Raw genomic sequence first — 57171 nt, forward strand, 5'->3', positions numbered from 1 at the left:
TGCACGGCACCGACGACCGAGGTGATCGTCGGCCGGGTCAGCAGGTCGCGCGCGAGTTCGAGCACGCCGTCGGTCGTGACACCGTCGACACGCTCGAGCGCCGTCGACAGGTCGGTGTACTCGCCGGTGCCGAGCTCGGAACGGCCGAGCCGGGTCATGCGGGCGTCGGAGTCCTCGAGTGAGAGCGTCAGCGCGCCCTCGATCTGGCCCTTGGCGCGTCGCAGCTCGTCGTCGGTGATGCCGTGGTCGACCATCCGGCGGAACTCGGCGTCGACGATGTCGATGACTCCGGCGACGTTGTCCGGCGCGCACCCGGCGTAGACACCGAAGGCGCCGTTGTCCAGGTACGCGGGGGCGAACGACGACACCGCGTAGGCCAGACCGCGGCGCTCGCGCACTTCCTGGAACAGGCGCGAGCTCATGCCGCCACCGAGCACGGCGTTCAGGACGCTGAGCGAGGGACGGCGGTCGTCGCGCAGGTCGAGGCCCTGCGAGCCGCGGAGCATGCTGACCTGCTCGGTCGGGCGGTGCACCACGGACAGCTTCGCCTCGACCGGGTCGGCCACGGTCTCGGGCGTGCGGCGCGGCAGCGGCGCGGCGTCGGGGGCGTCGTGGAAGACACCGGCGACGAGTTCGCAGAACCGGTCGTGGTCGACGGCACCGGCAGCGGTCACGACGATGCCGTTCGGTGCGTAGTGCTCGCGGTAGTGAGCCAGCACCTCGTCGCGCTGGACTGCACGGATGCTGTCCGGGGTCCCGCCGATGGGACGGCCGAGGGGGTGTCCACCGAAGGCCGCGGCGAAGAACGCCTCGCCCGCGACGTCGGCCGGGTCGTCGGCGGCCATCGCGAGTTCCTCGAGGATGACCCCGCGCTCGACGGCGAAGGCGTCTGGTTCGAGCACCGAGCCGGTGACCATGTCACCGATGACGTTCACGGCCATCGGGACGTCGGTGTCCCGGACCCGTGCGTAGTAGCAGGTGTACTCCTTGGCGGTCGCAGCGTTGTGCTCACCGCCGACCGAGTCGAACGCGATGGCGATGTCGAGCGCCGATCGGGTCTCGGTGCCCTTGAAGAGCAGGTGTTCGAGGAAGTGGGTCGACCCGAACTGCCCGTCGCGCTCGTCACGCGAACCGACGCCGACCCAGAACCCGATGCTCGTCGACGCGGCACCCGGCACCGCCTCGGTCAGCACACGGACACCCGAGGGCAGCACGGTGCGACGGACGAAGGCCCCGCCGGACGTCAGGAACGACGTGTCCGGGGCCCCGAGCGGCAGTGGCACTGGCTGGTTCATCGCAGACGAGCCTACTGATCCGTCGATGCCTCCTGCCCAGTTTCCCGGTCTCGGTCGCGTGCCACTCGAAGTGGGGTACAGAAAATGTGGACAGACCGACTCGTCTGTCTGTCCTCCTTGTGCTACTGTTGGCCACGCCGGATCGAAAGCCCCCCTAAGTTCCGATCCGGCGGCTCGGGACATCAGTCCTGCGCGACCAACGAGTCCCCCCACTCCGGTCGCGGAGCCGATGAGTCCGAGGAGTACACGCTGTGACGGTCGATTCCCCCCAACCGGCCGTCCAGCGTCTCCCCGGCCCGAGCACGAACCTCGCGTCGCCGGACGGGTCGAGCGTCCCCCCGACTCCCCGCTCCGGCGGCGCGAAGGTCCGTGTCCTCGAGACCGCCACGCGACTCTTCTACGAAGAGGGCATCCACGGCGTCGGCGTCGACCGCCTCATCTCCGAGGCGAGCGTCACGAAGGCGACGTTCTACAAGCACTACGGGTCGAAGGACAACCTGATCCTCGCCTACATCCGCACCCAGCACGAGCGCGTGCAGGAGCGGATGGAGCAGCTGATCGCCGACGCCGGCTCCCCCGACCGGGCCGTCCGTGCGTGGGTCGCCGCACTGGCCGACGACGTCAACGACCCGGCGTTCCGCGGCTGTGCGTTCCTGCACGCCGCCGCCGAGTACCACGACCCGCGCGACCCGGTCCGCCAGGTCGTCGCCGTGCACCGCGACTGGTACACCGAACGACTGGCGACCCTGCTGCAGGAGGCCGGACATCCCCTTCCCGGAGACGGTGCCGACGAGCTCATGCTCGCGCGCGACGGTGCGATGGCCGGCGCGTACGCCGGTGACGCGATCGCCGCCACCGCTGCGCTCAACCGCGTGGTCGACCGGGTGCTCGCGGGCTGACGCCCGGCTGTCGCCGACGCTGTCGCTCCGGCGGGGCGGTCGAGGCGACCGCCATCGGACGGGAGGCCCGTGGCGGGCCCGCACCGTGCCTCCAGGCCGTCGCGTGCGAACTCCCACAGCCCCGCGCGCGCACCGAGCGCAGCCCGAGCCGGCGGGTGTTGGCTTGGGGCATGGCCAACGACCCCAACTGGAACCTGCCCGACGTCCCGTCCTTCACCCTGACGAGCCCCGACTTCACCGACGGAGGCGAGCTGCCCACCTCGGCACGCGGCTCCGACGTCGGCGGTGAGGACCGCTCCCCCGCACTCGAGTGGTCGGACGCACCCGAGGGCACGAAGAGCTTCGTCCTGACCGTCTACGACCCCGATGCCCCGACCGGCTCCGGCTTCTGGCACTGGAGCCTGACCGACATCCCGGGCTCGGCGACCTCGCTCCCCGCCGGCGCCGGTACCGATGACGCCCTGCTGCCCGCCGAGGCGCTCCGTCGCCGCAACGAGTTCGGCACGGACACGTTCCTCGGGGCGGCTCCGCCCGCGGGGCACGGTGTGCACCGCTACTTCTTCACGCTGAGCGCCCTCGACGTCCCCGTGCTCGAGGTCCCCGCCGACGCGACCCCCGCGGTCGTGGGCTTCATGCTCCGTGGGCACCTGCTCGGGCGCGCGCAGCTCATGGGCACGCAGGAGACCCCCGCGGCCTGACCGGCACGCGGCACGGCGCGGCGATCTTTCGCGCACAGCGACAGTTCACGCGGCGCCGTGCCCGTGAGGTGTCGCTGACCGCGAAAGCATGCGCGGCCAACACACACACACGCCCCGCAACGGCGAACGGCCGCCGCCCCGGAAGGGACGGCGGCCGTTCGTGCGTCACGACGCGGAAGAGGATCAGCCCTCGGCCGGGTCCTCGGCGTGGGCGCGGACCGTCTCGGCCGAGGTGGAGTCACCCTCGGTCTCGTCGGCCACGACCGGCGCGAGCGACAGCTTGCCGCGGTCGTCCACCTTGGTGACCTCGACCAGGACCTTCTGGCCGACGCCCAGGACGTCCTCGACGTTCTCGACACGCTTGCCACCGGCGAGCTTGCGCACCTCGGAGACGTGGAGCAGACCGTCACGGCCCGGGAGCAGCGACACGAAGGCGCCGAAGGTGGCGATCTTCACGACGGTGCCGAGGAACTGGTCCCCGATCTCCGGGTTGGTCGGGTTGGCGATCGCGTTGACCTGGGCACGAGCGGCCTCGGCCGACGGACCGTCGACGGCGCCGATGTAGACGGTGCCGTTGTCCTCGATCGAGATGTCGGCCCCGGTGGTGTCCTGGATGCCGTTGATCGTCTTGCCCTTCGGGCCGATCAGCTCGCCGATCTTGTCGACGGGGATCTGCACCGAGATGACGCGAGGAGCGGTGTCCGCCATCTCGTCGGGGGCGTCGATGGCCTCGTTCAGCACACCGAGGATGGCCGAGCGGGCCTCCTTGGCCTGCTTGAGCGCCGCGTCGAGCACCGTCGACGGGATGCCGTCGAGCTTGGTGTCGAGCTGGATCGCGGTGACGAACTCCGAGGTACCGGCGACCTTGAAGTCCATGTCGCCGAGGGCGTCTTCCGCGCCGAGGATGTCGGTCAGGGCCGCGTAGCGGGTCTGGCCGTCGACGGTGTCGGAGACCAAGCCCATCGCGATGCCGGCGACCGGGGCCTTGAGGGGCACACCGGCGTTGAGCAGCGAGAGGGTCGAGGCGCAGACGGAACCCATCGAGGTCGAGCCGTTGGAGCTGAGCGCCTCGGAGACCTGACGGATGGCGTACGGGAACTCGTCGCGCGACGGCAGCACCGGCACGAGGGCGCGCTCGGCGAGGAAGCCGTGCCCGATCTCGCGACGCTTCGGCGAACCCACACGGCCGGTCTCACCGGTCGAGTAGGGCGGGAAGTTGTAGTGGTGCAGGTAGCGCTTCTTCGTGACGGGCGACAGCGAGTCGATCTGCTGCTCCATCTTGAGCATGTTCAGCGTGGTGACGCCGAGGATCTGCGTCTCGCCGCGCTGGAAGATCGCCGAACCGTGGACGCGCGGGATCACGGCGACCTCGGCGTCGAGCGGACGGATGTCGGCGAGGCCGCGGCCGTCCATGCGGATCTGCTCGGTCAGGATGCGGCCGCGGACGACCTTCTTCGTGACCGACTTGTAGGCGGCGCTGACCTGCGAGTTGGCGACCTCGGGCAGCGAGCCCGCGGTGACCTGCTCCGCGATGGCGGCCTTGACGCGCGACTTGAGCGCGTCGTCGGCGTCCTGACGCTCGGTCTTGGCAGCGATCTTGTAGACGTCGCCGAGCTCGGAGAGCGCGAGTGCCTCGACAGCCGAGTAGACCTCGGGCGCGTAGGGCGGGAAGACCGGGAAGTCCTGGATCTCCTTGGCCGACTGCGCGGCGAGCTTGGCCTGCGCGTCGACGAGCGACTTGAGGAACGGCTTCGCCGCCTCGAGACCCTGGGCGACGATGGCCTCGTCGGGCTTGGTGGCCCCGCCCTGGATGAGGTCCCAGGCGTGCTCGGTGGCTTCGGCCTCGACCATCATGATCGCGACGTCCTCGTTGCCGGCCTCGTCCGTGACGACACGACCGGCGACGGTCAGGTCGAACACGGCGTCGGCGAGCTGCGAGGCCTTCGGGAACGCGACCCACTGGTCACCGATGAGCGCGAGGCGCACACCGGCGATCGGGCCGGAGAACGGCAGACCGGAGATCTGCGTCGACGCGGACGCGGCGTTGATCGCCAGCGCGTCGTAGAACTCGTCCGGAGCGATGCTCAGGACCGTGATGACGATCTGCACCTCGTTGCGGAGGCCGTCGACGAACGACGGACGCAGCGGCCGGTCGATGAGACGGCAGACGAGGATGGCCTCGGTCGACGGACGGCCTTCACGACGGAAGAACGAACCGGGGATCTTGCCGGCGGCGTAGGAGCGTTCCTCGACGTCGACGGTCAGCGGGAAGAAGTCGAAGCCCTCACGCGGGTGCTTGCCGGCGCTGGTGGCCGAGAGGAGCATCGTTTCCTCGTCCAGGTACGCGGCGACCGCGCCCTGGGCCTGCTGTGCGAGCCGACCGGTCTCGAACCGGACGGTGCGCTTGCCGTACTTGCCGTTGTCGATGACGGCTTCGGCGAACTTGATCTCGGGACCCTCCAAAAGGGCGCCTCCTTGATGTGTTTCCGGCAGGCCATGGCGACGGCACTCGATGGTGCGTGCGCGCCGATCGTTCCGGACGCATGTCTGGCCAGCAGTAGAAGCACTCGGGAAACCGTTCCGGCCCGCGAGCCACCACCGATGACCAGCTCCGTGCCCGGCCTGCGCAGTGTTGTGTGTGACGTCCGGGGAATGAGTCCTCGGACACGAAGGACTTTACCAGTCCTCAGGCTGTCGGCGGCGCGGCTCGCTGGACTCCTGGTGAACATCGGTAGCCTGCCGACATGCGCTTCACCCCCTCGCGGGGCGTGCTCGTCGCGGCCGCCGTGGTCGTCGGCGTGCTCGTCGCCCCGGCCCTGACCGCTGCCCCCGCGAACGCCACCGAGTACCCCACGTGGCAGGACGTCCAACGCGCCAAGGGCAACGAGACCGCGAAGCGCGCCGAGGTGCAGAAGGTGCAGGCCGCACTCCAGTCGGCGCAGGACGAAGCAGCCGCGAAGTCACAGGCCGCCCTGGTGGCCTCGTCGAAGGCGGACGCGGCCGAGTCGGAGTTGGCGTCGGCCACCCAGGCCGCCACGAGCCTCCAGGCCCAGGCGCAGCACGCGAGCGAGACGGCGGACCGGGCCCAGCAGCGGGCCGGCCAACTGGCCGCGAACCTGTACCGCGACGGCAGCACGAACCAGATGACCACCCGCATCGCGACCGCGAAGAACCCGGACCAGCTGCTCTACCAGCTCGGCGCACTCGACCAGCTGTCGGAGACCTGGTCCGGCGTGATGGACGAGGCGTCCGTCGCGGCCGGCACGGCGTCCTCGCTGCACGAGCAGGCCGAGCGGGCCGAGACGGAACGCGCGACGCGCGCGCAGGCGGCCGAGGAACGCTCGGCCGCGGCGAAGTCGGCGGAACAGGCGGCGGACGCCGCCGTCGAGTCGACGGAGCAGCACAGCGACGAGCTGTACGCGCAACTCGCGTCACTCAAGGACAGCACCGCGAAGCAGGAGGCCGGGTACGAGCTCGGCCAGCGGGTCGCCGCGCAGAAGGCGGAGCAGCAGCGCAAGCGGGCCGCAGCGGCGGCGGCCGAGGCGGCGGCGAACGCGAACGCCGCGAACGCCAGCAGCAGCGCTTCCAGCGGCGGCGCGACCAGCGGCGGCACCGGCTCGTCCTACCCGAGCACCGGGGGCGTCGCCGTGGACCCCGCGGCCGCACAGGCCTACGCACGGAGCGCGCTCGGGTCGTACGGGTGGGGCTCCGACCAGTTCCCGTGCCTGGTGTCGCTCTGGACTCAGGAGTCCGGGTGGCGGGCGAACGCCCTGAACTCCTCGAGCGGCGCCTACGGCATCCCGCAGTCGCTCCCGGCCGAGAAGATGGCGGTCGCCGGAGCCGACTGGCGCACCAACGCGAACACGCAGATCGACTGGGGACTCGCGTACATCAAGAGCGCCTACGGCTCACCCTGCGGGGCGTGGGGTCACGAGATGAGCGTCAACCCGCACTGGTACTGAGCGCTGGGCCGGCCGGGCGCTGGTCTCCGGCTGCTCACCGCTCCACCAGTCGGAGCGCCTGCAGGGGGCACATCGCGACGGCGTCGGCCGCAGCGGCCCGCTCGTGCGGACGGACCGGGACGTCGCGGGTGCCGGCACCGGGGGTGCCGGGGTCGCCCGGGTCGCCGGCCCGGGAACCGGGGTCGCCGGGGTCGCCGGCCCGGGCGATCGGGTAGCCCCACTCGTCGCGCTCGAGCTGCTCGGAGAACAGTTCCGTGCACAACCCCCGGCCCCGGCAGCGCGTCCAGTCGACGTGCAGCGCGACGTCGCCCGCACCCGCACCCGCAGCCATGCCGACGCCCGCGCTCACCGCGCACCCCCGCGCTCCAGCAGGCACCGGCCACCGAGGTGCGCCTGCACGTCGTCGTTGAACACGTCGAGCGCGCTCCGCACCATCCGCGCCACCCCGTCCGGGTGGTGACACGCCCCGCGACCGTCCACCAGCGCGGCGACCCGACGCACCTCGCCGGCCAGGTCACGGGCGGATCGCCCCGAGGCGACGCTCCCGACGCCGGCTCGCCCCGACGCCAGGTCCCCGACGACGTCGGCGATCCGCGGCAGCCCGTTCACGCAGGGTCCGCACCGTCCGGCCGACGCTCCGGCGAGCGCCGTCGCCAGCCGGGCCGTCACCGCGATCGGGCAGGTCCGGTCGTCGAGCACGGCGAGCACCCCGGCCCCGGGCGCGGCACCCCACCGAGCCAGTCCCTCGGGGTCGAAGGACGCGTCGAGGGCCGCGGCCGGCAGCCACGTCCCGCCCCATCCGCCGACCAGTACGGCGCGCGTGTGCGCCGGATCGGTCACGGGCAGCCGGGAGGCCCGCAGCAGTTCCCCGAGCGGCGCACCCCCGGCGGTCTCCAGCACCACCGCGGTGGTCGGGTCCGTCACGTCGCTCACCGTGACGAGCCGGGTGCCGGGGGCACTCGGGCTGCCGACGCCCCGCGCCCACGCCGCCCCGAAGCGCACGACGAGTGCTGCCTGGGCGAGGGTCTCGACGTTCGACACCAGGGTCGGTCGCCCGCTCGGCCCGCGTTCGGCGAGCCGCACCACGCGGTCCTCGGGCACACCCCGGCCACCGGCGACGGCCGAGGCGAGGGCGCTGGCCTCCCCGGAGACGAAGGAGGCGTGGGGCAGGACCCGCAGGCTGATCGGCACGGGGTCGCCGCCGCGGTCGGCACCACGGTCGGCGCGTTCCGCGAGGGCCCGGCGGACCGGACCGGTGAGTCGGTCGCTCGTGGCGAGCACTGCCTCGGAGGCACCGATCGCGGCGGCCGCGACGACGAGGCCGTCGAGCACCAGGTGCGGTGCGCGCTCGAGCAGGACGGCGTCCTTGCGGCTGGCAGGTTCGCCCTCGGCGGCGTTCGCGACCACGAGGGGCGCACCCCGACCCCGACGGCGGCCGCGGGCGGTCACTGCGGCGAGCTTCCGGGCGAGCGGGAACCCGGCTCCGCCGCGGCCGTCGACGCCGGCGCGGCCGAGTTCGTCGATCACCCACGGGCCGAGCTGCGGGAGCGGGCCGAGGGTGTCCTCGTGGTCGATGCGCGTCGGACCGGGTGCGGCCAGGAGCCGTCGGGTGCCGGTGGGCGGGACGACGGTGCGGGGGTGGGTCAGGGTCATCGGACGACCTCCAGCTTCGCGGAACGGAACTCGGTGACACGGGCGGTGCAGCGCCAGACGACGGCGGCGACGACCACCGCGGTGCAGACGCCGGCGAGTACGAGGAACCACACGGAGGTGCCGTCGGTCCCCGTGCCGACCGCGTGGGCCAGGGCGATCGGCCACATGGCGTAGGCCGCCCAGTGCACGGCGCGGAAGACCCGCGGGCCGATCGCGCGGCGGAGCAGTGCGGTGACGACGAGCACGACGAGCAGGTCGACGGCCAGGGTGCCGAGCCCCAGCCAGAACCACCGGTAGGCGCCAACGAACGGCACGACCGTGTCGAGGAGGCGCAGCTCGGCCTCGGTGTCGAGCAGCAACGAACCCACGTGCACCGCAACGAACACGGTGGCGGCGAGGGCGACGTCCCGGTGCACGAGCTGCACGGCGAACCGGGGCAGTCCGGGCAGCGGTCGTCCGCCCCTGGTGACGATGCCGAGGAGCACCGTGAGGGTGAGGAGCAGGACGGCGGTGACCCCGGTCCCCCGGCCGATCACCCAGAGCGCGGTGTCCATCAGGCGACCGCCGATCGGTCGTCGGGCCAGCCGCCGAGCCGCACGACCGTGCCGTCGGCGGCGACGAGCCGGGCGGCGCGTCCGCACTGCCGGAGCCACTCGGCGGCGGTGCGACCACGCACCACGGCGGCGGTCGTCATCGTGTTGGCGGTGGTGCACGACGGGGCGACGACGGTCACCGTGCGCCAGACCGGCTCGGCGGGCAGACCCCACCGCGGGTCGAGGATGTGGTGCCGGGCGGCGCCGTCCTGCTCCCAGCGGCGCTTCTGCGTGCTCGAGGTGGCCACGGACCACCCCGAGGCGATCCGGACGTGGTCGACCGGGTCACCCTCGAGGTCCTCCACCCGCACCTGCCAGCCGCCGGACGGATCCGGGCCGGCGGTCGCGACGTCACCGCCGAGGGACACCAGCGCACCGATGCCGAGCCGTGCGGTGATGCTCGCCGCGGCCATGTCGGCGGCAGCGGCCTTCGCCGTGACACCGAGGTCGAGGGTGACGCCCTCGGGGATGCGCAGGAACGTGCCCGACAGCAGGATGCGCTGCCACGCCGGACGGTCGTCGAATGCACGCGACACGGCCTCGGGTGACGGGACCGGCCGGGCGTCGGCGAAGGCGGCGTCGTACCCGAGGGACACCATCCGGCGCCCGAGGGTGGGGTCGACGTCACCGTCGGAGAGCCGGGCTGCGTCGAGGGCCTGGTGCACCAGTGCGGCGAGGAGCGGCGACACCTCGGTGCCACGCACCAGGTCGTCGGCGCGTGCGGTGAGTTCGGAGTCGTCGCGGAAGCGGCTGCACGCGGCGTCGACGGCGGATGTGACCTGCCGGACGCAGGACTCGGCGGCAGCGAGGTGCCGACGGTCCCGGTGGTCGAGGACGACCCGGGCGGTGGTGGTCCAGAGGTCCCACTCGGTGACGGCGCGCACGGTCACGACCCCGTCGTCGTGGTGTCGGAGGTCCCGCCCGTGGTGCCCTGCGAGACCCCGGTGTCCGAGTCGCTCGCGCCGGATTCGGTCGTGCCGGAGTCGCTCGACGAGTCGGAGCCGCTCGTCGAGTCGGTCGCGGCGTCGGTCGGCGGGGTCGACGAGTCGCTCGTGTCGGCACTGCTGCTCGTGCTCGTGTCGCTGCTCGTGCTCGCCTGCTCGTGCCCGAGCCAGAGCCCCGCACCGGTGACCATCGCCACCACGAGCCCGCCCACGCTGACGAGCGCACTCGTGATCCGTGCGGATCGCCTGCCGCTGCCTCTGGTGTCCATCGGTGCTCCTCGTCGTCATGACGAGGTTCCCGAGGGCACCGATGAGCCAGCCGCGCACCCGCCGCGCACCGACCGTACGAACCCTGTGGTCCGTCTAAGAGCACGTGCTCCCGGCGACGGCAGCGGGACCGTCGGTCAGTGGCCGAGGCCGCCGAGCAGGCTCGCGAAGTCGGGGGTCGCGGGGAGCGCGTCGGCTTCCTGCGGCGCCCGCCTGGAGGCCCGGACCGCCCAGGCCAGGTCGGCTCCGGCCCGGCGGATGCGACCGTCCAGGGCGGCCGCATCACCGTCGGTCCCCCAGTCGTCGGTCGCGGCGAAGACCCCGGTGGGCACGATCGCCGCGCGCAGGTACGCGAAGACGGGCCGCAGGGCGTGGTCGATCGCGAGGGAGTGCCGCGAGGTCCCGCCGGTGGCCCCGAGCAGGACGGGCATGTCGGCCATGGAGTCCTTGTCGAGCACGTCCAGGAACGACTTCGCGAGTCCGCTGACGCCCGCGGTGAAGATCGGCGTGACGAACACGACGGCGTCGGCCTCGACCACGGCGGCCATCGCTGCGGAGAGCGCCGGGGCCGCGAAGCCGGTGAGCATCGCGTCGGTGATCTCGTGCGCGAGCGGCCGGAGTTCGACGTGCACGACGTGTGCCGGGGTGCCCTCGGCGACGAGCGACGCCACGGCGGCCTCGCCCAGACGGTCGGCGAGCAGGCGGGTGGAGCTGGGCTCGGAGAGTCCGGCGGAGACGACGGCGATGGTGGTCATGATGCTTCCCGACTTTCGATGCGTTTGCATGAACATAGCATCCAACCGAGTCACCGTCACGACCATTCCCGCCGTCGAGCAGCGTGCCGATCGGTCACGACTCCCAGCGTGCTGACTGCGGAGCGGTCACGAAGTGTCGACCGGGACCCCGGTAACCGACGAATCGTGACCGCCCCGGGAACGAAGAACGCCCCGGTCCTCACGAAGAGGTCCGGGGCGTTCGGTCAAGCGTGTGTCGGTCGACTAGCGACGCAGGCCGAGACGCTCGATGAGCGTGCGGTAGCGGGCGATGTCGACGTCGGAGAGGTAGCCGAGGAGACGGCGACGCTGACCGACCATGAGGAGCAGGCCACGACGCGAGTGGTGGTCGTGCTTGTGCTCCTTGAGGTGCTCGTTCAGGTCGTTGATACGACGCGTCAGAACGGCGACCTGGACCTCGGGGGATCCGGTGTCGCCCGGGTGGGTCGCGTACTCTTCGATGATCTCCTGCTTGACCTGTGCGTCAAGTGCCATGGTGATCCCCTTCCTGTCCGTTGCGCGGTGCCCGTGCCTGATGCACGAGCGCTCTTTGTCCGCGGCCGTTCGACGGCAACCGCACAAGACTACCAGAGTCCTAGGCGGTCCTTGGGTGCAGACGGCGTCGGCGGCGACGATCCGGCAGCAGACTGCGGACGAGTCCGACCAGCGTCGCGCCGAGCAGTCCGCCGAGGCCGTTCGACAGCACGTCGCGCGGGTCCGCGACGCGGTACGGCAGGTAGGTGGCCTGCGCGAACTCGATGCCCGTGGACAGCGCGACCGCGACGAGCGCACCGAGGATCCACCAGCGCCGGGGCAGCCACAGCGCCGCGAGGACCCCCACCGGCACGAACATGGCGATGTTGGCGAGGAACTCGGTGCGCTCGTACGTGAACCACGCACCGTGCGGCAGCTGCTGCACCCAGGCGATCGCGTGCAGCACGAGCGAGTTCTGGGCCGAGGTGAAGACCTGCGGGGTCAGCGTCATCCGCCAGATCACCCAGGCGTAGCCCGCGGTCAGGGCGAGGAGGAGGAGTCGACGGAACATCCGGACAGTGTGCGGCACGGTCCTGGCCGGTCGCTGGAGCGCTCCTGTCAGGCGGCGGTACGACTCCTGGGGGATCGGGCTCGGCGCTGGTCAGGACTCCCCCGCACCTGCCAGCATGGGTCGGGGCGCGATCGGTGCCCACACCACCGACACCGCACGGGCAGATCAGGAGCACCGCAGCATGCCGGAGCACGAGGCACCCAGCACCCCACGCCGCAGCCGCACCGGCGGCCCGCGGCAGTGGGGGTGGATCGCCGTCGCCGCCGTCGTCGTGGCCGCGGTCGTCACGACGCTCGTGGTCGTCGGCCCGTGGAACGGCGGCCAGCCGGACGGCGACGGCACCCCGAGCGGGCGCACCGTCGCCGAGCGGAAGTCCGCCGCCGAGGCGTTCCCGGGCGGACTCGCGCGCCAGCCGACCGCCGTGAACCAGGCCAGCATCCGCGAGCGACAGGCACGGGCCGCCGGCGACGCCGCGACCGCCGAGCAGATCGCCGTGATCGCCGACCAGCCGATCGCGACCTGGCTGACGAACACTTCGCAGGCCGAGACCCGCTCGACGATCCGGTCGGTGGTCAGCACAGCGAAGCACCGTGGCGGCACCCCCGTGTTCGTCCTCTACAACATTCCGGACCGCGACTGCGGCAGCTACTCGAAGGGCGGCACCGCGGACGACGCCTACCTGCCCTGGGTCCGGTCGGCCGTCCGTGCAATGGCGGGTTCGCACGCCGTCGTGCTCGTCGAACCCGACTCGATCGCCCAGATCCAGAACTGCGAGCGACTGCGCGACGAACGCCTGCCCCTGCTGCGGAAGGCCGTCGACGCGCTGACCGGCCACGGGCTCACCGTGTACCTGGACGGCGGCAACGAGAACCGTGTGCCGACCGCCACCATGGCCGACTGGCTGCGGCAGGCCGGCGTCGACGAGGTGCAGGGGTTCTTCACGAACGTGTCCAACTTCTACCGCGTCGACCAGGAGCGCGCGTACGCCGACGAGCTCGCCGACGCGATCGGCGGTGACCCGCACTTCGTCATCGACGTCTCCCGGAACGGGCAGGGGTGGCGGGGAACCTGGTGCAACCCCGAGGGCGCCGGCCTCGGCCAGGAGCCGCACGTCACCGGTGGCAGCACCCGGCTCGACGCCCTGCTCTGGGTGAAGACGCCGGGGCTCAGCGACGGCACCTGCAACGGCGGCCCCGCGGCCGGCCAGTGGTGGGAGTCGTACGCGCTGGCCCTCGTCGAGCACCGCAAGCGCGACTGACCACGCCACGAGACAGCCCGCGCAGGGCCGTGTCGGTGCCCGGTGGTTGCATGTGCGCATGACCGCGAACGACCGCCTCCGCTCCGTCGTCCCGCCCTACCTGCTCCGCGCCGTCGCCGATGCCGATGCGTTCCCGCGGGCAGCCTCGGCGGCACGCACCGCACTGGCCTCGCTCGACGCCGTGCAGGCGCCGAAGCACGAGCACCTGGTCGCGCCGCGCGGCGTCAGCGGCGCCGTCGACCGCTCCCCGCAGCGGACGATCACCGACGCGCACGGCACCACGACGCTGCCCGGCACCATCGTCCGGCGCGAGGGCGACGCCGACTCCGGTGACGCCGCGGTCGACGAGGCGTACGCGGGCCTCGGCGCCACGCACGCCTTCTGGCTCGAGGTGTTCGACCGGGTGTCGATCGACGGCGCGGGGCTCCCCCTCGACGCGACCGTGCACTACGGCCAGGACTACGACAACGCCTACTGGGACGGCAACCGGATGGTGTTCGGCGACGGCGACGACGAGGTGTTCCGCCGCTTCACCGTCGCGCTCGACGTCATCGGCCACGAGCTCGCGCACGGCGTCACGCAGTACACCGCCGACCTGACCTACCAGGGCCAGTCGGGCGCCCTCAACGAGTCGATCAGCGACGTCTTCGGCTCCCTGGTCGCCCAGTACGCGGCGGGGCAGACGGCGGAGCAGGCGAGTTGGCTCATCGGCGAGGGGCTGTTCACCGACGCCGTGCAGGGCGACGCGCTCCGGTCGATGCGAGCACCCGGCACCGCGTACGACGACCCGGTGCTCGGGAAGGACCCGCAACCGGCGACCATGGCCGGGTTCGTCGACACCACGGACGACGCCGGCGGGGTCCACACGAACTCCGGCATCCCGAACCACGCGTTCTTCCTGGCGGCCACGGCGATCGGCGGCCCCGCGTGGCTGGGCGCCGGTGCCGTCTGGTGGGACGCCCTGACGTCGCCCGAGGTGACCGCCTCGATCGACTTCGCGGGCTTCGCCACCGTCACCGTCGACGTCGCCGGGCGGCGGTTCGGGGACGGCTCCGCCGAGCAGACCGCGGTGCGTCAGGCCTGGCAGCGCGTGGGCGTGCTCGACTGACCGCGCCACCCGGGCGTAGCGTCGAGGGCATGCGCATCGAGGTCCGCCGCACCGGGGGCTTCGCCGGCACCACACGGCGCTGGCGGGTCGACACCGACACGAGCAGCGACCCCACGGCGTGGTCCGAGGTCGTCGATGCGCTGCAGCGCACCCCGGCGCCGACGGCAGCGCCCGTCCCCGACGACTTCAGCTGGACGATCACCGTCGAGCGCACCACCGTGACGATCCCGGGTCGCCGCCTCGACGGTCCGTGGGCCGACCTGGTCGCGCGTGTGCGCTCCGAGGGCGACCCGACCTGAGCCGGGAGGCCCGTGGCGGGCCCGCACCGGGCCTCCCGTCCGCCCCGCGGTGACGCCACCGCCCACCGATCGTGCGCAGGAACGGTCGCGTGGGACCGACGGAGCCGACCGTTCCTGCTCACGAAGCGCGCGGGGACGCGCGCACCACCGTCAGTCGACGTCGATGACCGTCAGGCGACGGGTCGGACGCGTCATCGCGACGTACACCGCGGCGGCGGCACGGGCGGCGTCGGCGCCCACGCCGTCCGGGTCGACGAGCAGCACGCCGTCGAACTCCAGGCCCTTGGCGTCCGCACCCGTCAGCACCGTGAGCGAGCCGGCGTTCGGCGAGGCGAGTCCCCGGACGTCCGCCTCGGTGCGGGCGAGCCGCTGCCGGATCGTGTCGACCTGGGACTCGGGGACGATGACGCCGATGGTGCCGGAGCCGATCCGGGCACGCTCGGCGTCGGCGACCGCCACGACGGTGTCGAGCAGGTCGGCCCGGGCGACGCGGACACGCTCGACCGGGTCGCCGTCGCGCACGGCCTCGTTGCGCGTGACGGTGAGGCCGGCGCTGTCCGCGAAGGCCCCGGCGGCCTCGACGATGGAGCGCGGGGTGCGGTAGTTCACCGTGAGCTGCTCGATGCGGTGGTCGAGCGGCACCTGCGGCGCACGGCCGCGTCGGCGACGCGCGAGCGCCCCGATGACGTCGTCCCAGGTGCGTGCGGCACCCGGCGAGGAACCCTGCGCCATGTCGCCGACGATCGTGAACGAGCGCAGCGGGTTGCGGCGGGCGAGCACGCGCCACTGCATCGGCGAGAGCTCCTGCGCCTCGTCGACGACGATGTGCCCGTAGGTCCACTCGCGGTCGTCGGCGGCGCGCTCGGCGGTGGAGCGGGGGTCGCCGCCCTCGGCGAACGAGCCGGCGACCTGCTCGGCGCTGACGATGCCCTCGACGCCCATGTTCTCGATGGCCTGGCGGGCGTTCTCGATGTCGCGGTTCCGGCTGGCCTTCGCCGCGCGCTTGGCGGCGCCGCCGGTCGGGTCGAACGGGCCGAGCAGTTCGGCGGCCTCGTCGAGCAGGGGGACGTCCTCGACGGTCCAGGCTGCGCCTCGGGCGCGCTGCAGCAGGGCTCGGCGCTCCGGGGTCCAGTCCGGGGTGAGCGAGGCGAGCCAGTTCGGCCGGGCGTAGAGGTCCTCGAGGAACTTCTCCGGCGGCAGCGGCAGCCACGCGGTGTTGAGCAGCACGCGGGCGTCGTACGAACTCCGGATGTCCTCGCGCAGGACCTTCTCGTCGGCCTCGTCCACCGTGGTGCCGCGCTCCCGCAGCTGCTCGGCGAGCAGGCGGGTCATCGCGTCGAGGGCGGTCTTGTTGAACGTGACACGGGCGGCGTTGTGCGGCTTGCCGCGGTCCTGCGCACGCTTCATGGCGTCGGCGACGAGCTGCGGCGGGACGACGAGCCGCTCGCCCTCGACGTCGAGCGTGACCGACTCGGTCGGCACGACCTGGCGCGAGCGCACGGCCCGCCGAAGGAGTGACGCCATCTGCGCTGCGCCCTTCACGGCGGCGACGTCGCGGGAGTCGTGCGTCGTCGCGTGCACGCCCGGGTAGAGCGACCCGAGCGACGCCATCACGACACCGGTCTCGCCGAGCGACGGGAGCACCTGCTCGATGTACGTCAGGAACGCCGGGGACGGACCGACCATGAGCACGCCGGAGCCCCGCAGCCGCTCGCGGTACGAGTAGAGCAGGTAGGCGGCCCGGTGCAGCGCCACGGCGGTCTTGCCGGTGCCGGGGCCGCCCTGCACGATGAGCACGCCCTCGAGCGGGGAGCGGATGATGCGGTCCTGCTCGCCCTGGATCGTCGCGACGATGTCGGTCATCCGGCCGGTGCGCTCGGCGGTCACCGCGGCGAGCAGCGCCCCCTCGCCCTGCAGGTGGGTGCGCTCGTCGTCGTAGAGCGAGGCGTCGAACACCTCGTCCTCGACGCCGACCACGCGACGACCCTGCAGGGACAGGTGCCGACGGGACCGCATGCCCATCGGGTGCGCTGCGGTGGCCTGGTAGAAGGCGCTCGCACCGGGGACGCGCCAGTCGAGCAGCAGCGGCCGGTGCTCGGCGTCGCGCAGCCCCACACGGCCGATGTACCGGAAGGTGTCGTCGGGGTTGTCGGGCTCGGCGACCTCGAGCCGGCCGAAGACCAGACGGTCCCCCACCCGCTCGAGCGTCGCGACGGTGTCCTCGTAGAGCCGGGCGTACGCATCGCGCTCGCTGCGGCTCTGGTGGTTCCCGCCGACCGCCTGTCGGCGGGTCTCGGCGAGGCGCTGCTCGGCCTCGGCGGTCAGCTCGTCGAGACGACGGAAGAGGCCGTCGACGTAGCCGCGTTCACGGTCGATCTCGGTCGGTTCGGACACACGCAACCCTTCGGGAAGAGGGGGAACCAGTGTACTGCCCACCGGGAGCCCCGCTGTCCCCGAAGGGTCGCGTCGGAGTCACATCTCTTCGTGCGTGTCCGGGTCGCCGTCCCACAGACGACCGCGCTCGAGCGCGGAGATCGCCTGCACCTCGTCGTCGGTCAGCTCGAAGCCGAAGACGTCGAGGTTCTCCTTCTGGCGGGCGGCGTCGCCCGACTTCGGCACCGGCACGGCACCGAGCTGGACGTGCCATCGCAGCACGACCTGGCCGGGGGCCACACCGTGCGCCGCGGCGGCGTCCACGATCGGCTGCTCGGTGAGCAGTTCCGACCGCTTCGCGAGCGGGCTCCAGCTCTCGGTCACGATGCCGAGCTCCTGGTGCACCTTCCGCAGTTCCGCCTGGGGGAAGTACGGGTGCAGCTCCACCTGGTTGACGGCCGGGGCGACCCCGGTGGCGTCGACGATGCGGCGGAGGTGCTCGGGCGTGAAGTTCGAGACGCCGATCGAGCGGACCTTGCCGCTGTCGCGGAGGTCGACGAACGCCTTCCAGGTGTCGACGAACTTGTCCACCGACGGGTTCGGCCAGTGGATCAGGTACAGGTCGACGTGGTCGAGCCCCAGGTTGCCGAGGGTCTCGTCGATCGAGCGGTGCGCCTCGTCGTAGCCGTGGTGCCGACCGGGCAGCTTCGACGTGACCACGAGGTCCTCGCGCGCCACCTCGGACTCGCGGACGGCCTTGCCGACGGCGTCCTCGTTGCCGTAGTTCAGCGCCGTGTCGAGCAGCCGGTAGCCGCTCGCGATCGCGGTGCCGACCGCCGCAGCGCCCTCGTCGCCGTTCAGGCCGTAGGTGCCGAGGCCGAGCTCCGGGAACCGGTGGCCGTCGTTCAGCTCGATCGTCGGGGCACCGACCTGCATCAGCGGACCCCGAGCAGGTCGATCACGAAGATGAGGGTCTTGCCGGACAGGAAGTGGCCGCCACCGGCGGGGCCGTAGGCGAGCTCCGGCGGGACGACGAGCTTGCGGCGACCGCCGACCTTCATGCCGGGGATGCCCTCCTGCCAGCCGCGCACCAGGGCCGCGAGCGGGAAGTCGATGGGCTCGCCGCGGTTCCAGGAGCTGTCGAACTCCTCGCCGGTCTCGTACTCGACCCCGGCGTAGTGGACCTTGACGGTGGAGCCGGCGGACGCTTCCTCGCCGGAGCCCTCGACGATGTCGGTGATGACGAGCTCGGTGGGGGCGGGGCCCTCGGGGGCGTCGAACTCGGGCTTGCTGTTCAGGTCAGTCATGCCGATCAGTCAACCAGAGCGCGCACCGGGCACGCGCAACGAGCGTCCAGCCCGCAGAATGGTTCCACCGTGACACCATCGACTCCCGCACCGCCGCGCCGCCGCCTGCTCGCCGACCTCACCCCGCTCCGTCGCTCCCCCGCCTTCGCCCGGCTCTGGGCCGGCACCGCGATCGCCGGCATCGGCACCCAGATGACCACCGTCGCCGTCGGGCTCGAGGTCTACGAGATCACCCGATCGACCTTCGCCGTGGCCCTGGTGGGTGTCATCGCGCTCGTGCCGATGATCGTCGCCGGCCTGTACGGCGGCATGCTCGCGGACGCCTTCGACCGACGGCTCGTCGCGCTCGTGTCGTCGATCATCGCGTGGGTCGCCGTCGCCCTGATCGCCACGCACGCCTGGCTCGACCTGCACAGCGTCGCACTGCTTTACCTGCTCGCGACGGTCAACGCCGTGGCCGCCACCGTCAGCAACGCCTCCCGCTCGGCCATCGTCCCGCGGCTCGTCGGTACCGACCTGCTGCCGGCGGCGAGCGCCCTGGGCGGGATCGCGTCCGGGTTCCAGGTCACCGTGGGTCCGGCGATCGCCGGCGTGCTCATCGCGAGCGTCGGGTTCGCGCCGACCTACACGATCGACGTCGTGCTGTTCACGTTCGCGTTCCTCGGGGTGTTCACGCTGCCCCGGATGGCCGCCGACCACGACGCACTGCGGCCCGGGCTCGGTTCGCTCATCGAGGGCGCGAAGTTCCTGCGGCGGTCGCGCAACATCACGATGACGTTCGTGCTCGACATCATCGCGATGACCTTCGGGCAGCCGCGTGTGCTGTTCCCCGCGATCGGCGCGCTCGTCATCGGCGGTGGGTCGATCACCGTCGGTACCCTGACCGCCGCGTACGCGATCGGGGCGCTGCTGTCGAGCGTGTTCTCCGGGCCGCTCGGGCACGTCCGACGCCAGGGTGAGGCCGTCGGCTGGGCCATCACGGCGTACGGCGGGGCGATCGCGGCGTTCGGTGTGGTCATCGCGCTGGCGCACGTGCTCGGCGGCCGCTCGGGCGAGGCGTTCGGCGTCGAGATCCTGCCCGCCCTCGGGCTCGCGGCGCTGTTCCTGGCGATGGCCGGCGGCGCGGACAACGTCAGCTCGGTGTTCCGGAACACGATCCTGCAGGCGGCGTCGCCGGACGGCATGCGCGGTCGGCTGCAGGGCATCTTCATCGTCGTCGTCACAGGGGGCCCGCGGCTCGGCGACCTGTACGCCGGCCTGGTCGTCGCGGCCGGCATCGCGTACCCGCCGGTCATCGGCGGCGTGCTCATCATCGGCCTCGTCGCGCTGCTCCTCCGGATGGTCCCGTCGTTCCGCCGCTACGACGCCCTGCACCCGCACGCCAACTGACGGCGGGCGGTCGCGGTCGGGGCTGCAGAACACCGGTGTTCGCGCGTGGAACACCCGCGTTCCGCGGTGCGGAGCGTGAACACCGGTGCCTTGCCGGCGCACCAGCGCGACCAACAGGCAGTCGGGAGGCCCGTGGCGGCGCCGCCACGGGCCTCCAGGACCGCACGTGTCGGGTACCGTACGACACATGCCGGACAGCGCATCGCGCGACCTCCAGCGGACCGGAGTCCGCGCCGTCGTCCGGCGCACCTACCACTCGGTCATCCGGCACCGAGTCGTCGACGCGGCCGCGTCGCTGACGTTCTTCGCGCTGCTGACGGTGTTCCCGACCGCGCTGGCGGTCGTGTCGGCGCTGTCCATCGTCGACCGCAAGGGCGACAGCCTGACCGACATCGTCGAGGTCCTCGGGTTCATCGTCCGGCCGGAGACCGCCGAGCACCTCGAGGGGCCGCTCCGGCAGCTGCTGACCCTGGACAACCCGTGGCTCGGGTTCACGATCGGCGTCGTGCTGACGCTCTGGTCACTGTCCGGCTACGCGACGGCGTTCGGGCGGGCGATGAACACCGCTTACGAGGTCGAGGAGGGCCGGCGGATCTGGAAGTTCCGCAGCATGATGCTCCTCGTCACGCTGCTCGTCATGGTCGGCGGTGCCGTCGCCATCGTCATCCTGCTCGGCACACCGACGATCTCCGAGGCCGTCATCCGACAGCTCGGGTGGGCGCCCTGGGTCGACGACGTGTGGAACGTGGTCAAGTGGCCGGTGCTCGCGGCCGACCTCGTCGTGATGGTGGCGGTGCTCTACTACGCGACGCCGAACGTGAAGACCCCGCAGCTGCGGTGGGTGTCGGCCGGTGCCGCGTTCGCGATCGTGACCTGGGCCATCGCCACGGTGGGGTTCGCGCTCTACGTGGAGACCCTGGGCGGCGGCAACCGCGCCTACGGGTGGCTCGGTGGCGCGATCCTGCTGCTCGTGTACCTGTACATCTCGAACTTCGTGCTCGTGGTCGGCGGGGAGCTCGACTCCGAGGTGATCCGCATGCGGCAGCTGCTCGCCGGCATCGAGGCGGACGAGTCGATCCGGCTGCCGCTGCGGGACGTCACGCGGAACTTCACGCTCGCGCGCTGGCGGGACCAGGACATCGCGGCTGCGCAGCACGTGCGGGCCGAGGCAGCGCGGGTGGCCGAGGAAGAGGACGCCGAGCTGACCCCGGGCGAGGAGCACCTGCGGGCGATGGCGCAGCAGGTGCGGGTGGGCGAGCGGCCGCTGCCCTGACGGGTGTGTGTGGGCGCGCGTGCGTGGGCGCGCGTGCTTGTCGGCGCGGACGCCCCGCGTCAGCGCTTGCGCGCCTCGGCGTCCAGCATCTCCTCGGTGATGATCGGGATCGCACCCGTCGCCAGCTCGATGCCCGACAGCCGTGCCGGGCTGAGCACCCGCATGACCTGGTCCTCCTCCATCAGCCCCGCGGCCACCACGAGCGTCGAGATCGGCGTCGAGGTGGTCAGCGCCGTGTGCGCGATCGACGCAGCCGCCGCGTACCCGATGTACGGCGTGAGCGCGGTGACGACGCCGACGTTCGTGTCGACCTGGGCCGCGAGCTTCGCCTCGTTCGCCTCGATGCCGACGACGCAGTGCTCGCGCAGGGTCGCGCAGCCGCGGGACATCCACTGCAGCGACTGCAGGATCGAGTGGGCGATGATCGGCTCGAAGGCGTTGAGCTGCAGCTGCCCGCTCTCCGCCGCCATCGTCACGGTGGTGTCGGCCCCGGCGACCGCGTAGGCGATCTGGTTCACGACCTCGGGGATCACCGGGTTGACCTTGCCCGGCATGATCGACGAGCCGGCCTGGCGAGCGGGCAACGTGATCTCGCCGAGGCCCGCCTGCGGACCGGACGACAGCAGCCGCAGGTCGTTGCAGATCTTCGAGAGCTTCGCGGCGCTGCGCTTCACCGTGCCGGACAGGGTCATGAACGCACCGGCGTCACTCGTCGCCTCGATGAGGTCGGGGGCGGTGACGACGTCGATGCCGCTCGCCTCCTGCAGCTGTCGACGGACTTCGTCGCGGTAGAGCGGGTCCGCGGTGATCCCGGTGCCGATCGCCGTGGCGCCGAGGTTCATCTCGGCGAGCAGCGGCATCACCTTGCGGAGCAGGTCCGCGTCCTCCTGGATCGTGTGCGAGAACCCGGTGAACTCCTGCCCGAGGGTCATCGGCACGGCGTCCTGCAGCTGCGTCCGGCCCACCTTCAGCACGTCGGCGAAGGCGCGGCCCCGTTCGGCGAACGCCGCCGACAGTTCTTCGAGCTGCACGATCAGACGACGGACCCCGAAGATCATCGCGATCTTGATGCTCGTCGGGTACGTGTCGTTCGTCGACTGGCTGCGGTTCACGTGGTCGATCGGGTGCAGGTACGCGTAGTCGCCCCGCTCCCGCCCGAGGAGTTCGAGGGCCCGGTTCGCGAGCACCTCGTTCGTGTTCATGTTCGTGCTCGTCCCGGCGCCGCCCTGCACGACGTCGACGACGAACTGCTCGCGGAGCGCCCCGTCGCGGACCTCCTGCGCCGCGCGGTCGATCGCATCGGCGCGCTCCTCGTCGAGGACACCGATCGCCCGGTTCGCCCGCGCCGCCGCCTGCTTCACCGTGACGAGCGCCTCAATGAGGTCCGGGTACACGGCGATCGGGACGGAGGTGATCGGGAAGTTCTCGAGTGCCCGCAACGTGTTGACGCCCCAGTACGCGTCGTTCGGGACCTCTCGTGATCCCAGCGAGTCGCTCTCGGTCCGCGTCGTCGTCGTCACAGGTGCCTCCTCGTTGCCGGTCACACGTCGAGGCTAGTCCCGTCCGTCCGGCCGGTCCGGGAACGCGCCGGGGCTGGTGGGACCGGCGCGTTCCTGCGCGAGCGGGCGAAATGGCGTAGTCGCCTCGGCAACGCACGCCGGCATTTCGCCCGCTCGCCACGCGACGGCCCGGAGGCGCGGTGCCAGGCCGCCACGGGCCTCCCGTCCGACCCGCGGGCACGCCCGGACGCCCTCGCTCGCACTTCGTGAGCAGAAGATGTCGGGTCCCAGACGGCGACCCGACACCTTCTGCTCACCAAGAACGCGCCGCCCGCGCGAGCGGGCGAAATGCCGCGGTCGCCTCGGCAACGCACGCCGGCATTTCGCCCGCTCGCCCACGACGGCCCGGAGGCGCGGTGCCAGGCCGCCACGGGCCTCCCGTCCGACCCGCGGGCACGCCCGGACGCGAGCGGGCGAGATGGCGGGGTTCCTGCGCGCGAAGACGCGGGCATTTCGTCCGCTCGCGCAGCGCACGCAGCGCACGCGCGACGAGGGAGCAGAAGACGCCGGGTCGCGAAGGGCGACCCGGCGTCTTCTGCTCACCCGGTGAGCGGGCCCGTCAGTGGAACTGCGGGACGATGAGGTAGATGCCGTAGAGCACGACGGCGCCGCACACGACGAAGCACGCGATGGCCGCGGCACGGAGCGCACGTGCCGCTGCCGAGGCTCCGGCCGGGTTCGGGAAGCCGGCGGTGGCCGGGCCGATCGTGCCGTCGTCCTTCACGGTGAACTTGCCTTCGCGGGTGTCGGCGGCGCTCCAGAGACGGAGGCCGACCGAGTACACGGCGACGACGAAGCACGACGAGACCACGGCGACGAGCGCCACGGTGAGGAATGCAAACCAGTCGATGCCCATCAGCGACGGCCTCCCTTGCGGGCCGCCATGCGACGGAGCGTGCGCTCGCGGCTCAGTTCGGCGCGACGCTGGGCGACCGCGTCGGCACGCTTCTTGCGCTGCATGTCACGGAGCTCCTTGCGGGTCAGGACCGCGTTCGCGGCGACGTCGACCTCGATCGCGGAGGCCTGCTCGTGCGGCTTGCGGAGCGACCACAGGTACAGGCCGAGGATGACGACGGCACCGATCACGGCGTCGAGTACCAGCCCGATGACACCGAGGCGGGCGATGCCCGAGGCGACCGCACCGACCGCGGCAGCCGCGGGCAGGGTGATGAACCAGGCGATGACGATCTTGCCGGCGGTCGACCACTGGATCTTCGAGCCACGACGGCCGAGACCGGCACCGATGATGGAGCCCGAGGACACCTGCGTGGTCGACAGCGCGAAGCCGAGGTGGCTGGAGGCGAGGATCGTCGCGGCGGTCGAGGCCTCGGCGGCGAAGCCCTGCGTCGCACGGATCTCGGTGATGCCCGAGCCGAGGGTGCGGATGATGCGCCAACCGCCGGTGTAGGTACCGAGGGCGATCGCGAGGGCACAGGCGACGACGACCCAGAACTGCACGCCCTGGTTCGACGACTGCGCGCCCGAGGCGATGAGGGTCAGCGTGATGACGCCCATCGTCTTCTGCGCGTCGTTGGTGCCGTGTGCCAGTGACACCATCGAGCTGGTGAAGACCTGCCCGATGCGGAACCCGCCGCGCTCGTTCGGGAACACCGGACGCTTCGTGATCCGGTACGCGATGCGCGTCGACAGGAACGACACGAGCGCGGCGATCACGGGCGAGGCGAACGCCGGGATGATCACCACCGTCAGCAGCGCGACGTAGTTGACCGACTGGAACCCGGCACCGACGATCGCGGCACCGATGAGCCCGCCGAACAGTGCGTGCGACGACGACGACGGCAGCCCGCGGAGCCACGTGATCATGTTCCAGACGACTGCCCCGATCAGGCCCGCGAAGATCATCTCCGGGCTGATGGCGACGCCACCGGGCCCCTCGTTGATCAACCCGTGCGAGATCGACGTCGCCACGGCGGTGCTGAGGAACGCACCGACCAGGTTGAGCACCGCAGCGACGGTGACCGCCACCTTGGGCTTCATGGCGCCGGTCGCGATCGGGGTCGCCATCGCGTTGGCGGTGTCGTGAAAACCGTTTGTGAAGTCGAAGAAGAGGGCCAACGCGATGACCAGGACGACTATGAGTGTGATGTCCACCGCGGGCAAGTGTCCCAGGCGTCGGCCCTTCGAGCAAACCTGATCGGCAACCTGTTGTTCACCGCAGCTTCACACTCGTTCAGCTTCGGAACCATGCCGATGGGAGAATGCGTCCATGGACACCGCTGAGCTCCTCATCCTGCTGATCGGATCGCTCGCGGTGACGGGGTTCGCCCGGGCCAAGGGGCTCCCCGCTCCGTTGCTCGTCACGGCGGTCGCCCTGGCCGCCTCGTTCCTGCCCGGGCTGCCGCCGATGGAGATCGACTCCGAGGTCATCCTCACGGTGATCCTGCCGCCGCTGCTCTACTCGGCGGCCCTCGACGTGTCGTGGCAGAGCTTCCGCGGCTCGATCAAGCAGATCCGACGGCTCGGCATCTTCCTGGTGATCGTCACCGCCCTGGTCGTCGGCGGGGTGGCGTACCTGCTCATCCCGGACATGACGCTGCCGGCGGCGATCCTGCTCGGCGCGATCGTCGCCCCACCGGACGCGGTGTCCGCCGCCGCGATCGGCCGGAAGCTCGGACTCCCCCGCCGCGTCATGACCGTGCTGTCCGGCGAGAGCCTGATCAACGACGCGGCCTCGCTGACCCTGGTGCGGGTGTTCACGCTCATCATCGCGGGCACGTCACTGACCGTCTGGCAGGACCTCGGCATCTTCGGCCTGGCGATCGGCGTCGGTCTGGTCGTCGGCATCGTGCTCGGCGTCGTCGTGCACTGGATCCGGATGCGCATCAACGACCCCGTGGTCGAGACGATCATGAGCATCCTGCTGCCGTTCGTCGCCTACATCCTCGCCGAGGACCTGTCCGGCTCCGGGGTCATCGCGGTCGTCACGGCCGGCCTGTACATCGGCTACAACTCGCCGAAGGAGGGCTACGCCACCCGCCTGCAGGAGCGCCCGCTCTGGACGAGCATCGACGTCATCCTCGAGGGCTTCGTGTTCGCGCTCATCGGCCTGCAGCTCAACACCGTCGTGCAGGACCTGGTCGAGAGCGAACGGAGTCTCGGGCAGACCCTCACCGCCGCGGCCGTCGTGCTCGTCGTCGTGATCCTGGTGCGGCCGCTCTTCGTGTTCGAGTCCTACGCGCGCAACCGCTTCAACGGGAAGTGGCTCCGGCCGCTGCGGATCAAGCTGTCCCGCGGGCATCCCTCGCTTCGCTGGATGCGCGGTTCCGCGGAGCCGAAGCTCAACTGGCGAGAGCTGACCGTCATCTCGTGGACAGGTATGCGCGGTGTGGTGACCCTGGCGGCTGCGGTCTCCGTCGTCGCGAGCCCGACGCAGATCCCGGCGCAGGACACGATCTTCATCATCGCCTTCTTCGTGACCGTCGGCACCCTGCTGCTGCAGGGACTCACCCTGCCGTTCGTCATCCGCGCGCTCAAGGTGCAGGACCCCGCCGAGGGCGAGGAGGACGTGCGCAGCGAGATGCGACTCAACCAGCGCACCACCGAGGCCGCGATCGAGCTGCTCGAGAAGCGGCGCCCGGCGTGGGCGAAGCAGTACGGCTCGGAGGCCGTCGACTCGGTGGTCAACCGGCTGAAGGCGCGACTCGAGCGTCAGGCCGAGACGTTCCGTCAGGACGCCGAGGAAGAAGAGGACGAGGGGCGGAACGTCGCACTGCGCCTGCGTGGCTCGCAGATCCAGGACATCCGGCGCGAGCTCCTCGACCGCCGCCGCGAGATCGTGCTCGAGGAGCGGGAGAAGGGGAACCTCGACGAGGAGGTCATGCGCCGTGTGCTCGTGACCCTCGACGCCGAGGAGCTCGCGATGGACTCGGCGCAGGCGTCGCGCAGTCGCTCCTGAGCACCCCGGGCGTATCCTGGCGCTCCGATCGAGAGCAGGAGCAGAGCGCCGAGTGAGCACGCCGCGGAACGACGTCCCCAGGAACGACGACGGACCGGAGCGCCCCGGCGGTTCCCGTCCCACACCGCCGAAGCCGCGCGGGACCCGGCCTTCCGCACGTGGGACCAAGCCGCGTCGTGGTGGCAAGGTCGCCGGGCACGCGCGTTCGGGACCCCGGCGACAGGCTCCGGTACCCGCACCCCAGCAGCACGGCGCCTACCGCCGGTGGTACTCGACCCTGCACCCGTCGCTGCAGCTGATCGGCCTGCAGCTCTGGATGCCGCTGTTCTTCATCGTCGGGTTCTGCCTGTGCTACGTCTTCGCGTTCCACGCCCCGCACCCGCACGACGTCCCGATCGCCCTGATCGGCAGCGACCCGGCGTTCGTGCAGGCGGTGCAGCAGGCGTTGCCCGGCGAGTTCGTGTTCCACACGTACGACTCGCTCGCGCAGGCGAAGCGCGACGTGGTGGGTGGCTCGATGGCGGTCGCGTACGACCCCGCTGCGAACGAGTTCTTCAAGGCGAGCGCGCACCAGTTCCAGGTCGCGAGCCTCGTACCGGCCACCCTCACCGCGGTGCTGACCGGCCTGGGCGTGGCGACCCCGAAGGTCACCGAGCTCGCACCGCTGCCGGCGTGGGACGAGTACGGCACCGTCGCGATGTACGTCATGCTCGCGTGGTGCATCGGCGGCTACATGGTCGCGATGTTCATCGGCATCATGGGCGGCCCGCTCCGGCACCGCACCCGGATGACGGTCATCGTCGTCGGCGGCCTCGTCATCTCGCTCATCACGAACACGCTCGCCGGACCCGTGCTCGGCGCCATCCACGGGCACTGGATCCAGCTCGTGCTCATCGCCTGGGGCTGGATCGTGGCGATCGGCCTGGCGGTGAACGGCCTGAGCTACTTCGTCGGCCGGTTCATCGCCGCACCCGCGATGATCTGCTTCGTCTTCCTGTCCATGCCGTCGTCCGGCGGCGCCTACCCGAAGTGGTTCATGCCCGAGCCCTTCGCCTGGCTGAACAACGTCGTCGTCGGCTCGAGCATGGTCGACATGATCAAGCACCAGGTCTACGGCGTCGGCCCCGGCCCGGCTCGCGGCCTGATCACGATGGCCTGCTACGCCACGGCCGGCCTGGTGCTGATGTACTTCGGCAAGAAGTGGTGGGAGCGCCGACGGATCCGGGCGATCGTCACCGGCCGGACCACGATGTTCCAGGACGCCAACACCGCCAACCGCGAGTTCCTCGGCACCCAGCGCGACGCCGAGCTCGAGCGCCACGGCCTGACCTCCACCGAGACCGGCACCCTGAGCGTGCTGCGGGACGACGACTGGGAGGACGACCGCACCGGCGGTGACGTCTTCACCGGCGGTCGCGACGGCCTCGAGCCGGACGCGACGCCGACCGGACGCATCGCCGTGCAGCGCCCGGCGAACCGGAAGGAACCGCGACCGGCGGCGGCGCAGCACGGCAAGCACGCCGACCGCTGACGCGTATCCTGATCGGATGAACCCGCGCATCACCTGGCACCGCGTCCTCATCACCGTCGTCGTCGTGTTCCTCGTGCTGACGGTCGGCTTCTACGCCGCGAGCGTCCTGCTCGCGCCCGCCGACGGCCGCGGTACCGCCGGACTGTTCGTCGGGTGGGCGATGTTCTCGATGATCGGCGCGATCGTCGTCGGCATCATCGACTTCTTCGTGCGGCCCCTGGGCGGCCGGAGCGGCGACGCCGACGTCATGGCCGCCGCCGAGGAAGCGCGCACCGGAAGCACCCGCACCCAGCAGCCGCGCTAGCCGCTAGTCGCCCACGCCGACGCCCGTCCCGGTGAACCCGGCGACCGTCGCGTCGTCCTCGGCGAACGTGAACCGCGCGCGGACGCTGCCCCCGGCGAGCACCCCCGGCAGCCAGTAGCGGGCGTCGTCCCACATCGCGTCGTAGGGCACGGTGTCGACGGGGATCCACCGCGGCTCCAGTTCATCCGAGCCCGACGGGTCGCCCTGCCAGCGGCGGCAGACGAAGACGTCCGAGACCTGGGACCAGGACGGCCGGTACGGGAACCGGTAGTCCAACGTGCCACGGGCCTCCAGGTCGACCGTATCGAGCCGCAGGCCGACCTCCTCACGCACCTCGCGCACGGCGGTCTCGACCGCCGACTCGCCGGGCTCGCGCTTGCCGCCGGGGCCGACCAGACGGCCCGTGCCGAGGCCACGGCGCTTCTCCCCCAGCAGCACCTCGGGGCCTGCCTCGCCGTCGCGCAGCAGGTACACGACCACCACCCGGGGATGCTGGGACTTGCTCTCGTCGCGAAGGGTCACGCGTCCAGTGTGACCGATGGAGTGTCGTACGCTTTTCCCATGGCAGGCGTGCTGCGGGGGCACCATGGCTGAGCCCCGCAGGACCGGGCGCAGCCTCGAAGTGCTGCGCGCCGAGGCCGCCGAGGAGATCTCGATGCTCGTCGAGCACCGGAGTCGTCAGGGCGAGGACCCGTGGGAGTTCATGCCGACGCTCCCCACCGTCGACGAGCAGGTCGTGCTGATCCTGCGTGCGGACGCCGTCGACCTGGACGAGGCGATCGGCAAGCGGCATGCGCAGTGGTCGAGCCACCCGGCGTCCGGGCAGGGCACCAGGCTGGGCGAGGAGTACCACCGGCTGCGCCGGATCGCGCTGCAGCACCCCGAGCTGACGCCCGCCGTGTGGAAGCTGCTGGGCGCCCTGCCCGAAGCGGGCTGACGCACGCGTCGGCGCATGCACACCCCGGCCCCGCGCACGCACGCACCCGCGTGGGGTTGGATGGACGCATGACCGAAACCGTGCTCGCCGTCCTCAACCAGCCCTCCCGCGACGCCGCGCCGCACGACCCCGCGGCCGACGCCTTCACCTGGGCGAAGCCGCTCGAGGAGCACGTGCAGGTGCAGGACCTCGGCGTCACGCGCGGCGACGGCGTGTTCGAGACGATCACGGTGATCGACGGTCGGCCCCAGGCCCTCGAGGCGCACCTCGCCCGCTTCGGCCGCTCCGCCGCGATGCTCGACCTGCCCGCCCCGGACCCGGAGGCGTGGCGCCAGGCCATCGAGGCCGTCTGCGCCCGCCTCGACCCGGTGCGCGAGGCCTTCGCCAAGACCGTCCTGACCCGCGGCGTCGAGGGCACCGACCGCCCGACCGGGTGGGTCTACGCGGCGCCGTCGGGCGACTCCACGGCCGCACGCACCGAGGGAATCTCCGTCGTCGTCCTGGACCGCGGGTACCGGCACGACGTCGAGCGCACCTCGCCGTGGCTGCTGCAGGGCGCGAAGACGCTGTCGTACGGCGTCAACATGGCCGCCCTGCGCGAGGCCGTCCGCCGCGGCGCCGACGACGCCCTGTTCGTCTCGAGCGACGGCTACGTGCTCGAGGGCACGCGCGCCAACCTGATCATGAAGGTCGGCGACCGGCTCGTCACGCCCCGCACCGACATCGGGATCCTGGCCGGCACGACGCAGGCCGACGTGTTCCGCTTCGCCGAGCAGGAGGGAATCGAGACCGCCTACGAACTCGTCACGCTCGCCGACCTGGCGGCGGCGGACGCGCTCTGGCTCGTGTCGAGCGTGCGGCAGGCTGCGCCGATCCGTTCGGTGAACGGCGACGCGCGGCCGATCGACGCCGAGCTCACGACCCGCATCAACGACTTCCTGCTGGCGCGCGAGGTCTGAGCACGCGGCGCCCCCGGCGCGTGTGCCGCGGGCGTTTCGCGCTGAGCGACACGTCACGGGGCGGCGCGCGCGTGAGGTGTCGCGCACCGCGAAATGGGCGTGGGTCCACGACGGACTGGAGGCGCGGTGCAGCTGGCACCGCGCCTCCAGTTCCGTGTCGTGCTCGCTACCAGCGCGGCGTGGTGACGCCGGCTCCGTCGGCCCACGTGAAGACGGACTTGCCGTCGATCCAGACGCGCGTCGCGCGGCTGGTCGCGTCGAGCGGGTCGCCGTCCCAGAGCACGAGGTCGGCGTCGTAGCCCTCGGCCAGGCGACCGACGCGGTCCCCGAACCCGAGGAACTCGGCCGGGTTGGTCGTGAGCGCCTCGAGTGCGGTCTGGGCGGGCAGGCCCTCCTTGACGGCGGCGGTCGCCTGGTCGACGAGCATGTTGATCGGCACGACCGGCGCGTCCGTCGTGATGGCGACCCGCACCCCGGCCGCCGCGATCGTGGCGAGGTTCGGGATGCCGCGGTCGCGGAGCTCGACCTTCGAGCGGCTGGTGAACAGCGGGCCGTAGATGACCGGGATGTCCTTGGCGGCCAGCACGTCGGCGATCTTGTGCGCCTCGGTGCCGTGGTTCACGACGAGCCGGTAGCCGAACTCCTCGGACAGGCGGATCGCGGTGGCGATGTCGTCGTGGCGGTGGGTGTGCTGGTCCCAGACGAGCTCGCCGTCGAGCACCCGGACGAGCGTCTCCTTCGTCAGGTCGCGGGCGAACGGCTCGTCCTTCGTGGCGGCGGCGTCACGGGCGGCCCGGTAGTTCTGCGCCTCGACGAAGGCGTCTCGGATGATCTTCGTGACGCCGAGCCGGGTCGAGGGTGTCTGGCCCTTGCCGCCGTAGACGCGCTTCGGGTTCTCACCCAGGGCGCTCTTCACGCTCACCGAGTCGGAGATGAGCTGCTCGTCGATCGTGCGGCCGCCCCAGGTCTTGATGGCGACGCTCTGACCGCCGATCGGGTTGCCGGAGCCGGGCTTGACGACGATGCTCGTGATGCCGCCGGCGAGCGCATCCCGGAAGCCCTCGTCGTCGATGTCGATCGCGTCGATCGCCCGGACGCCGGCCATGTTCGGCGCGGTCATCTCGTTCGTGTCGTTGCCGGCCTCGCCGTTGGCCTCCTCGTGGATGCCGACGTGGCCGTGTGCCTCGACGAAGCCGGGGACGAGCCACGAACCCGCGGCGTCGATGACCGTCATCCCCTCGGGCGGGGAGACGTCCGGACCGATCGCGGTGATCCGGCCGTCCTCGACGACGACCGCGCCGCCGTCGAAGGCGGGGGCGGAGACGGGGACGACGTGGGCACCGGTGATCGCGAAGGAGTTGCTCATGGCACCAACGGTACGCGGGGGCGGGCGGCGGCGAGCGGGCGGAATACCGATTCCTGGCGTCGAGCGTCCGGGTGGTTCTACCGTCGCGGGATGGCACACCGGATCGACACCTGGCCCACGCACGAACGCAGCGAGCGACCGTGGCGGAGCACCGTCCGCGGGTGCCGCGACGACCGGCTGGTGACCACCGTGCAGGTGTCGCTGCCCCCGTCCATCGCGAGGGCTCGGTGGACGCCCGACGACGACACCGTCGCGCTGCTCGACCGGAGCGCCACGGCCCTGCGCACCCTCGACGTCCACCACGGCTCGCGGCTCGCACCGCTCGGGTCCGTGCTCGGCCGGACCGACGCCCTGGCGTCGTCGCGCATCGAGGACGCGTCCGCGACGATCGACGACCTGGCGCGGGCACTCGTCGGTATCCGGGCGAACGCGGGAGCCACCGCGGTCGTCCGGGCCGGCGGAGCCGTCGAGCACCTGGTGTCCGGAGCGGATTCGGGCACCGTCACCGATGCCTCCCTGCTCGAGGCACACCGTTTGCTGATGCGCGACGACCCGGTCGACGGACGGTACGCCGGCCGGTACCGAGACGTGCAGAACTGGATCGGCGGCGGCGCCACACCCCGCGACGCCGTCCACGTGCCACCGCCGCCCGAGCTCGTGGCACCGCTGATGGCCGACCTGTTCGCGTTCGTGCACCGCGTGGACCTGCACCCGATCGCCCAGGCCGCGATCGCCCATGCGCAGTTCGAGTCGATCCACCCGTTCACCGACGGCAACGGTCGGATCGGGCGGGCGCTGATCGGGGCCGTGCTCCGGCGACGCGGGGTGACGACCACGATCACGGCACCGGTGTCCGCCGCGCTCGCGGCGGACCGGCGGCGGTACTTCCGGCACCTAGAGCAGTACCGCGACGGCCGGGTCACCGGGTTCGTGGTCGACCTGGCCCTGGCGATCGGGACGGTGTGCGACGAGGCGACGCTGAGCGCCCTGCTGCTCAAGGAGCACGACGCCGACCGGTCGGCCGGCCCCTGCGCCTCGGGCCCGCACGCCGTGGTCGGCCGCGCAATCGCCGACGACCCCGTCCTGACCGAAGCGCACCTGGACACCCTGCTCACCGCCGACCAGGTCGAGCGTGTCACGCACGACCTGGTGCTGGCGGGCGTGCTCCGTCCGGTCACCGGTCGTCGCCGTGGCCGTGCGTGGGTCGCACCCGCCGTGGTCGCCGAGCTCGAGACGTTCGAGCAGCGGGTGCACGCCGCTGTGGGCGGCCGCGAGCGCACGGCGGCCTGACCGGGGGTACGGGCGAATAGGGTGGGACGGTGAGCAACGAGCACACCGCATCCACCCCGCCCAGCGCCGCCAAGCGGCCCGTGACACGGACCCACCACGGCATCGACTTCGTCGACGACTACGAGTGGCTGCGGGACAAGGAATCCCCCGACACCCTGGCGTACCTCGAAGCCGAGAACGCCCACACCGACGCCGCCACCGCGCACCTCGCGCCGCTGCGCGACCGCATCTTCGCCGAGGTGAAGAGCCGCGTCCAGGAGACCGACCTCTCCGTGCCGGTCCGCATGGGCGACTGGTGGTACTTCACCCGCACCGCCGAGGGCAGCCAGTACGGCGTGCACTGCCGTGTGCCCGTCGCCGGCCCCGACGACTGGACGCCGCCCGCCGTCGTCGAGGGCGAGTCGACGCTCCCCGGCGAGCAGGTGGTCCTCGACGGCAACGCGCTGGCCGACGGTCACGAGTTCTTCTCCCTCGGCACCTACGACATCAGCGACGACGGCACCCGCCTGGTCTACGGCATCGACGTCGAGGGTGACGAGCGGTACACCCTGCACGTGCGCGACCTGGCCTCGGGGACCGACCTCGGCGACGCCATCCCGAACACCGGGGCCGGCGCCACGTTCGACCCGGCCGGGCGCTACGTGTTCTACCCCACGGTCGACGAGTCCTGGCGTCCCGACAAGATCTGGCGCCACACGGTCGGCACCGCGGCGTCCGAGGACGTCCTGGTGTTCGAGGAGCCCGACGACCGCTACTGGGTCGGTGTCGGTGTCACCCGCTCCTCGCAGTACATCGTCATCGAGCTCGGCTCGAAGATCACGTCCGAGGCGCACGTCCTCGACGCCGCGGACCCGACCGGTGAGTTCCAGGTCGTCTGGCCCCGCCGCGAGGGCGTCGAGTACGAGATCGAGCACGCCATCGTCGGCGGCAGCGACCGGTTCCTGGTGCTGCACAACGACGGCGCCGAGAACTTCGAGCTCGTCGACGTCCCCGCCGACGACCCCACCTCCGAGCGGGACCGCCGCGTCGTCGTGGCGCACCACACCGAGCGCCGCATCGAGTCGGTCGACGCCTTCGCCGGACACCTCGCCCTGGAGTACCGGTCCGAGGCGCTCCCCCGCGTCGCGATCATCCCGATCGAGGGCGACGGCTACGGCGACGCGCACGAGGTCCCCTTCGACGAAGCACTGTTCTCGGCGGGGCTCGGCGGCAACCCGGAGTGGGAGCAGCCGACGCTCCGCATCGGGTACACGTCGTTCGTGACCCCCTCCGAGGTCAGCGACCTCGACCTGGCCACCGGCGAGGTCACCGTCCTGAAGCGCCAGCCCGTGCTCGGCGGCTACGACCCGGCCGACTACGTGCAGGAGCGCGACTGGGCGACCGCGTCGGACGGCACCCGCGTGCCGATCTCGCTCGTCTGGCGTCGTGACGCCGTCGAGGACGGTACCCCGGCACCGCTGCACCTCTACGGCTACGGCTCGTACGAGCACTCGATCGACCCCGGCTTCAGCGTCATGCGTCTGTCGATGCTCGACCGGGGTGTCGTCTTCGCCGTCGCGCACGTCCGTGGTGGCGGTGAGCTCGGCCGGCACTGGTACGAGAACGGCAAGACCCTGACGAAGAAGAACACGTTCACCGACTTCGTCTCGGTCGCCGAGCACCTGATCGAGTCCGGCCGGACGAGCGCCGACCGGCTCGTGGCCGAGGGCGGCAGCGCGGGCGGGCTCCTGATGGGTGCGGTCGCCAACCTGGCACCCGAGCGGTTCGCCGGCATCCTGGCCGCCGTGCCGTTCGTCGACGCGCTGACGAGCATCCTCGACCCGGACCTGCCCCTCACCGTCATCGAGTGGGACGAGTGGGGCGACCCGCTGCACGACGCCGAGGTCTACGGCTACATGAGCGAGTACACCCCGTACGAGAACGTCCGCGACGACGTGCAGTACCCGCAGATCCTCGCCGTGACCTCGATCAACGACACCCGCGTGCTCTACGTCGAGCCCGCGAAGTGGACCGCGAAGCTCCGCGAGGTCGGCGCTCCGGTGCTGCTGAAGACCGAGATGTCCGCCGGCCACGGTGGTGTCAGCGGTCGCTACGCGTCGTGGAAGGAGCGGGCGTTCGAACTCGCCTGGCTGCTCGACGTGCTCGGGCTCGCCGACGAGACGCCCGCCGCCGCGACCGCCAACCCGATCGCCGCGGGCTGACCCGCACCGCGCACTTCGTGAGCAGAAGAGGTCGGGTCCGAACGCGGGACCCGACCTCTTCTGCTCACCAAGCGAACAGCGGCGCTCACACGCGGTTGAGCGCGTGCACCGCCTCGTCGTAGGACTCCTCGGCCAGGCGCACCCGGTCTCCCGCGAGCACCCCGTACCCGAACGTGCCCTCACCCCCGCGCTCCGCGATCGCCGCGTTCGCCCGCAGGATGTCGAGGGCGTGCAGGGACCGCACCCGTTCGGTCAGCACGTCGGCCGCGGTGCCGATCCGCTTCCACAGGGCGTGCGGGAACGCGTCGTCGCCGAGCACGTCCATCGCCATCCGGGCGCGCATCGTCTCCTGCCACGCGGCCTCGGTGGTGGTCCGGTCGGCGGCCTCGCGCTCGGCGGCGGTGTCCGAGGTGTCGTCGGCCACGGCGGCCCGGACGAGTTCGCGCACACGCGGCTTCACGTCGGCGCCGACGTCCTGCGCGACCTGCTTCGGTGCGCGGAGCGACCACGCCGTCGGGGCCGGGCGCTCGGCAGCGTCATCGAGGGCGTCGAGCAGTTCGAGGAACGGCTCGCCGTGCAGGAACGCGACGACGTCCCGAACCGCCTGGTCGCGACGTTCCCGGGTCGAGGCGAGGATGCGCTCACGGGTCATCGCATCGACCAGGTCGTCCTGCGCCGGCGACGACGCCCGCGGCAGCCGGTCGATCAGGTACTCGGCCAGCGCCGCACGCGCGGTGACGCCCGCCAGGCCGTCCGCCGCCTCGGCGGCGCGGTCGACGGCCTCGCCGTCGGGGAACGCCGGGCGGTAGGCGCCCAGGATCGCGGCGATCTCAAGGGTGGTGTCGGCCGCCTGCCGGAGGTCGGCCGTGTCGCCGGAGCGGAGCCGGGCCTCCTGGCCGAGCAGCGCGACGCGCAGCTTGCGCACCCGCTTCGCCAGGATGCGTGCGGTCGTGCCCTTGGCCGGCTTCTCCTCGGTCTGGAGGCGCGGTGCCGGTGCTCCTGCCAGCCCGCGTGCCAGCTTGGACGCGACGGCGGCGGGGCCGGCGCCGACGGCCGCGAAGCGCCCGTCGAGGGCCGCGAACAGCTCGTGGGCGATCTGCGGGTCGACGCCATCGACGGTCTCGACCTCGACCTCGCGCCAGGTGCGCGGGGTCTCCGGAGCGTCGTCGTCGAGGCGCTGGGCGGTGACCTGGTCGTCGGCGAGTTCGGCGATCTGGTCGCCGTCCTCGTCGAGCAGTCGGGTGACGGTGCGGGTGGTGGTGATCCGGACGACGGGACGCAGCCCGCGACCGCGACGCTCCGTGAAGAGCGCGGCGAGGACCTCGTCGGGCACCGTGTCGGCGTCGTCGGTCAGGGGGAACTGCTGCTCGTGGCGGACCGTGTCCGACTCCGAGCGCTTGATGTGCCAGCCGGCGTCGGGGCCGCCCGTGCGGCGGCGCACGGTCACCCGTGCGGCCACCAGGTCGTACCGCTCGGTGTCCCAGTAGGTCGCGTCCAGTTCGAACGGCTCCTGGTGCTCGGTGCGGAGGATGCCGCCCGCGCCGACGAGGTCGGGGAGGGCACCGCCCTCGGGCAGGTCGTAGGTGCGCTCGATCTCGAGGTGCGTGTGGCTCACACGCTCTTGTCTACCAGGCGCTGCGAGGTTTCCCCGCACCCGGGGTTAGCCTGCAGGGATGAGCGACACGATCACCCGCGAGCAGTTCACGCCCGAAGCCGGCGGCGTCACGATGTTCACCACCACGTGGTGCGGCTACTGCGCCCGGCTGAAGAACCAGATGTCGAAGGCAGGGGTGCCCTTCACCGAGGTCGACATCGAGCAGACCCCGGGCGCCGCCGAGCTCGTCGCCGAGGTCAACGGCGGCAACCAGACCGTGCCGACGCTGGTGTTCCCCGACGGCACGACCGCGACGAACCCGTCCCTGGCCGAGGTGCAGTCCCGCATCTGAGCAGCGGCCCCTCCGCAAAACACCGGTGTTCACGCTCCGAACACGCGCATGACGCGGTTCAGAGTGCGAACACCGGTGTTTTGCTGTCAGCGCCGCGCGCCGGACGCGCGACGCGCCGGCGCTAGCCGCCGAGCGCCTCGGTCAGCAGCGCAGCCATCGCGTCGAGCTGGATGTCACCGGAGTCGACGACCTCTTCGTCCGAACCGTCGAGCGCGCGGGCGGCCAGGGACGCCTTCGAGTCGATGAGCTCGGCGATCTTGGTGTCGATCGTCTGCGCGGCGATGATGCGCCAGGCGGTGACGGGCTCTTCCTGTCCGATGCGGTGCACACGGTCGATCGCCTGGGTCTGCTCGGCGCTCGTCCACGACAGCTCGGCGAGCACGACGTTCGACGACACCTGCAGGTTCAGACCGACACCGGCCGCGGTCAGCGAGCAGACGATGACGGCGACGTCGGGGTCGTTCACGAACGAGTCGATCTCGGCCGTGCGCTGCGTCGGGGTCTGGTCGCCGCGGATCGTGGCGGTGCGCAGCCCGCGGCGGGCGAACACCTCTTCCGCCTGGTCCATCACGTCGAGGTGCTTCGCGAAGAACACGACCTTGCCGACGTTCGAGGCGAGCTGCGCCGCGTAGTCGGCCGCGAGCTGGGCCTTGGCCCGGCCGATGCGGCGGACCATCGAGAACACGTTCTCGCCGGTCGACGAGGCGTCCTGGTCCTCGAGCTCCCAACGCGCGACCTGGCGGACCAGCTTGTGGTCGATGCCGACGACCGGGTCCTGCCCGGTGCGGGCGTCGAGCGCCTGGTGGTAGCGGCGGACGAGCTTCGCGGTGAGCTCGCGCTCGGCGTCGCGGATGGAGCGACCCTCGTCACCGTCGAGCTCGACGGGGATGTCGGCGATCCGGCGGGCGGGGATGTCCGCGGCGACGTCGACCTTGCGGCGTCGGACGATGCCCTGGTCGATGACGGCACGGCGGGCTTCGACGAAGAACCCGGGATCGGCCGGCGTCAGACCGATCTCCTCGAGCTCGTTCATGAGCTTCGCGCGCGGCTTCTTGTCGTCGATCCAGCCGAGGTACTCCCAGATGGTGCGGAAGTCCTCGACCGAGTTGATCAGCGGGGTACCGGTCAGCGCCATGAGCAGCGGCGCCGCGGTGCGCTGCCGGATCCGCTCGGCGATCTGCAGCACGAACCGGGCGCGCTGCGAGTCCTTGTTCTTGATGAAGTGCGCCTCGTCGACGACCATCCCCTTGAACCCGAAGTTGCCGAGCCACCCGGCGTGCCGGTCGAGGATCTCGTAGTTCACGATGACGATGTCGGCGAACCCGTCGAGGTCGTTGCCGTCCCCGTGGATCACCGTGGCGCGGTGGTTCGGCACCCAGCGCTCGGCTTCACGCGCCCAGTTCGTCTTGACGACGTTCGGCACGACGACGAGCAGCGGGAACGCGTTCGCGGCATCGGCGGCGAGCAGCGACTGTGCGGTCTTGCCGAGGCCGGGCTCGTCGGCGAGCAGGAACGTGCGGTGCCCCTGCGCCGCTGCGGCGACGAGTTCCGCCTGGTGCTTCATGAGCGTGGTGCCCGAGCGCGAGTGCAGCGTCGTGGGCTCCGGCAGCGGCATCGACGCCGCTCCCCCGCCCGCGCCGTACTCGAACGACTTGAACAGCGGTCCGAACAGTTCCCAGTTCGCCAGGCGACGCGGGTGTGCGACGGGCTGGTCGGCGAGGGCGAAGTCCGGCGGCATGAACGGGTTCGCGAGCTGACGCTGCACGACCGCCTGCGGCACGACGGCCCGCACCGGGGTCTCGACCACCGCGGCGGGCTCGGACGCGATGACGAGGTCCTCCGGCTGCAGTTCCATGCCGCCGGCGATCATCATGTCGCGCTTGACCGCACGCGTCGCCTCGGAGACCTGGACCTCTTCGGCGAGGAGCTGGATGACGCTGGTGTCGCGCGCCGCCGTCTTCGCCAGGATCGTGGCCACGCCGTCGAGCCGCTTGAGCTGCTCGGCGCGCTGCGCGTCGGTGAGCTCCGTGTCGGCCTTCACCCGCGCGCGCTCTTCGCGCATGAGCAGGGCGACCGCCTGGAACTTCGTCCGGTTCGATGCCTTGAGCGGTCCGCGCTGTGCCGCGGCCTCGACCTCGCGCACAGCGCGGGCGAGGACGGGGATGACGCCGTCGTTGTCCAGCGGCCTGGTGCGACGTGACGCGGTCCGCGTCCCGCCGGCAGCACGCCGGGTGCCTGATCGAGCCAACGCTCCTCCTGTTCCGCCCACACGTCGGGGCGATCCGCCCGTGGGGCGGGAAGTCCTGCACCGGGGCCTGGCGCGGCTCCGGTTCGGCTGCGGGCCACCGTGGCCCACCGCATCGCCGGTCCCCGCATCGGGACGTCCGGTGGACTCCCGCGAGCCGTTCCACACGAGCACCTGCCGGGAGCAGGTTCGGACGGTCCGCGCCGGGATCCGGCGTCGTCACACGCACGTGATGCCCCCTCGGGGCGGTCACGGCCCGGTCCCCGCGTCGATCAAGTGATCGACGGCTGCGTCCGGAATCGACGCGGCACGCGGGAACGCGGTGCGTGCGCGCTCAGTTTACTCCCGGACCACCGACAGAGGCGACCGGCGCGTTGCCCGCGCGCGTCGCGACGGCGGACGGGAGGCCCGTGGCGGGCCCGACCCGCGCCTCCCGTCCGTTCCTCGGTCGCGTCTCAGACCTGCGGTGCGGACCGCGGGCGGGTCGAACCACCGGTCGGGAGGCTCGGGGCCGCGTCCGCCAGGGCGGCCTGCGTCGCGGCGAGGAGCTGCTGGGCGGTCTGGATCCCGTTGGCGGAGCCGGTGGTCGCCTGGCCGCCGGCGTGGGCGAGCAGCTGGGCGCCGATGGCCGGTCCGATGCGGTCCGCCTCGCGCGGGTTGCGCGCGACCCAGTCGCGGGCGATCGCGTCGGCGAGACGCTCGGCGGCGGCGCCGCGCTCGGCGTCCCCGCGGGACCGGTGCCAGAGCCCGGTGACCACGAGGTGGGCGACGACGGCGCCGACGTCACGGACCGGGAAGCCCCAGCCCGCGGTGTCGATGTCGAGCAGCCCGGAGATGCGCCACGGCTCGTCCTCGTCGACGAACACCTGCTCCAGGTGCAGGTCGCCGTGCACGACCTGCTTGGTCGAGCTCGACCAGCCGATGGAGCGGCGGCCGATGGCGTCGTACAGGCGGTCGATCTCCTCGGCGTCGCGCGGCAGGGCGGCGATGAGCGTGCGTCGGTGCCAGTCGGCGTGGTCCATCGCGTCGGCGCGCGCCTGCTGGGTCATCGGGACGGTGGCGACCCGGCCGCTCAGCGCGGCGAGCGACGCCACGAAGCGGGGGTCGTCGGCGATGTCGAGGATGCGGCTGCCGGCGGGCACGCCACGGATGCGCTCGAGCACGAGCAGGCCGTCGCCACGGCTGGACAGCACACGCGGCACGGGCAGACCGGCCGCGACGAACTGCTCGTGCGACTGCACGATCGGTGCGACCCGGTGCGGACGGACGATCTTCAGGAACAGGGTGCGTTCGGGGGCCTCGACGCGCACGACCGCGCGCTTACCGGGCCGGTACGCCGCCACGGTGAGCACCGGGTCGGTGACGGGCATGCCGAGCGTGGTCAGCAGCTCGGCGACGGCGTCGCGGTAGGTGACCTGCGGCAGCACCGGCAGGCCGGGGTCGTTCGGGTACGCCCACACCGACACCGGGTCGCCCGTCGCCGGATCGGTGACGATCGCGCTGTTCTGGTCGTGGGTGCCGCCGGTGTCGACGTAGGTCAGGACCGTGGCACGCTGGCCGTTGCGGTCCACCGTGTCGACCTCGTAGCCGTACAGGTAGCCGTTGCCCGAGGGCTCGACGGAGTGCGCCCGCGCGGCCACCACGGAGGTCCCGGAGCCGGCGAAGGCCTGCGGGATGACAAGCTCATGGTTGGGCCACACGACATCAGTCAACCGTGTCGCGCGGGTTTCGTCGCGTTCGTGCACGGCTCGGCGCGCGGCCGGTGGCTACCGTGGTCCGTGTGAACCCGGTCGCGCGCCTCCGCAGCTCCAGTCGCACGCCGTTCCTGCAGGTCGTGAAGACCGCCGTCGCGGTGGTCGCCGCCGTGCTCCTCTGCCGACTGGTCATCCAGGGGCCGTTCCCCACCTTCGCGGCGATCGCTGCCCTGCTCGTGGTGCAGCCGAGCATCAACCAGTCGTTCGTGAAGGGGCTCGAGCGGAGCGCGGGCGTCGTGATCGGCGTCGTGCTGGCCACCGGGTTCCACCTGCTGCTCGGCGACGGCGTGTTCGTCGTGCTGCTCGTCATCGTGCTCGCGATCCTCATCGCCTGGGCGCTCCGGCTCACCCCGACCTCAGCCACCCAGGTCGGGATCAGCGGGATGCTCGTGCTCACCGCCGGGGTCGTGACGCCGAACTACTCCGCCGACCGGATCCTCGAGACCGTGATCGGTGCGATCGTCGCCCTGGTCGTGAACGCGCTCATCGTGCCGCCCGTGCTGCTCGAACCGGCACACCTCGCCGTCGCGCGGCTCGCCCGTGACACCGCGGTGGCGTTCGAGCGGATCGCGATCGGCCTGACCGAAGGGTGGGACCGCGAGCGCTGGGACGAGGCGCTCGTCGCCGCCCGGGCACTGCGGCAGCAGCACGCCAAGGCCGAGGCATCCCTGGGGTCGGCGCGCGAGTCCCTGACGATGAACCCGCGCGGCGGCCGGCACCGGACGATCCTCGACCACGACGTGGTGACCACCGACCACCTGCGCGTCCTGGTGACCCGGGTCACCGGGATGACCCGCGCGATCCGCGACAACACCGCACCGGACCTGCGCGACGACCCGGTGGTGCACGGCATCGCGACCGAGGTGGCACGGATCGGTGCGGACGTCCGCGCGCTCAGTGCGCGGGTCGAATCGACACGACTCGACCCGGTGGACGGGGTCGGCCGGGCGGACGCCGCTGCCTTCGGACCGGACGTCGAGCCGTGGGCGGAGGCCTCGGAGCCGGCGCTCACCGCGCCGCTCGAGGTGGTGCGGCCGAACTCCCGGCACTGGGTGCTCATCGGGGCACTGCTCGAGGACATCCGACGGGTGCGTGGCGAGCTGCTCGGCGAGGACGACTAGTCGGTCCGGTTCAGCGCGCTGCGCAGGCCGCTCGGTCCGCTTCAGCGCGCTGCGCAGGCCGCTCGGTCCGCTTCAGCGCGCAGCGCAGGCCGCTCGGTCCGCTTCAGCGCGCTGCGCAGGCCGCTTCCGACGCCGTCCGGACGACGTCCGACCAGATCACGGCGGTCGGCACGACGTCGGTCGCGGTCGCAGCCGGGATGCCGGCGTCGGCGTACCGGCTGATCTCCGCGACGACGGCCTCGGTGCCGACCTCGCGTGCAGCACGGCTCGCCACGTCCGGCACGGCCGTCCGCAGCTCCGCGACCACGCGGTCGCGCGGAGCGTCCTCCAGCAGCGCGAGCGCGCCGATGCCCTTCCACGCGGCGTCCAGTTCGGCGCGCAGGCGCACGATGGCCGGGTGGTCGATCGAGTCGTTCATGATCCCCCAGTGCGGGCGGCGCATCGGGTCGCGCTGTCCGCTGCCGGAGCCTAGCAACGAAGCAAGCGGCGCTCACGTCCCTAGAACGTGGGACAGACCGTTCTGCTCTGTCCTGTGACGAGATTCAGCGAGTCGGACCCGGAGAACGGCCCTCCGCGCCGGTTCGATGCCACGATGGGTCCGAGGAGGTCCACTATGCGGCTGTTGGTGGTCGAGGACGACGACGAGATGCGTGCCCTGATGGAACGCGGACTCGCGGCCGAGGGGTACCGGGTCACGGCCGTCGAGAACGGTGTCGAGGCGCTCATCGCCCTCGGCGAGCAGGCGTTCGACCTGGCGGTCGTGGACGTGATGATGCCCGGCATGTCCGGCTTCGAGCTCGCGCGGCGGATCCGTGAGCGCGAGGACCCCGTGAGGATCCTGCTCGTGACGGCGCGCGACGCCGTCGACGACCGCGTGTTCGGGCTCGACGCCGGCGCGGACGACTACCTCACCAAGCCCTTCGCCTTCGCCGAGCTCACCGCCCGGCTGCGTGCGCTCGGCCGTCGCGAGTCCGCCGGGGCTCCCCGCACGATCGAGGTCGGGGACGTGTCGATCGACTCCGAGGCCCGCCGCATCTCGATCAAGGGGCAGCGCGTCGCCGTGAGCCCCACCGAGTTCGCCCTGCTCCGACTGCTCGCCCGCTCCGCCGGCAGTGTCGTCGACCGCCCGAAGATCCTCGAAGAGGTCTGGGACGGTTCGCAGCACGTCGACCCGAACGTGGTCGAGCAGTACATCTCGTACCTCCGCAAGAAGCTCACCGCGCACGAGGCCACCGTCGCCATCGCCACGGTCCGCGGTCGCGGGTACCGCCTGGATCTGCTCGGGGCGTGAACGGGGCCGACGACGCCCCACGATCGGACCGCCGACGCGGCGGTCCGATCCGGCCGCTGCGTCTGCTGTCCCTGCGTGCCCGGATCACGATCGGCTCGACGGCGATCGCCGCGATCGTCATCCTGCTGCTCGTCCTCGTGATGCGGTTCCAGGTCGTGAGCGTCGTCGCGAGTGCGACGCGCACGCTGCTCGACGCCGACGCCGACCCCTACGTCGCCACGCTCGAGGTCGACAGCGACCCCGACCTGTCGCCGCCGGGCAACGCGCAGCTCGTCGCCGTCGTGTCCCCGTCCGGCGAGATCGTGCTGTCGACGATGCCCGACCGTGTCGAGCAGGCGCTCGGCAGTCTGCGGTCCACCCCTGCCGGTACCTCGATCATCACCGTCTCCGGCTCGGAGTACCGCGTCGTGGTGGAGCACCCCGTCAACGAGGCCGGCCGATGGACGGTCGTGGCCGCCCGCAACTCGCAGGCCGAGGCCATCGTCGTCGACGACCTCACGACGACCCTGTCGTTGACCGGCCTGGCGATCCTGCTCGCCTTCGGCGTGGCGTCCTGGGTGCTCGCGACCACCGCACTGAGGCCGGTGAACCGGATGCGCCGCGAGGCCGAACGGCTCTCCGTCGCCCCGGAGCGTGCCGAGCTGCCGGTAGGCCCCGCGCAGGACGAGCTGGCGTCCCTGGCGACCACGCTCAACGCCTTCCTCGCCCGGACCCGGCAGGCGACCGAGCGCGAACGCCAGATGGTGTCGGACGCCAGCCACGAGCTCCGGACACCCCTGGCGATCCTGACGACCCAGCTCGACCTCGCCTCGCTCGACGGGAACGACGCCGCCGCCCTCGCCGCCCACATCGAACGCGCCAAGCACAGCGTCGCGCGGTTGTCACGGCTGGCGAACGACCTGCTCGCGCTGTCGCGGATCGAGGAGTCCGAGCGGCGTGAACAGGACGGCGACCGACGCCCCGAGACCGCGTGGTCGGACCTCGGCGACGAGGTGATGGCCGCGGTCGACCGTGTCCGGCTCATCGCCTCGGCGAAGGACGTCACCGTCGACTTCGACCTCGAGCCGCCCGTCGCCGTCGGCGGTTCCGGCCCGGGCATCGGCGGCGGCACCGTCGAACCGCGGTACCGGATCGACACCGGCGGGATGGCGCAGCTCGTCACGAACATCGCGGGCAACGCCGTGGCCGCACTCCCCCGAGGCGGCGGCATCTTCGTGTCCTGGCGGAGCACCGGCGGCGAAGGCGTCCTGCAGATCACCGACGACGGCCCCGGCGTGCCCGAGTCCTTCATCCCCGTGGCGTTCGACCGCTTCACGCGTCCGGACGAGGCCCGGACGTCCCGCCCGAACCCGGACCCGTCGACCGGTGTCGGCGCCCTGCCCGGCGGCTCCGGGCTGGGACTCGCGATCGTGCGTGCGGTGGCGGAACGGGCGGGAGGCACGGCGTCCCTCCGCAACGTGCCCGCCGGTGGACTCGAGGTCACGATCCGCCTGCCCGAGGTGCGCTGAGCACGACCGCTCACTGGAAGTCCCGCGAGCGGGTGCGGACGGACAGCGACAGGTGCTCGATGCGGTCCGCCACCAGGTTGACGACCCCGTCGGGCGAGCGCTCGAGGATGCCCCGGACGATCACCGCCGGGGACTCCCGCGCCACCCGGCGGAAGCGCCCCCAGACCCCGACGCTGCAGATGACGTTGACCAGCCCGGTCTCGTCCTCGACGTTCAGGAAGGTGATGCCGGAGGCCGTCGCCGGACGCTGCCGGTGCGTCACGATCCCGCCGACCTCGACCCGTCGTCCGGTCTCGGCGGTCGCGGTGTCCTGCACGCTGAGCACCCGACGGGCGGCGAGGCGGTCGCGCACGTGCCGGACGGGGTGGTCGTCGGTCGTCATGCCCGTCGACCACATGTCGGCGATGAGCACGTCCCCGCTCGTCATCTGCCCGAACAGCGGCGGCTGCACGAACACCTGCGTGTCCGGCAACTGGTCCGGGCGCTCGGCGGCCGCCTGGGCAGCCGACCACATCGCACCGCGGCGGTCGATGTCGAAGGGGGCGAAGGCATCGGCAGCGGCGAGTGCCTCGAGCTGCGGCGTGGTGAGCCCGACCCGTCGGGCCAGGTCCGACATGTCGCGGAAGGGGCCGTTCGCGTCCCGCTCCGCGACGATCTTCTCGGCGCTCTTCCGGCTGAGCGACGCGACCTCGGCGAGCCCGAGCCGCACGGCGAAGGCACCGTCGCGTCGGTGGCTCGCGGTGTCGTCGGGGAGCGCCTTGTCGAAGGGCAGCACCGGGGGCTGCTCGGTGGCCAGGCACGCGTCGTCACCGGCAGGGGCATCCCCGTCCGGCAGCGGTTCGAGCGTGGCGTCGACCCCGGACCGCAGGATGTCCGGTCGCAGCACGCGGACGCCGTGCCGTCGGGCGTCAGCGACCAGGGTCTGCGGTGAGTAGAACCCCATCGGCTGCGCCCGGAGCAGGGCCGCCAGGAACGCCCCCGGGTAGTGCAGTCGCATCCACGCGCTCGCGTAGACGATGAGGGCGAAGCTGATCGAGTGGCTCTCCGCGAAGCCGAAGTTCGCGAAGGCCTGGATCTTCGCGTAGATGGCGTCGGCGTCCGCACCGTGGATGCCGTTGTCCGCCATCCCCGTGTAGAGCTTGTCGCGCAGCCGGTCGATCTTCTCGTGCCCGCGCTTCGACCCCATCGCTCGTCGCAGCAGGTCGGCGTCGTCACCGGAGCAGTTGCCGACCGCGATCGCCATCTGCATGAGCTGCTCCTGGAACAGCGGGACCCCGAGGGTGCGTTCGAGCACGGGTTCGAGCGCCGGGTGCATGTAGGTGATCGGTTCCTCGCCCGTGCGTCGGCGGATGTACGGGTGCACCGCGCCGCCCTGGATCGGCCCGGGTCGGACGAGTGCGACCTCGATCACCAGGTCGTAGAACCGCCGCGGGAGCAGTCGGGGCAGGGTGCCCATCTGCGCGCGGGACTCCACCTGGAACACCCCGATCGTGTCCGCGCGGCACAGCTGGTCGTAGACCCCCTGTTCTTCCTTCGGGATGGAGTGCATCTCCCAGCGCTCCCCGCAGTGCTCTGCCGCCAGGTCGAACGAGTACTGCAGGGCCGCGAGCATGCCGAGCCCGAGCATGTCGAACTTCACGAGCCCCATGTAGGCGCAGTCGTCCTTGTCCCACTGCAGCACGGTGCGGCCGTCCATCCGGGCGTGCTCGATCGGCACGACCTCGCCCACCGGGCGGTCGGTCAGCACCATGCCGCCGGAGTGGATGCCGAGGTGCCGCGGGAACCCGAGGACGTCGCTCGCGAGCCCGACGACCGCCGGCGGGATGTCGTGGTCCTGGCTCTCGGTCACCGAACCCCACCGCTCGACCTGCTTCGACCAGGCGTCCTGCTGCCCGGGGCTGTGGCCGAGCGCCTTCGCCATGTCACGCACCGCACCCTTGGGCCGGTAGGTGATGACGTTCGCGACCTGGGCGGCGTTGTGCCGACCGTACTTGGCGTACACGTACTGGATCACCTCTTCGCGGCGGTCCGAGTCGAAGTCGACGTCGATGTCGGGTTCCTCGTCGCGCATCGCCGACAGGAACCGCTCGAACGGCAACCCGTACCGGATCGAGTCCACCGCGGTGATCTCGAGCAGGTAGCAGACCGCCGAGTTCGCCGCCGAGCCCCGCCCCTGGCAGAGGATGCCCCGACCGCGGGCGTACTGCACCATGTCGCGCACGATCAGGAAGTACCCCGGGAAGTTCTTCTCCTCGATCACGGACAGCTCACGCTCGATGCGCTCCCGCTTGCGGGGGTCGACGCCGTCGGCGCTGCCGGGGTAGAACCGCCGGGCACCCGTCCACGTGAGCTCGCGGAGCCACGACATCGCGGTGTGTCCGTCCGGGACGTCGAGGTCGGGCAACCCGGGCTGCACGGTCTTCAGCCGGAACCCGAGCTCGTCGGCGAGTTCCACGGTCCGCTCGATCGCGCCGGGGTAGCGACCGAACCGTCTGGCCATCTCGGCGCCGGAGCGCAGGTGGGCGGTGTCGGCGGCCGGCAGCCAGCCGTCGATCTCGTCGAGGCTGCGGCGGGCACGCACCGCCGCGAGCGCGGTCGCCACCGGGAACCGGTCGGGGGTGGCGTAGTGCACGTTGCCGGTGGCGACCAGGGGCAGCGCGTGCTTCGCGGCGAGGGCGGCCAGGGCGTCGTTGCGGGCGCTGTCGAGCGGGTCGCCGTGGTCGAGCAGCTCCACGACGACGTTGCGGCTGCCGAACCGGTCGAGCAGCACCCGGAGCGCGGTCTCGGCGGCGGACTCGCCACCCTGCTCGAGGGCCTGCCGCACGGAGCCCTTCCGGCACCCGGTGAGGACCCGCCAGTGCCCGTCCGCCCGCGCGGTGAGGTCGTCGAGGTCGTACTGCGGGCTGCCCTTCTCGGACCCGGCTGCCAGGTGTGCGCTCGTCACCGCGCCGGCGAGCCGGTGGTAGCCGTCCTGACCGTCGGCGAGCAGGAGCAGGTGCGAGCCCTCGGGGTCGGGCACACCGTTCTGCGGTTCGGTCAGCCCCAGGGACAGCTCGGTGCCGAACACGGTGCCGACCTGCGGGTACGACTCGGCGACCTCGGCCATCCGGGCGGCCCCGTAGAAGCCGTCGTGGTCGGTGAGCGCGAGGGCGTGCAGTCGGAGCCGAGCAGCTTCTTCGAACAGGTGCTCGGGCTGGCTGGCGCCGTCGAGGAAGCTGAAGGCCGAGTGCGCGTGCAGTTCGGCGTACGGCACCACGGGCCCGCCGTCGGTGTCGAGCGGTGACGGGACGTACGGCTCGCGCTTCCGCGACCACGCGGGGCTGTCGCCGCCGTCGCCGTCGTGCGCCGTGCCCGGGCTCCGCTTGTCGGACAGCGCGCGCTCGAACTGCGACCACGGGATGGGTGGGTTGCTGTAGCCCATCAGGTCACGCTCCTGTCGGTGGTGGTCGGGGTCACGTCGCGATCGCCTCGGCCCACCAGCGGTGGTCCGCCAGCACCAGGTACCAGGCACGCCCCTCGGCGTCGACGAGCTGCAGCCGGTGCAGGCGTCGACCGCCGGACTCCCACCACCGGACGACGAGCGGCCACGGGCCCGCCCAGGCCGTCACGGCCGAGAAGCCGCCGCCCCGGTCGCCCTCGGCACGGAACCGTTCGGGTGCGCCGGACAGCACGCCGCGCTCGTCGACGTCGACGCTCGCACCACCGACGGCGACGACGTCGACCGGTCGGGGGCGCTCGAGCACGGTGGCAGGGGGCGGGCCGGGCAGCTTGCCGGGCCACGGACGGTCGCGCACGGTCGCCAGGGCTCGCTCACCGCCGGCGGGCGCGTCGCCCCACGGCACGAGCACCACGCGCTCGGACAGGGTGCGGCCCCCGCCGATGCGCGGGCTCACCACACCGTCGTGGCCGACCATGCCCTGGATCCGGGCGAGGCCGTGGTGCACGCGCTCGTCCGGGCCGGAGCCCCACAGCCCGCGCTCGTGGTTCGCCATGTCGTCGACGGCGACCGGCTCGAGCACGACCGAGGTGACCGGCGCCTCGAGCCCGCTGGGGTCCACCCCGCCGGCGAGCTGCCACCGCACCCGGTCGACCACGTCGGCAGCGTCGAACCAGCGCGGGTGCGCCCAGGTCCGTTCGAGCAGGATGTCGCGCTCGTCGACGATCCCCACACGGATGGTCGTCGCCACGAGTCCCGCGGCCCGGAGTCGGTCGGCGAAGTCGTCGGCGGAACGCCGGAACGCGAACGCGATCTGGTCGGCACGGTCCAGCGGGGGTTCGAACGACGCCTCGACCCGGAGTTCCGGCGGGATCTCCCGCGCCGCGATCTCGCGGGGGTCGCGGCCCCCGGCCAACCGGTGCAGGAACGCCCCGGCCACGCCGAAGCGGTCCCGCACCTGTTCGTCGCCGAGTGCCGCGAAGTCGCCGAGCGTGGTGATGCCGAGCCGGTCGAGCACCGTCGTGAGGTCGGGGTCGCCGAGCACACCGAGCGGCAGGTGCGCGAGGAAGTCCGCCGATCCCCCGACGGGCACGAGCCGCACCCGTTCACCGGGGCGCACCGGACGGGCCCGGGCGGCCTGATCCGCCGCGAACGGGGTGTCGGCCACCCCGGCCCGCACCGCGGGGGCGCCGTGGTCGGCCGCGATGCCGGCAAGGGTCGCCGCCGCCGCGCGCTCACCGCCGTAGTACCGGGCCGGGCCGCGGGCGCGGAGCGCGAGGGTACCCGGCCGCAGCACCTCGACCCCGGGGACCGCCGCCTCGACCGCACGGATGACGGGCTCGAACGCACGGTGGTCGAGGGCGTCGTCGTAGGGCTGCACGAGGAGTTCGGGGCACCGTGCCTGGGCCTCACGCACGCGGAGCCCCCGCACGACACCCTGCTCACGCGCGGACGCGGAGCTCGCGAACACGAGCCCCTTGGCGGTCAGGGCGAGGGGCTGCTCCGGCGGGGTGCCACCGGCCCGAGCCGCCGCGATGACCGGCCAGTCCGGGCACCAGAGCACGATCGTCCGGGTCGGGGGTGGTTCGGGCAGTGCCGCCCCACGCGTGATCGCGTCGGTCCGGACGCGCCCGGAGGCGATCACGACGCCACCGCCACGGGCCGCAGCACGCGGGTGTCCCCGGAGCCCACCGTCGGCACCGGTGTGGCGGCCCGGACCGCACCGTCGGCCGCGGGCAGGAGCAGCTCGGCGGTCGCCGGACGCACCGCGCCGGCACGCCCGGTCGCGGTCACGGTGGCCCGGCGCTCCGTCAGGTGGCCGTGGCCCTGACCGATGCCGCTCCACGTCGAGGACGTGACCCGCAGCGTGACGTCCGCCCCGGGCCAGGAGCCGAGCGCGACGAGTGCGCCACCGCGCTGTCGCAGCCGAGCCGACAGCCGTGCCACGTCGCCCGGCACGACCCGGCCGAGCGGTCGGGTGAGGACGATCTGGGCGACGTCGGCCATCGCCGCCGTCACGGCGAGCCACTGGTCACCGGGATCGGGGACGAGCACGAGCCGTTCGAGGTCGATCCCCGCGGCGGCGGCGGCTTCGATCCCGAAGGACGGCACCCCGACGACCGCACACCACGCCCCGGCAGCCGAGGCCGCCTGCAGCATCGTGATCGCGAGCAGCACCGACTCGGGGACGGCGTAGGTGCCACCGACCCGGATCGCGCCGCCGGGCAGCAGGGGTTCGAGCGCCGGGGCCGTGGGGAGCCCGGCGGTGTCGACCCGCGTGGACTCCATGTCGGCCACCCGTGACCGCAGGGACGTGATGCGGTCGAGCGCAGCCCGGGCATCGCTCAGGTGGTCCGGCCCACGGCGCGCACCGCCACCGCCCGCACCGCTGCCACCGCGTGCAGCACCGCTCCGCCCGCCCCGGTCCGGGGTGGGCGACCGGAGTGCCGCCGCCGTCTGCATGCCCTCATATTCGAACATGTGTTCGATGATGTCAATCGCGTCCGACATCCGTGGACAGTCCTGGTCGAACACGTGTTCGGATCAGGGCATCAGCTCACCAGCTGGCGACCGACCCGACTCCGCCGAGCACCGACCGCGTCTTGGTCTCGACCTCGTCCGCCTCGTCCGCGGGCACCGACGACCAGGTCACCGCTCCCCCGGCTCCGAGGGTCCGGGAACGCACCGCCCCCGACTCGTCGAGCACGGTCACGAGGCTACGGATCGCCACCGACAGGTCGACCGCCCCGCTCGCCGAGAAGTACCCGATCGCGCCCGAGTACACCCCGCGCGGCGCCCCCTCGAGGCGGTCCGCGATCGCCGTGGCACTGCTCTTCGGCGCCCCGGTCATCGACCCCGGCGGGAACGCCGCGTGCACCACGTCGGCCCGCGACGTCCCCGGCGGCAGCACCGCCCCGATCGTCGAGACCAGCTGGTGCACGCTGGCGTACGTCTCGACGGCGCACAGCCGCTCGACGTGCACCGACCCGGGCACCGCGGTCCGCAGCAGGTCGTTCCGCAGCAGGTCGACGATCATCACGTTCTCGGCGCGGTCCTTCGGGCTCGCCGCCAGGTCGTCCCGCGCGGCTGCGTCCGCCACCGCGTCGGCGAGCCGCCGCCGCGTGCCCTTGATCGGCTCCGCGAGCACCGCTCCGGCCGCGTCGATCCGCAGGAACCGCTCCGGTGACCGGCTCGCCACGCGCAGCGGGCCGAGCCGCAGGAACGCACCGAACGGGACGGGGTCGGACGCCCGCATCCGCAGGTACTCGTCCAGGTGCGGGTCCGTACCGGGGCCGCCACGGGCCTCCTGTCCGACCGCGAAGGCGGTGGTGAGGCAGACCTGGAACGCGTTCCCCTCGCGGATCTCCGCGCGGCACACGTCGACCGCCCGCTCGTAGGCGGCACGCGTCACGCGTCCGGTCGCCGTGGACACCCCGGCCGGGAGGCCCGTGGCCGCGTCCACGACGCCGACCGACGTCGCGGGGGTGGGCACCTCCTCGAGCCACGCGCGGTTCCGCGCGCTGGCCGCCGGTTCCGCGTCGGCGACGAGCGCGAGCGCCCAGGCGCCACCGGTGTGGTCGACGACGACGGCTCGGTCGACGAACCGCAGGTCGGCGTCGGCGTGCCCGTCGGCGGTGCGGTCCGGGCCGCCGGACTCGCGGCCGAGCTCGTAGCCGAGGAACCCGACCCAGCCCAGCGCGAACCCGCACCCGACGACCGGCTCGGGCAGGCTGGGCGTGCGTCGGAGCAGGTCCGCCAGCACCGCGAAGGCCGGACGCTCCTCGGATCGGGCGGGCCCGAACCACTCCTGGGCGGGCGCGGCGAGCGTCAGGTGCGCACGACGGTCCTGGTGCCGGAACCGGGCGGCGAACGGCCCGTCCGTCCACGCCAGCACGGACCAGCGGGCCCGGGGCCGAGCCGTGGCGGGAGCACCGTCGGGCAGGCCGGAGTCGAGCCACACCAGATCCCCGGCGACCTGCGCCGCCAGGGCCGCGAGGTCGGGGACCGGGTCGAGTCGGCGGACCTCGACGCGGACGCCGGGGTCGGGGGTGCTCAGATCGCGGCGATCGTCCATGCGGCGGCGTGCGAGGCACCGGGCGCGAGCACCACGAGGCCGCGGTCCTCGCCGTCGTTGAAGGCGTCCGGGGCGCACGTCATCGGCTCGACGGCGAGACCGGCGCGGTGGTACTCGGGGACCACGTGGTCGGCGGTGTGCACCTGGGCCCAGCCGCACTCCGGCCCGAAGGTCGCACGGACCCCGTGACCGTCCGCCGCCGTGACCGCGATGGTGGCGAGGCCGGCGGCGTCCCGGTCGAAGCCGGTGAAGGCGTGGTCGATGAACCGGTCGCCGATCAGCGTGGGCGTGCGCAGGTCGAACTCGTCGTGCACGGGGACCAGGTCGGTCGGGACGAGCCGGTCCGGCGTCACCTCGAGCACCTGGGCGGCGGGGAGCGTCAGGGTCCAGTCGTCGACGGTGCCGGCACCCGCGACGAGGTAGGGGTGCGGGCCGGTCCCCCACGGCGCGTCCTCGGCGCCGGTGTTCGTCCCGGTGATCGTGGTGTGCAGCCCCTCGGCGTCGAGCCGGTACTCCACGGTGACCTCGACGCGGTACGGGTAGCCCTGCTGCGCCTGCACGGTCGTGGCGAGCACCACGCGGTCGTCCGCCTGCTCCTGCACGCGGAAGTCCGTCCACGCGACGAGTCCGTGCAGGGCGTGGTGCCGTGCGGGCTCGGTGATGGCGAGCTCGTGGTCGACGCCGCCGAAGGAGTACTCGCCGTCGACGATCCGGTTCGGCCAAGGGGCCAGGACGGCACCGCGGAAGACCGGGCGGATCTCGTCGGCGTCGAACGGGACGACCAGGTCTCGGCCCTCGTGCCGCAGGGTCCGCAGTGTCGCTCCGACGGTGGCGATGTCGGCCGTGTACCCGGCGGAGGCGATCGTCAGCGGGGACCCGGACAGCGGCGCGTCGTTGCTCATGCGCTCAGCGTATCGGGCCGCCGAGGCCTGACGGGCGCACGAAAAACCCCGCCGTTCCGAGGAACGGCGGGGTTGAGGGTGGATCTGAGGGGACTCGAACCCCTGACCCCCTGCATGCCATGCAGGTGCGCTACCAGCTGCGCCACAGACCCAGATCGTGCTGCTTTCGTACCAACCGGTTCCCCGGAGGCACCATAGAAGCGTACACCATGCGAACGCCGGGCGACGAAATCGAATCCGTCACCCGGGCGCGTCGCTGATCAGGCGGTGTGGTCCACCGGGAGCTCGAGCGGGATCGTCGGGCAGTCGGCCCAGAGACGCTCGAGCGAGTAGTACTGGCGGTCTTCGTCGTGGAAGACGTGCACGATGATCTCGCCGAAGTCGATGAGGACCCAGCGGCCCTCGGTACGGCCTTCGCGGCGGAGCGTCTTGGCACCGAGCTCGAGGAGGCGTTCTTCGACGGCATCGGCGATGGACTGCACGTTGCGCTCGTTCCGACCGGTTGCGAGCAGGAACACGTCCGTGAGCTGCAACGGCCCGGTCACGTCGAGAGCGACGAGGTCCTCGGCCTGCTTGGCGTCGGCCGCGAGTGCTGCGGCCTGCACGAGTTCCAGTGCGCGAGTGGAGGCGGTCACGGATTCCTTCCGGTCGTCGAACCGACGGACAGCCGGTTCGCTTGATGGGTCACGATCATAAGCCACCCCGCCGACAGCGGCCAGGCCAGGGTCGGCGGGGTGGTGGAGAACGGACGTCGGGGACGGCAGCGGTCAGCCGCCGAACGCGTGGGTGGTGAGCAGTGCGGTGATGATGACACCGGCCGCAGCCAGTCCGACCGCGCCGACCGTGACACCGAGGATCAGCGGCGTGCGCGACTCCTTCGGCTTGGCGGCGGCGAGCACGACCTGGCGGGTCGAGGTGTGGCTGGACACCGCGCGGCTGGCCCGGACCGGGCTGGCGTCGGTGTCGGGCTGCTCGTCCTGCTGCTCGAGCAGGCGGTCGACCTCGGCGCCGTCGATCGGCCGGTGCGACCCCGTCGACGACAGCGATGCCGGAAGGTCGATCGACCCCGTCAGGATCACCTCACCCGTCGCGTTGAGGGCGCCGGTGGGGTCGGCCAGGGCCGAGTTCGGCAGGATGATCGCGTTCGTGTTCGTCACCGCGACGCGACGGGTGCCGGTCTCGGCGTCGTGCACCTCGGAGTCGTTCGAGTCGTGCGCCTGCTGGGACCAGTGGCCGGCGGGCGGCGCGAAGGCGGTGGTCACCGGCTTCGGCTCGGTCGGACGCGGGAACGCGGCGGGGACCTTCGGAGCTTCGGTGGCGGGCTCGGGCAGCGGCACCTCGTTGGTGTCGTCGTCCTCGGCGTCGAGCGAGAGCGGGAACACCGCGGGGGTCGCTGCGGCGGTGTTCGTCGGGATCGGCACCGGCGTGACGGTGGGCTGCGACCCGGCAGCGGGAGCGGGAGCGTCCTCGGACGGCTCGTCCGCCGGGGCGACGTCGGTCGTCTCGTCCGCAGGGGCGTCGTTCACCGGCGCGTCCGACTCGGGGACGTCGGTCGCCGGCGTGTCGGAGTCGGTGACGTCGGCGGGCGGCGACCACGTCGACCGGTGGCGGCGGGGCTCCTCGGCGTGCGCGGCGGCTTCGTCGAGGGGCTCGAGCGCGTCCGGGGAGCCGTCGGCCTCGGTGGCCTGGGCGACCGCGGCCTGGTCGAGGACCGTCGGGGCAGCGGGCTGCTCGTCGTGCGTGGCCTCGGCGTCCGGAGCACTCTGCGGCCCGGCGGTGGGGTCGATCGTGTCCACCGACCCGAGGACGTCCTCGACGGTGCGGTCGGACGACTGGGGCGTGGGGTCCTGCAGCGGGACCGGCTGCACCGCCTGGCGCTCGGCGGCGCGGAGCTGCCGGATCTGCCGACGGGTGAGCCCACCGCTGCCGGGGACGATCTCGGTCGCGGAAGCGGGCGGGAACGGCGGCACACCGGCCGCGGGCGCCGACGCCGGGACGGACGAGGCAGACGCCGGAGCGGTCTGCGCCGATGCCGGCGCGGACGACTGGGCGGGGCCACCGGGGGCCGGGGCGACGTGCGACCCGGGACGGCGGGACTCGGGGGTCTCGGCGGCGGGTGCGGCGACGGTCGGGGGCGGCGTCGCGGGCTGCGAACCGGCCGCGGCGGCACGCTCCCGCTCGCGCGCCTGGCGCCGCGACAGGGGCGGCTGCGCGTCGGACGAACTCATGCAACGCTCCGATACAGATGGTGCTTGGAGATGTACTGGACGACACCGTCGGGAACCAAGTACCAGACGGGGAACCCCCGTCGAACCCGGTCACGGCAATCCGTCGAGGATATGGCCAGTGCAGGGACTTCGAGCAAGCTTACGTCCCGCTCGGGCAATCCGGTGAGGCTCAAGGCGTGTCCCGGACGCGTCACGGCCACGAAGTGCGCGAGGTCCCAGAGACCATCATGGTCTTTCCAGTCGACGATCTGCTGAACGGCGTCTGCGCCCGAGATGAAGACGAGCTGGGCATCTGGTCGCTGTTCGTGCAGATCCCGCAGGGTGTCGACGGTGTACGTCGGCCCCGGGCGGTCGATGTCCACGCGGCTGACGGTGAACATCGGGTTCGACGCGGTGGCAATCACGGTCATCAGGTACCGGTGCTCGGCGTCGGTGACGTCGGACTTCATGTACGGCTGTCCGGTGGGGACGAAGACGACCTCGTCGAGGTCGAACGCCCGCGCCACCTCGGACGCCGCGACCAGGTGCCCGTGGTGGATGGGGTCGAACGTGCCACCCATCACGCCGATGCGTGGCCGTCCGGTGGTCTCGAGCATCGAGTGGTCGGTCAGATCTTGGTGTGGCCGAACTCGTCGACACCCGTCTCGTGGTGGCGGGTGGCCTCGAACTTCTGGGAGTGGCGGTAGGCCACGTCGCGGAAGCTCCAGGTCACGAAGCCGAGGAAGATGAAGAAGAGGGCGCCGACCATGGGGAACACGAACGCGGGCGCCCCGGAGGCGTGCTCAGCAGCTTCTGCGAGGAGGGTCATCGTTCGTGCTCCGTTCGGTCGGGGAAAGACGCCGTTCAGTCTAGCCGCGGATCTGCCCGGAGCCGCGCACGATCCACTTCGTGCTCGTCAGCTCCGGCAGGCCCATCGGACCGCGCGCGTGCAGCTTCTGCGTCGAGATGCCGACCTCGGCCCCGAAACCGAACTCGCCGCCGTCGGTGAACCGGGTCGACGCGTTCACCATCACGACCGCCGAGTCGACCGTCGCCAGGAACCGTTCGGCGGTGTCGACGTCGTTCGTGACGATCGACTCCGTGTGGTGCGTCGACCACCGTGCGATGTGCGCCATCGCCGCGTCGACGTCGGGCACGACGCGGATCGACAGATCGAGGTCCATCGACTCGGTCGCCCAGTCGTCGTCGGTGGCACGGAGCACCCCGGGCACGATCGCCCGCGTGGCGTCGTCGCCGCGCAGCGTCACACCGGACGCCCGCAACCGGTCGGCCAGCACCGGCAGAAGTCGTTCGGCGGCGGCCTCGTGCACCAGGAGGGTCTCGAGGGCGTTGCACACGCTCGGCCGCTGCACCTTGCTGTTCAGGACGATGTCGACCGCACGCTGCTCCGGCGCGGAGGCGTCGAGGAACACGTGCACGACGCCCGCACCGGTCTCGATGACGGGCACCTGCGACTCGGTGACGAC

Annotated in this window: 51 protein-coding genes and 1 tRNA gene (2 of these 52 cut by a window edge); 19 read left to right on the forward strand and 33 right to left on the reverse strand. The window is 72.2% G+C overall.

What is annotated here, in order from left to right; all coding sequences use genetic code 11:
• Window positions 1–1295, reverse strand: partial view of a pitrilysin family protein gene (locus ABRP24_RS13320; protein ID WP_035807683.1) — the 5' portion only. The gene continues 40 nt to the left of window position 1, outside the view; only the first 1295 of its 1335 coding nucleotides appear in the window; the start codon lies at window positions 1293–1295; its stop codon lies beyond the left edge, outside the window.
• A 251-nt stretch (window positions 1296–1546) separates the two neighbouring features.
• Between ABRP24_RS13320 and ABRP24_RS13325 the strand changes: the two genes are divergently transcribed.
• Together ABRP24_RS13325 and ABRP24_RS13330 are read left to right on the forward strand one after the other, a co-directional pair.
• Complete coding sequence (locus tag ABRP24_RS13325; RefSeq protein WP_071245004.1) at window positions 1547–2194, forward strand: TetR/AcrR family transcriptional regulator; 648 nt, start codon at window positions 1547–1549, stop codon at window positions 2192–2194.
• 170 nt (window positions 2195–2364) lie between these two features.
• Window positions 2365–2892, forward strand: a complete 528-nt coding sequence (locus ABRP24_RS13330) for a YbhB/YbcL family Raf kinase inhibitor-like protein (protein WP_111033188.1) — start codon at window positions 2365–2367, stop codon at window positions 2890–2892.
• Window positions 2893–3075: 183 nt separating this feature from the next.
• Here ABRP24_RS13330 and ABRP24_RS13335 read toward each other — a convergent pair whose 3' ends face one another.
• The gene (locus tag ABRP24_RS13335; RefSeq protein WP_017885932.1) at window positions 3076–5355 is read right to left on the reverse strand and encodes a polyribonucleotide nucleotidyltransferase; all 2280 of its coding nucleotides are present in this window, start codon (window positions 5353–5355) and stop codon (window positions 3076–3078) included.
• A 281-nt stretch (window positions 5356–5636) separates the two neighbouring features.
• Between ABRP24_RS13335 and ABRP24_RS13340 the strand changes: the two genes are divergently transcribed.
• Entirely contained in the window at window positions 5637–6854 is a 1218-nt protein-coding gene (locus ABRP24_RS13340; protein WP_349847843.1) for a hypothetical protein, read from the forward strand.
• A gap of 34 nt (window positions 6855–6888) precedes the next feature.
• Here the strand turns inward: ABRP24_RS13340 and ABRP24_RS13345 are convergent, their stop codons facing one another.
• The 8 genes from ABRP24_RS13345 to ABRP24_RS13380 all read right to left on the reverse strand — a co-directional run bounded on the left by ABRP24_RS13345 (window position 6889) and on the right by ABRP24_RS13380 (window position 12129).
• Complete coding sequence (locus tag ABRP24_RS13345) at window positions 6889–7203, reverse strand: ferredoxin (RefSeq protein WP_301624950.1); 315 nt, start codon at window positions 7201–7203, stop codon at window positions 6889–6891.
• Complete coding sequence (locus ABRP24_RS13350; RefSeq protein WP_349847844.1) at window positions 7200–8507, reverse strand: NADH-ubiquinone oxidoreductase-F iron-sulfur binding region domain-containing protein; 1308 nt, start codon at window positions 8505–8507, stop codon at window positions 7200–7202. Before ABRP24_RS13350 ends, ABRP24_RS13345 begins: the two co-directional genes overlap by 4 nt.
• On the reverse strand, window positions 8504–9061 hold the full coding sequence (locus tag ABRP24_RS13355; RefSeq protein WP_214520816.1) for a ferric reductase-like transmembrane domain-containing protein: 558 nt from the start codon (window positions 9059–9061) through the stop codon (window positions 8504–8506). The genes ABRP24_RS13350 and ABRP24_RS13355 overlap by 4 nt, the downstream gene beginning before the upstream one ends.
• Complete coding sequence (locus tag ABRP24_RS13360; protein ID WP_349847845.1) at window positions 9061–9990, reverse strand: FAD:protein FMN transferase; 930 nt, start codon at window positions 9988–9990, stop codon at window positions 9061–9063. Before ABRP24_RS13360 ends, ABRP24_RS13355 begins: the two co-directional genes overlap by 1 nt.
• Window positions 9987–10313: a hypothetical protein gene (locus tag ABRP24_RS13365; RefSeq protein ID WP_349847846.1), complete on the reverse strand. Its 327-nt coding sequence runs from the start codon at window positions 10311–10313 to the stop codon at window positions 9987–9989. Before ABRP24_RS13365 ends, ABRP24_RS13360 begins: the two co-directional genes overlap by 4 nt.
• 135 nt (window positions 10314–10448) lie before the next feature.
• Complete coding sequence (locus ABRP24_RS13370) at window positions 10449–11066, reverse strand: CE1759 family FMN reductase (protein WP_138802868.1); 618 nt, start codon at window positions 11064–11066, stop codon at window positions 10449–10451.
• Window positions 11067–11309: 243 nt separating this feature from the next.
• Window positions 11310–11579 (reverse strand): 30S ribosomal protein S15, encoded by a 270-nt coding sequence (gene rpsO, locus ABRP24_RS13375; RefSeq protein ID WP_017885935.1) that lies wholly within the window; start codon window positions 11577–11579, stop codon window positions 11310–11312.
• Window positions 11580–11679: 100 nt separating this feature from the next.
• Window positions 11680–12129 (reverse strand): VanZ family protein, encoded by a 450-nt coding sequence (locus ABRP24_RS13380; RefSeq protein ID WP_214558621.1) that lies wholly within the window; start codon window positions 12127–12129, stop codon window positions 11680–11682.
• A 181-nt stretch (window positions 12130–12310) separates the two neighbouring features.
• On the opposite strand from ABRP24_RS13380, the gene ABRP24_RS13385 reads away from it, so the two are divergent.
• Genes ABRP24_RS13385 through ABRP24_RS13395 form a run of 3 tightly spaced genes read left to right on the forward strand, consistent with a single transcriptional unit; the run spans window position 12311 to window position 14794 of the window.
• Complete coding sequence (locus ABRP24_RS13385; RefSeq protein ID WP_349847847.1) at window positions 12311–13387, forward strand: glycoside hydrolase family 6 protein; 1077 nt, start codon at window positions 12311–12313, stop codon at window positions 13385–13387.
• Window positions 13388–13445: 58 nt separating this feature from the next.
• Entirely contained in the window at window positions 13446–14495 is a 1050-nt protein-coding gene (locus ABRP24_RS13390; RefSeq protein WP_349847848.1) for a M4 family metallopeptidase, read from the forward strand.
• Between the two features lie 29 nt (window positions 14496–14524).
• Complete coding sequence (locus ABRP24_RS13395; RefSeq protein ID WP_071245009.1) at window positions 14525–14794, forward strand: protealysin inhibitor emfourin; 270 nt, start codon at window positions 14525–14527, stop codon at window positions 14792–14794.
• Window positions 14795–14944: 150 nt separating this feature from the next.
• Here ABRP24_RS13395 and ABRP24_RS13400 read toward each other — a convergent pair whose 3' ends face one another.
• The 3 genes from ABRP24_RS13400 to ABRP24_RS13410 all read right to left on the reverse strand — a co-directional run bounded on the left by ABRP24_RS13400 (window position 14945) and on the right by ABRP24_RS13410 (window position 18474).
• Entirely contained in the window at window positions 14945–17188 is a 2244-nt protein-coding gene (locus ABRP24_RS13400) for an ATP-binding domain-containing protein (RefSeq protein ID WP_231495616.1), read from the reverse strand.
• A 78-nt stretch (window positions 17189–17266) separates the two neighbouring features.
• Window positions 17267–18103, reverse strand: coding sequence for an aldo/keto reductase (locus ABRP24_RS13405; protein ID WP_027464743.1), 837 nt, complete (start codon window positions 18101–18103; stop codon window positions 17267–17269).
• Window positions 18103–18474, reverse strand: a complete 372-nt coding sequence (locus tag ABRP24_RS13410; protein WP_173035534.1) for an FKBP-type peptidyl-prolyl cis-trans isomerase — start codon at window positions 18472–18474, stop codon at window positions 18103–18105. Before ABRP24_RS13410 ends, ABRP24_RS13405 begins: the two co-directional genes overlap by 1 nt.
• A gap of 69 nt (window positions 18475–18543) precedes the next feature.
• On the opposite strand from ABRP24_RS13410, the gene ABRP24_RS13415 reads away from it, so the two are divergent.
• Together ABRP24_RS13415 and ABRP24_RS13420 are read left to right on the forward strand one after the other, a co-directional pair.
• Window positions 18544–19863 (forward strand): MFS transporter, encoded by a 1320-nt coding sequence (locus ABRP24_RS13415; RefSeq protein WP_027464741.1) that lies wholly within the window; start codon window positions 18544–18546, stop codon window positions 19861–19863.
• A gap of 187 nt (window positions 19864–20050) precedes the next feature.
• Complete coding sequence (locus tag ABRP24_RS13420; RefSeq protein ID WP_232749785.1) at window positions 20051–21136, forward strand: YihY/virulence factor BrkB family protein; 1086 nt, start codon at window positions 20051–20053, stop codon at window positions 21134–21136.
• Window positions 21137–21195: 59 nt separating this feature from the next.
• Here the strand turns inward: ABRP24_RS13420 and ABRP24_RS13425 are convergent, their stop codons facing one another.
• The 3 genes from ABRP24_RS13425 to ABRP24_RS13435 form a co-directional block, all read right to left on the reverse strand.
• Entirely contained in the window at window positions 21196–22656 is a 1461-nt protein-coding gene (locus tag ABRP24_RS13425) for an aspartate ammonia-lyase (RefSeq protein ID WP_035807851.1), read from the reverse strand.
• Window positions 22657–23254: 598 nt separating this feature from the next.
• On the reverse strand, window positions 23255–23551 hold the full coding sequence (locus ABRP24_RS13430) for a hypothetical protein (protein WP_027464739.1): 297 nt from the start codon (window positions 23549–23551) through the stop codon (window positions 23255–23257).
• Window positions 23551–24807, reverse strand: a complete 1257-nt coding sequence (locus ABRP24_RS13435; protein WP_035807670.1) for an inorganic phosphate transporter — start codon at window positions 24805–24807, stop codon at window positions 23551–23553. The genes ABRP24_RS13430 and ABRP24_RS13435 overlap by 1 nt, the downstream gene beginning before the upstream one ends.
• A gap of 115 nt (window positions 24808–24922) precedes the next feature.
• Between ABRP24_RS13435 and ABRP24_RS13440 the strand changes: the two genes are divergently transcribed.
• From ABRP24_RS13440 to ABRP24_RS13450, 3 genes are read left to right on the forward strand one after another with little or no spacing between them, the layout of a single operon-like run.
• Window positions 24923–26611, forward strand: coding sequence for a sodium:proton antiporter (locus tag ABRP24_RS13440; protein ID WP_111057467.1), 1689 nt, complete (start codon window positions 24923–24925; stop codon window positions 26609–26611).
• Between the two features lie 52 nt (window positions 26612–26663).
• Window positions 26664–28142 (forward strand): ABC transporter permease, encoded by a 1479-nt coding sequence (locus ABRP24_RS13445; RefSeq protein WP_349847849.1) that lies wholly within the window; start codon window positions 26664–26666, stop codon window positions 28140–28142.
• A gap of 16 nt (window positions 28143–28158) precedes the next feature.
• Window positions 28159–28446: a hypothetical protein gene (locus tag ABRP24_RS13450; RefSeq protein WP_027464737.1), complete on the forward strand. Its 288-nt coding sequence runs from the start codon at window positions 28159–28161 to the stop codon at window positions 28444–28446.
• A 3-nt stretch (window positions 28447–28449) separates the two neighbouring features.
• Here ABRP24_RS13450 and ABRP24_RS13455 read toward each other — a convergent pair whose 3' ends face one another.
• Window positions 28450–28968, reverse strand: a complete 519-nt coding sequence (locus ABRP24_RS13455; protein WP_349847850.1) for an 8-oxo-dGTP diphosphatase — start codon at window positions 28966–28968, stop codon at window positions 28450–28452.
• A gap of 64 nt (window positions 28969–29032) precedes the next feature.
• Between ABRP24_RS13455 and ABRP24_RS13460 the strand changes: the two genes are divergently transcribed.
• Window positions 29033–29383, forward strand: coding sequence for a tryptophan synthase subunit alpha (locus ABRP24_RS13460; RefSeq protein WP_027464736.1), 351 nt, complete (start codon window positions 29033–29035; stop codon window positions 29381–29383).
• Window positions 29384–29451: 68 nt separating this feature from the next.
• Window positions 29452–30342, forward strand: a complete 891-nt coding sequence (locus ABRP24_RS13465) for an aminodeoxychorismate lyase (RefSeq protein ID WP_027464735.1) — start codon at window positions 29452–29454, stop codon at window positions 30340–30342.
• A 166-nt stretch (window positions 30343–30508) separates the two neighbouring features.
• On the opposite strand, the gene ABRP24_RS13470 is transcribed toward ABRP24_RS13465, so the two are convergent.
• Complete coding sequence (locus ABRP24_RS13470; RefSeq protein WP_349847851.1) at window positions 30509–31708, reverse strand: amidohydrolase; 1200 nt, start codon at window positions 31706–31708, stop codon at window positions 30509–30511.
• A gap of 90 nt (window positions 31709–31798) precedes the next feature.
• On the opposite strand from ABRP24_RS13470, the gene ABRP24_RS13475 reads away from it, so the two are divergent.
• Together ABRP24_RS13475 and ABRP24_RS13480 are read left to right on the forward strand one after the other, a co-directional pair.
• The gene (locus ABRP24_RS13475) at window positions 31799–32998 is read left to right on the forward strand and encodes a Fic family protein (protein WP_349847852.1); all 1200 of its coding nucleotides are present in this window, start codon (window positions 31799–31801) and stop codon (window positions 32996–32998) included.
• A gap of 29 nt (window positions 32999–33027) precedes the next feature.
• On the forward strand, window positions 33028–35199 hold the full coding sequence (locus ABRP24_RS13480; RefSeq protein ID WP_349847853.1) for a S9 family peptidase: 2172 nt from the start codon (window positions 33028–33030) through the stop codon (window positions 35197–35199).
• An 85-nt stretch (window positions 35200–35284) separates the two neighbouring features.
• On the opposite strand, the gene ABRP24_RS13485 is transcribed toward ABRP24_RS13480, so the two are convergent.
• Window positions 35285–36814 carry a CYTH domain-containing protein gene (locus ABRP24_RS13485; protein ID WP_071405572.1) on the reverse strand — a complete coding sequence of 510 codons (1530 nt, stop codon included), beginning with the start codon at window positions 36812–36814 and terminating at the stop codon, window positions 35285–35287.
• Between the two features lie 58 nt (window positions 36815–36872).
• On the opposite strand from ABRP24_RS13485, the gene ABRP24_RS13490 reads away from it, so the two are divergent.
• Window positions 36873–37145: a mycoredoxin gene (locus ABRP24_RS13490; protein WP_349847854.1), complete on the forward strand. Its 273-nt coding sequence runs from the start codon at window positions 36873–36875 to the stop codon at window positions 37143–37145.
• A gap of 121 nt (window positions 37146–37266) precedes the next feature.
• On the opposite strand, the gene ABRP24_RS13495 is transcribed toward ABRP24_RS13490, so the two are convergent.
• Together ABRP24_RS13495 and ABRP24_RS13500 are read right to left on the reverse strand one after the other, a co-directional pair.
• On the reverse strand, window positions 37267–39393 hold the full coding sequence (locus ABRP24_RS13495) for a DEAD/DEAH box helicase (protein WP_071245021.1): 2127 nt from the start codon (window positions 39391–39393) through the stop codon (window positions 37267–37269).
• A gap of 452 nt (window positions 39394–39845) precedes the next feature.
• Window positions 39846–41090 carry an aminoglycoside phosphotransferase family protein gene (locus ABRP24_RS13500; protein ID WP_349847855.1) on the reverse strand — a complete coding sequence of 415 codons (1245 nt, stop codon included), beginning with the start codon at window positions 41088–41090 and terminating at the stop codon, window positions 39846–39848.
• An 80-nt stretch (window positions 41091–41170) separates the two neighbouring features.
• Between ABRP24_RS13500 and ABRP24_RS13505 the strand changes: the two genes are divergently transcribed.
• Window positions 41171–42265: an aromatic acid exporter family protein gene (locus ABRP24_RS13505; RefSeq protein ID WP_349847856.1), complete on the forward strand. Its 1095-nt coding sequence runs from the start codon at window positions 41171–41173 to the stop codon at window positions 42263–42265.
• Between the two features lie 103 nt (window positions 42266–42368).
• Here ABRP24_RS13505 and ABRP24_RS13510 read toward each other — a convergent pair whose 3' ends face one another.
• Window positions 42369–42683, reverse strand: a complete 315-nt coding sequence (locus ABRP24_RS13510) for a hypothetical protein (protein ID WP_349847857.1) — start codon at window positions 42681–42683, stop codon at window positions 42369–42371.
• 195 nt (window positions 42684–42878) lie between these two features.
• On the opposite strand from ABRP24_RS13510, the gene ABRP24_RS13515 reads away from it, so the two are divergent.
• Together ABRP24_RS13515 and ABRP24_RS13520 are read left to right on the forward strand one after the other, a co-directional pair.
• A complete protein-coding gene (locus tag ABRP24_RS13515) occupies window positions 42879–43556 on the forward strand; it encodes a response regulator transcription factor (protein WP_017885962.1) in 678 nt (225 codons plus the stop codon).
• Window positions 43553–45064: a cell wall metabolism sensor histidine kinase WalK gene (locus ABRP24_RS13520; RefSeq protein ID WP_051596530.1), complete on the forward strand. Its 1512-nt coding sequence runs from the start codon at window positions 43553–43555 to the stop codon at window positions 45062–45064. The genes ABRP24_RS13515 and ABRP24_RS13520 overlap by 4 nt, the downstream gene beginning before the upstream one ends.
• 10 nt (window positions 45065–45074) lie before the next feature.
• Here the strand turns inward: ABRP24_RS13520 and ABRP24_RS13525 are convergent, their stop codons facing one another.
• The 11 genes from ABRP24_RS13525 to ABRP24_RS13575 form a co-directional block, all read right to left on the reverse strand.
• Entirely contained in the window at window positions 45075–48485 is a 3411-nt protein-coding gene (locus ABRP24_RS13525) for an error-prone DNA polymerase (protein ID WP_349847858.1), read from the reverse strand.
• A gap of 31 nt (window positions 48486–48516) precedes the next feature.
• The gene (locus ABRP24_RS13530; RefSeq protein WP_173035559.1) at window positions 48517–50145 is read right to left on the reverse strand and encodes a DNA polymerase Y family protein; all 1629 of its coding nucleotides are present in this window, start codon (window positions 50143–50145) and stop codon (window positions 48517–48519) included.
• Complete coding sequence (locus ABRP24_RS13535; RefSeq protein ID WP_181435807.1) at window positions 50142–50981, reverse strand: hypothetical protein; 840 nt, start codon at window positions 50979–50981, stop codon at window positions 50142–50144. Before ABRP24_RS13535 ends, ABRP24_RS13530 begins: the two co-directional genes overlap by 4 nt.
• A gap of 76 nt (window positions 50982–51057) precedes the next feature.
• The gene (locus tag ABRP24_RS13540; protein WP_349847859.1) at window positions 51058–52575 is read right to left on the reverse strand and encodes an anthranilate synthase component I family protein; all 1518 of its coding nucleotides are present in this window, start codon (window positions 52573–52575) and stop codon (window positions 51058–51060) included.
• Window positions 52554–53477, reverse strand: coding sequence for an aldose 1-epimerase family protein (locus tag ABRP24_RS13545; RefSeq protein WP_349847860.1), 924 nt, complete (start codon window positions 53475–53477; stop codon window positions 52554–52556). Before ABRP24_RS13545 ends, ABRP24_RS13540 begins: the two co-directional genes overlap by 22 nt.
• 79 nt (window positions 53478–53556) lie before the next feature.
• A tRNA-Ala gene (locus ABRP24_RS13550) sits at window positions 53557–53629 on the reverse strand.
• 108 nt (window positions 53630–53737) lie between these two features.
• A complete protein-coding gene (rsfS, locus tag ABRP24_RS13555) occupies window positions 53738–54112 on the reverse strand; it encodes a ribosome silencing factor (RefSeq protein ID WP_027464721.1) in 375 nt (124 codons plus the stop codon).
• Between the two features lie 132 nt (window positions 54113–54244).
• Window positions 54245–55705, reverse strand: coding sequence for a hypothetical protein (locus tag ABRP24_RS13560; RefSeq protein ID WP_349847861.1), 1461 nt, complete (start codon window positions 55703–55705; stop codon window positions 54245–54247).
• Window positions 55702–56301 (reverse strand): nicotinate-nucleotide adenylyltransferase, encoded by a 600-nt coding sequence (nadD, locus tag ABRP24_RS13565; protein ID WP_027464719.1) that lies wholly within the window; start codon window positions 56299–56301, stop codon window positions 55702–55704. The genes ABRP24_RS13560 and nadD overlap by 4 nt, the downstream gene beginning before the upstream one ends.
• An 11-nt stretch (window positions 56302–56312) precedes the next feature.
• Window positions 56313–56513 (reverse strand): hypothetical protein, encoded by a 201-nt coding sequence (locus tag ABRP24_RS13570; protein WP_035807661.1) that lies wholly within the window; start codon window positions 56511–56513, stop codon window positions 56313–56315.
• A 40-nt stretch (window positions 56514–56553) separates the two neighbouring features.
• A protein-coding gene (locus ABRP24_RS13575; RefSeq protein WP_214558645.1) for a glutamate-5-semialdehyde dehydrogenase crosses the window boundary here: on the reverse strand, window positions 56554–57171 show its 3' portion. It continues 648 nt past the right edge of the window; 618 of the gene's 1266 nt are visible here — the last part of the coding sequence; the start codon falls outside the window, past its right edge; its stop codon occupies window positions 56554–56556.

Origin of the sequence: Curtobacterium sp. WHRI 8282 (assembly GCF_040223925.2) — a bacterium.
GTDB lineage: Bacteria > Actinomycetota > Actinomycetes > Actinomycetales > Microbacteriaceae > Curtobacterium > Curtobacterium flaccumfaciens.

Bases quoted from the DNA above. Each gene is read 5' to 3' on its own strand.
- ABRP24_RS13440 (WP_111057467.1), top strand. From the start codon at position 24,923: ATGGACACCGCTGAGCTCCTCATCCTGCTGATCGGATCGCTCGCGGTG.
- ABRP24_RS13340 (WP_349847843.1), top strand. From the start codon at position 5,637: ATGCGCTTCACCCCCTCGCGGGGCGTGCTCGTCGCGGCCGCCGTGGTC.
- ABRP24_RS13560 (WP_349847861.1), bottom strand. From the start codon at position 55,705: ATGAGTTCGTCCGACGCGCAGCCGCCCCTGTCGCGGCGCCAGGCGCGC.
- ABRP24_RS13470 (WP_349847851.1), bottom strand. From the start codon at position 31,708: ATGAGCAACTCCTTCGCGATCACCGGTGCCCACGTCGTCCCCGTCTCC.
- ABRP24_RS13405 (WP_027464743.1), bottom strand. From the start codon at position 18,103: ATGCAGGTCGGTGCCCCGACGATCGAGCTGAACGACGGCCACCGGTTC.
- ABRP24_RS13510 (WP_349847857.1), bottom strand. From the start codon at position 42,683: ATGAACGACTCGATCGACCACCCGGCCATCGTGCGCCTGCGCGCCGAA.
- ABRP24_RS13535 (WP_181435807.1), bottom strand. From the start codon at position 50,981: ATGTTCGAATATGAGGGCATGCAGACGGCGGCGGCACTCCGGTCGCCC.
- ABRP24_RS13490 (WP_349847854.1), top strand. From the start codon at position 36,873: ATGAGCGACACGATCACCCGCGAGCAGTTCACGCCCGAAGCCGGCGGC.
- ABRP24_RS13380 (WP_214558621.1), bottom strand. From the start codon at position 12,129: ATGTTCCGTCGACTCCTCCTCCTCGCCCTGACCGCGGGCTACGCCTGG.
- ABRP24_RS13450 (WP_027464737.1), top strand. From the start codon at position 28,159: ATGAACCCGCGCATCACCTGGCACCGCGTCCTCATCACCGTCGTCGTC.
- ABRP24_RS13350 (WP_349847844.1), bottom strand. From the start codon at position 8,507: ATGACCCTGACCCACCCCCGCACCGTCGTCCCGCCCACCGGCACCCGA.
- ABRP24_RS13545 (WP_349847860.1), bottom strand. From the start codon at position 53,477: ATGAGCAACGACGCGCCGCTGTCCGGGTCCCCGCTGACGATCGCCTCC.
- ABRP24_RS13525 (WP_349847858.1), bottom strand. From the start codon at position 48,485: ATGGGCTACAGCAACCCACCCATCCCGTGGTCGCAGTTCGAGCGCGCG.
- ABRP24_RS13430 (WP_027464739.1), bottom strand. From the start codon at position 23,551: ATGGGCATCGACTGGTTTGCATTCCTCACCGTGGCGCTCGTCGCCGTG.
- ABRP24_RS13385 (WP_349847847.1), top strand. From the start codon at position 12,311: ATGCCGGAGCACGAGGCACCCAGCACCCCACGCCGCAGCCGCACCGGC.
- ABRP24_RS13370 (WP_138802868.1), bottom strand. From the start codon at position 11,066: ATGACCACCATCGCCGTCGTCTCCGCCGGACTCTCCGAGCCCAGCTCC.
- ABRP24_RS13465 (WP_027464735.1), top strand. From the start codon at position 29,452: ATGACCGAAACCGTGCTCGCCGTCCTCAACCAGCCCTCCCGCGACGCC.
- rpsO (WP_017885935.1), bottom strand. From the start codon at position 11,579: ATGGCACTTGACGCACAGGTCAAGCAGGAGATCATCGAAGAGTACGCG.
- nadD (WP_027464719.1), bottom strand. From the start codon at position 56,301: ATGCTCGAGACCACCGGACGGCCACGCATCGGCGTGATGGGTGGCACG.
- ABRP24_RS13515 (WP_017885962.1), top strand. From the start codon at position 42,879: ATGCGGCTGTTGGTGGTCGAGGACGACGACGAGATGCGTGCCCTGATG.
- ABRP24_RS13460 (WP_027464736.1), top strand. From the start codon at position 29,033: ATGGCTGAGCCCCGCAGGACCGGGCGCAGCCTCGAAGTGCTGCGCGCC.
- ABRP24_RS13355 (WP_214520816.1), bottom strand. From the start codon at position 9,061: ATGGACACCGCGCTCTGGGTGATCGGCCGGGGGACCGGGGTCACCGCC.
- ABRP24_RS13365 (WP_349847846.1), bottom strand. From the start codon at position 10,313: ATGGACACCAGAGGCAGCGGCAGGCGATCCGCACGGATCACGAGTGCG.
- ABRP24_RS13330 (WP_111033188.1), top strand. From the start codon at position 2,365: ATGGCCAACGACCCCAACTGGAACCTGCCCGACGTCCCGTCCTTCACC.
- ABRP24_RS13395 (WP_071245009.1), top strand. From the start codon at position 14,525: ATGCGCATCGAGGTCCGCCGCACCGGGGGCTTCGCCGGCACCACACGG.
- ABRP24_RS13475 (WP_349847852.1), top strand. From the start codon at position 31,799: ATGGCACACCGGATCGACACCTGGCCCACGCACGAACGCAGCGAGCGA.
- ABRP24_RS13540 (WP_349847859.1), bottom strand. From the start codon at position 52,575: ATGGACGATCGCCGCGATCTGAGCACCCCCGACCCCGGCGTCCGCGTC.
- ABRP24_RS13410 (WP_173035534.1), bottom strand. From the start codon at position 18,474: ATGACTGACCTGAACAGCAAGCCCGAGTTCGACGCCCCCGAGGGCCCC.
- ABRP24_RS13390 (WP_349847848.1), top strand. From the start codon at position 13,446: ATGACCGCGAACGACCGCCTCCGCTCCGTCGTCCCGCCCTACCTGCTC.
- ABRP24_RS13420 (WP_232749785.1), top strand. From the start codon at position 20,051: ATGCCGGACAGCGCATCGCGCGACCTCCAGCGGACCGGAGTCCGCGCC.
- ABRP24_RS13570 (WP_035807661.1), bottom strand. From the start codon at position 56,513: ATGACCCTCCTCGCAGAAGCTGCTGAGCACGCCTCCGGGGCGCCCGCG.